At 36.0% G+C, this 53,307-nt stretch carries 46 protein-coding genes, 1 tRNA gene, 1 other RNA gene and 1 riboswitch; of the genes, 22 read left to right on the top strand and 26 right to left on the bottom strand.

Going from position 1 to position 53,307, the window contains the following annotated elements:
- The 12 genes from AWW78_RS09540 to ssrA form a co-directional block, all read left to right on the top strand.
- A partial coding sequence (locus AWW78_RS09540; protein WP_047133542.1) for an NAD-dependent epimerase/dehydratase family protein occupies positions 1–832 on the top strand: 832 nt, incomplete at its 5' end.
- A 47-nt stretch (positions 833–879) separates the two neighbouring features.
- Positions 880–2,013, top strand: a complete 1,134-nt coding sequence (gene wecB, locus AWW78_RS09535; RefSeq protein ID WP_047133541.1) for a non-hydrolyzing UDP-N-acetylglucosamine 2-epimerase — start codon at positions 880–882, stop codon at positions 2,011–2,013.
- Positions 2,014–2,056: 43 nt separating this feature from the next.
- Positions 2,057–3,187, top strand: coding sequence for an MraY family glycosyltransferase (locus tag AWW78_RS09530; protein WP_047133540.1), 1,131 nt, complete (start codon positions 2,057–2,059; stop codon positions 3,185–3,187).
- A gap of 515 nt (positions 3,188–3,702) precedes the next feature.
- Entirely contained in the window at positions 3,703–5,337 is a 1,635-nt protein-coding gene (locus AWW78_RS09525; protein WP_047133539.1) for a capsule assembly Wzi family protein, read from the top strand.
- 31 nt (positions 5,338–5,368) lie between these two features.
- The gene (gene glmS / locus AWW78_RS09520; RefSeq protein ID WP_047133538.1) at positions 5,369–7,231 is read left to right on the top strand and encodes a glutamine--fructose-6-phosphate transaminase (isomerizing); all 1,863 of its coding nucleotides are present in this window, start codon (positions 5,369–5,371) and stop codon (positions 7,229–7,231) included.
- A gap of 20 nt (positions 7,232–7,251) precedes the next feature.
- Entirely contained in the window at positions 7,252–8,595 is a 1,344-nt protein-coding gene (locus tag AWW78_RS09515) for a UDP-glucose dehydrogenase family protein (RefSeq protein ID WP_047133537.1), read from the top strand.
- Positions 8,596–8,619: 24 nt separating this feature from the next.
- On the top strand, positions 8,620–9,186 hold the full coding sequence (gene rfbC / locus AWW78_RS09510) for a dTDP-4-dehydrorhamnose 3,5-epimerase (RefSeq protein WP_047133536.1): 567 nt from the start codon (positions 8,620–8,622) through the stop codon (positions 9,184–9,186).
- Between the two features lie 2 nt (positions 9,187–9,188).
- The gene (locus AWW78_RS09505) at positions 9,189–10,136 is read left to right on the top strand and encodes a UDP-glucuronic acid decarboxylase family protein (RefSeq protein WP_047133535.1); all 948 of its coding nucleotides are present in this window, start codon (positions 9,189–9,191) and stop codon (positions 10,134–10,136) included.
- Entirely contained in the window at positions 10,129–10,497 is a 369-nt protein-coding gene (locus AWW78_RS09500; protein ID WP_047133534.1) for a hypothetical protein, read from the top strand. The genes AWW78_RS09505 and AWW78_RS09500 overlap by 8 nt, the downstream gene beginning before the upstream one ends.
- Before the next feature lie 119 nt (positions 10,498–10,616).
- Entirely contained in the window at positions 10,617–11,576 is a 960-nt protein-coding gene (locus tag AWW78_RS09495; protein WP_141651974.1) for a hypothetical protein, read from the top strand.
- Positions 11,577–11,864: 288 nt separating this feature from the next.
- A complete protein-coding gene (locus AWW78_RS09490) occupies positions 11,865–12,614 on the top strand; it encodes a class I SAM-dependent methyltransferase (protein ID WP_141651975.1) in 750 nt (249 codons plus the stop codon).
- Between the two features lie 292 nt (positions 12,615–12,906).
- Positions 12,907–13,270, top strand: a transfer-messenger RNA (tmRNA) gene (gene ssrA, locus AWW78_RS09485).
- A 23-nt stretch (positions 13,271–13,293) separates the two neighbouring features.
- Here ssrA and accD read toward each other — a convergent pair.
- The 25 genes from accD to AWW78_RS09365 form a co-directional block, all read right to left on the bottom strand.
- Positions 13,294–14,133 carry an acetyl-CoA carboxylase, carboxyltransferase subunit beta gene (gene accD, locus AWW78_RS09480; protein WP_047133533.1) on the bottom strand — a complete coding sequence of 280 codons (840 nt, stop codon included), beginning with the start codon at positions 14,131–14,133 and terminating at the stop codon, positions 13,294–13,296.
- A gap of 8 nt (positions 14,134–14,141) precedes the next feature.
- A complete protein-coding gene (gene tsaB / locus AWW78_RS09475) occupies positions 14,142–14,837 on the bottom strand; it encodes a tRNA (adenosine(37)-N6)-threonylcarbamoyltransferase complex dimerization subunit type 1 TsaB (protein ID WP_075426254.1) in 696 nt (231 codons plus the stop codon).
- Positions 14,834–15,256 (bottom strand): tRNA (adenosine(37)-N6)-threonylcarbamoyltransferase complex ATPase subunit type 1 TsaE, encoded by a 423-nt coding sequence (tsaE, locus tag AWW78_RS09470; protein ID WP_047133532.1) that lies wholly within the window; start codon positions 15,254–15,256, stop codon positions 14,834–14,836. The genes tsaB and tsaE overlap by 4 nt, the downstream gene beginning before the upstream one ends.
- Positions 15,256–16,827: a T9SS response regulator signal transducer PorX gene (gene porX, locus AWW78_RS09465; RefSeq protein ID WP_320410001.1), complete on the bottom strand. Its 1,572-nt coding sequence runs from the start codon at positions 16,825–16,827 to the stop codon at positions 15,256–15,258. The genes tsaE and porX overlap by 1 nt, the downstream gene beginning before the upstream one ends.
- Positions 16,828–16,896: 69 nt before the next feature.
- Entirely contained in the window at positions 16,897–17,697 is an 801-nt protein-coding gene (locus AWW78_RS10955; protein ID WP_333783401.1) for a lipopolysaccharide biosynthesis protein, read from the bottom strand.
- Between the two features lie 192 nt (positions 17,698–17,889).
- On the bottom strand, positions 17,890–18,393 hold the full coding sequence (locus AWW78_RS10950) for a lipopolysaccharide biosynthesis protein (RefSeq protein ID WP_047133530.1): 504 nt from the start codon (positions 18,391–18,393) through the stop codon (positions 17,890–17,892).
- A gap of 54 nt (positions 18,394–18,447) precedes the next feature.
- On the bottom strand, positions 18,448–19,443 hold the full coding sequence (locus AWW78_RS09450) for a CgeB family protein (RefSeq protein WP_047133529.1): 996 nt from the start codon (positions 19,441–19,443) through the stop codon (positions 18,448–18,450).
- Between the two features lie 132 nt (positions 19,444–19,575).
- Positions 19,576–20,751: a glycosyltransferase family 4 protein gene (locus tag AWW78_RS09445; RefSeq protein ID WP_075426253.1), complete on the bottom strand. Its 1,176-nt coding sequence runs from the start codon at positions 20,749–20,751 to the stop codon at positions 19,576–19,578.
- Entirely contained in the window at positions 20,748–21,842 is a 1,095-nt protein-coding gene (locus tag AWW78_RS09440; protein WP_075426252.1) for a glycosyltransferase family 4 protein, read from the bottom strand. The genes AWW78_RS09445 and AWW78_RS09440 overlap by 4 nt, the downstream gene beginning before the upstream one ends.
- On the bottom strand, positions 21,839–22,786 hold the full coding sequence (locus AWW78_RS09435) for an FkbM family methyltransferase (RefSeq protein ID WP_047133528.1): 948 nt from the start codon (positions 22,784–22,786) through the stop codon (positions 21,839–21,841). Before AWW78_RS09435 ends, AWW78_RS09440 begins: the two co-directional genes overlap by 4 nt.
- A 3-nt stretch (positions 22,787–22,789) precedes the next feature.
- Positions 22,790–24,001 (bottom strand): glycosyltransferase family 4 protein, encoded by a 1,212-nt coding sequence (locus AWW78_RS09430; RefSeq protein WP_075426251.1) that lies wholly within the window; start codon positions 23,999–24,001, stop codon positions 22,790–22,792.
- Entirely contained in the window at positions 24,002–26,233 is a 2,232-nt protein-coding gene (locus AWW78_RS09425; RefSeq protein WP_075426250.1) for a hypothetical protein, read from the bottom strand.
- Complete coding sequence (locus tag AWW78_RS09420; RefSeq protein ID WP_047133526.1) at positions 26,208–26,579, bottom strand: hypothetical protein; 372 nt, start codon at positions 26,577–26,579, stop codon at positions 26,208–26,210. The genes AWW78_RS09425 and AWW78_RS09420 overlap by 26 nt, the downstream gene beginning before the upstream one ends.
- A gap of 140 nt (positions 26,580–26,719) precedes the next feature.
- Entirely contained in the window at positions 26,720–28,099 is a 1,380-nt protein-coding gene (locus AWW78_RS09415; RefSeq protein WP_075426249.1) for a T9SS type A sorting domain-containing protein, read from the bottom strand.
- 96 nt (positions 28,100–28,195) lie between these two features.
- On the bottom strand, positions 28,196–29,488 hold the full coding sequence (locus AWW78_RS09410; RefSeq protein ID WP_047133525.1) for a (Fe-S)-binding protein: 1,293 nt from the start codon (positions 29,486–29,488) through the stop codon (positions 28,196–28,198).
- Positions 29,478–30,122: a hypothetical protein gene (locus tag AWW78_RS09405; protein WP_047133524.1), complete on the bottom strand. Its 645-nt coding sequence runs from the start codon at positions 30,120–30,122 to the stop codon at positions 29,478–29,480. Before AWW78_RS09405 ends, AWW78_RS09410 begins: the two co-directional genes overlap by 11 nt.
- 18 nt (positions 30,123–30,140) lie before the next feature.
- On the bottom strand, positions 30,141–30,383 hold the full coding sequence (locus tag AWW78_RS09400; RefSeq protein WP_047133523.1) for a sulfurtransferase TusA family protein: 243 nt from the start codon (positions 30,381–30,383) through the stop codon (positions 30,141–30,143).
- A 22-nt stretch (positions 30,384–30,405) separates the two neighbouring features.
- Positions 30,406–30,876 (bottom strand): DsrE/DsrF/DrsH-like family protein, encoded by a 471-nt coding sequence (locus tag AWW78_RS09395; protein ID WP_047133522.1) that lies wholly within the window; start codon positions 30,874–30,876, stop codon positions 30,406–30,408.
- A gap of 21 nt (positions 30,877–30,897) precedes the next feature.
- Positions 30,898–31,194 carry a MerR family transcriptional regulator gene (locus AWW78_RS09390; protein WP_276325954.1) on the bottom strand — a complete coding sequence of 99 codons (297 nt, stop codon included), beginning with the start codon at positions 31,192–31,194 and terminating at the stop codon, positions 30,898–30,900.
- 10 nt (positions 31,195–31,204) lie between these two features.
- Complete coding sequence (locus AWW78_RS10875) at positions 31,205–31,351, bottom strand: MerR family DNA-binding transcriptional regulator (protein WP_276325953.1); 147 nt, start codon at positions 31,349–31,351, stop codon at positions 31,205–31,207.
- Between the two features lie 214 nt (positions 31,352–31,565).
- Positions 31,566–34,157 (bottom strand): FlgD immunoglobulin-like domain containing protein, encoded by a 2,592-nt coding sequence (locus AWW78_RS09385; protein ID WP_075426248.1) that lies wholly within the window; start codon positions 34,155–34,157, stop codon positions 31,566–31,568.
- 190 nt (positions 34,158–34,347) lie between these two features.
- Positions 34,348–36,000, bottom strand: coding sequence for an arginine--tRNA ligase (gene argS / locus AWW78_RS09380; RefSeq protein ID WP_047133521.1), 1,653 nt, complete (start codon positions 35,998–36,000; stop codon positions 34,348–34,350).
- Positions 35,960–36,391, bottom strand: a complete 432-nt coding sequence (gene rsfS / locus AWW78_RS09375) for a ribosome silencing factor (protein WP_047133520.1) — start codon at positions 36,389–36,391, stop codon at positions 35,960–35,962. The genes argS and rsfS overlap by 41 nt, the downstream gene beginning before the upstream one ends.
- Positions 36,388–36,834, bottom strand: a complete 447-nt coding sequence (locus AWW78_RS09370) for a LytR C-terminal domain-containing protein (protein ID WP_075426247.1) — start codon at positions 36,832–36,834, stop codon at positions 36,388–36,390. Before AWW78_RS09370 ends, rsfS begins: the two co-directional genes overlap by 4 nt.
- Positions 36,831–39,260 (bottom strand): penicillin acylase family protein, encoded by a 2,430-nt coding sequence (locus AWW78_RS09365; protein WP_047133519.1) that lies wholly within the window; start codon positions 39,258–39,260, stop codon positions 36,831–36,833. Before AWW78_RS09365 ends, AWW78_RS09370 begins: the two co-directional genes overlap by 4 nt.
- A 143-nt stretch (positions 39,261–39,403) precedes the next feature.
- Here AWW78_RS09365 and AWW78_RS09360 point away from each other — a divergent pair, with 143 nt between their 5' ends.
- From AWW78_RS09360 to AWW78_RS09315, 10 genes are all read left to right on the top strand, one after another.
- On the top strand, positions 39,404–41,125 hold the full coding sequence (locus tag AWW78_RS09360) for a Rossmann-fold NAD(P)-binding domain-containing protein (protein ID WP_047133518.1): 1,722 nt from the start codon (positions 39,404–39,406) through the stop codon (positions 41,123–41,125).
- 72 nt (positions 41,126–41,197) lie between these two features.
- A complete protein-coding gene (locus AWW78_RS09355) occupies positions 41,198–41,863 on the top strand; it encodes a cysteine hydrolase family protein (protein ID WP_047133517.1) in 666 nt (221 codons plus the stop codon).
- A 128-nt stretch (positions 41,864–41,991) separates the two neighbouring features.
- A complete protein-coding gene (locus AWW78_RS09350; RefSeq protein ID WP_047133516.1) occupies positions 41,992–43,050 on the top strand; it encodes a PHP domain-containing protein in 1,059 nt (352 codons plus the stop codon).
- Position 43,051: 1 nt separating this feature from the next.
- On the top strand, positions 43,052–44,533 hold the full coding sequence (purF, locus tag AWW78_RS09345) for an amidophosphoribosyltransferase (protein ID WP_047133515.1): 1,482 nt from the start codon (positions 43,052–43,054) through the stop codon (positions 44,531–44,533).
- Position 44,534: 1 nt separating this feature from the next.
- On the top strand, positions 44,535–45,122 hold the full coding sequence (locus AWW78_RS09340; RefSeq protein WP_075427281.1) for a CDP-alcohol phosphatidyltransferase family protein: 588 nt from the start codon (positions 44,535–44,537) through the stop codon (positions 45,120–45,122).
- Between the two features lie 25 nt (positions 45,123–45,147).
- On the top strand, positions 45,148–46,095 hold the full coding sequence (ftsY, locus tag AWW78_RS09335; protein WP_047133514.1) for a signal recognition particle-docking protein FtsY: 948 nt from the start codon (positions 45,148–45,150) through the stop codon (positions 46,093–46,095).
- A 20-nt stretch (positions 46,096–46,115) separates the two neighbouring features.
- Positions 46,116–47,795 (top strand): ArnT family glycosyltransferase, encoded by a 1,680-nt coding sequence (locus AWW78_RS09330; protein ID WP_047133513.1) that lies wholly within the window; start codon positions 46,116–46,118, stop codon positions 47,793–47,795.
- A gap of 61 nt (positions 47,796–47,856) precedes the next feature.
- Positions 47,857–47,929, top strand: a tRNA-Arg gene (locus AWW78_RS09325).
- 6 nt (positions 47,930–47,935) lie between these two features.
- Positions 47,936–48,143, top strand: a riboswitch (cobalamin riboswitch).
- A 127-nt stretch (positions 48,144–48,270) separates the two neighbouring features.
- Entirely contained in the window at positions 48,271–50,454 is a 2,184-nt protein-coding gene (locus AWW78_RS09320; protein ID WP_047133512.1) for a TonB-dependent receptor plug domain-containing protein, read from the top strand.
- Positions 50,451–51,497 (top strand): YncE family protein, encoded by a 1,047-nt coding sequence (locus AWW78_RS09315; RefSeq protein ID WP_047133511.1) that lies wholly within the window; start codon positions 50,451–50,453, stop codon positions 51,495–51,497. Before AWW78_RS09320 ends, AWW78_RS09315 begins: the two co-directional genes overlap by 4 nt.
- 32 nt (positions 51,498–51,529) lie before the next feature.
- Here AWW78_RS09315 and AWW78_RS09310 read toward each other — a convergent pair.
- Positions 51,530–53,307, bottom strand: a 1,778-nt coding sequence (locus AWW78_RS09310; RefSeq protein WP_047133510.1) for a beta-mannosidase, incomplete at its 5' end; no start/stop codon positions are given.

Genomic DNA, 53,307 nt, shown 5'->3' with positions numbered 1-53,307 from the left:
AAGAAGCGATATTGATTTAAAGAGAGTATTTAAAGAAGATATTAATATTGTGTTTCATTTAGCAGCATTTTTCGCAAATCAGAATTCTGTAGATTATCCCGAAACCTCAGCAGAGGTAGATATAATGGGTTTGATAAAATTGTTAGAATATTCAAGGTTAGGTAAAGTAGAAAAGTTTATATACGCGTCGAGCGGTTGTGCTATTTATGGGTCTTATCCTAAGCTACCTTTAAAAGAAGATTTTATTTCTATGCATCTTACAACACCATACCAGATTAACAAGATGACGGGTGAAATGTACTGCAACTTTTATTTGCACCATTATGGTTTACCTATAGTTAACTGTAGATTTTTTAATTCTTATGGCCCCGGCGAAGTCCCTGGGCAATATAGAAATGTTATTCCAAACTTTATTTACTGGGCAATGAAAGAACTTCCACTGCCAATTACAGGAACTGGCGAAGAAACGAGAGACTTTACTTATGTATTAGACTTAGTTCAGGGTTTAGTTAAAGCGGGATATTATAAAAAAGCTATAGGTGAAAACTTTAATCTGGCCGCTGGTAGAGAGGTTTCAATAAAAGAGGTGGCCCAGCTTGTAATAGAAACCACGGGTAGTAAATCCAAGATAATTTTTAAGGAGAGAAGAAAATGGGATACTAAACCAAGATTACTTGCATCTATCGAAAAAGCTGAAAATCTAATCGGATATAAACCAATAGTTGATTTTAAAGAGGAACTTTACGCAAATATTGAATGGTTTAGGGATAACTGGGAAAAAATAGAAATGCTTGCGGATTTCCCCCCGGGTATGAGTAGCGCAGTAAGATGATCGATTAATTTATGAGTTAACTAAGTTACGATACGAATAATAAAGTAATGAGAAAAATCTTACTTATTTTTGGGACACGACCTGAAGCCATAAAATTTGCGCCTTTATACCAAGAATTTAATAAAAATTCTAATTTTTTTGATGTAAAAGTATGTATTACAGCTCAGCATAGGCAGATGTTAGATCAAGTACTGAATTTTTTTGGGATAAAACCAGATTATGATTTAAATTTAATGAAAAATAATCAGTCATTATTTGATATAACAACTGGCGTCTTAAGAGGATTAGAAAAAGTTTTGAAAGACTACAAACCAGATCTTGTTTTCGTTCAAGGGGATACAACATCTGCATTTGTAGGAGCTCTTTCAGCTTTTTATATGAAAATAAAAGTTGCGCACCTTGAGGCTGGGTTGAGAAGTTATAATAAATATGCTCCTTTTCCCGAAGAAATAAATAGAGTTTTGATTGGCCATCTGGCAGATTATCACTTTGCACCAACTATAAAAGCAAAAGAAAACCTTCAGAAAGAAGGTGTAAAAGAAAATGTTTGGGTAGTTGGAAATACTGTCATTGATGCTTTATTTTGGGGATTAGAAATAATTGAAAAAAATATTAACTTAAAAAAAGAAATAGAGTCATTTTTTGAAAGATTTCTTGATTCTAATGAAGATAAAGTTATCTTGGTTACAGGGCATAGAAGAGAAAGTTTTGGTGAGGGATTTGAGAACATTTGTAAGGCATTAAAAGAAATCGCAATACAATTTCCAGAGATAAAAATCATTTATCCAGTACATTTAAATCCCAATGTTAGGGAACCTGTAAACAGGATATTAAATGGTATCGCAAACATATATTTGATAGAGCCCTTAGAATATCCTTATCTCATATGGTTGATGTCTAAATCATATTTAGTTTTAACTGATTCGGGTGGAATTCAGGAAGAAGCGCCATCACTTGGAAAACCTGTACTTGTAATGCGTGATGTAACAGAAAGAATAGAAGGAATAGAGGCAGGCACTGCAAAACTTGTTGGTACTAAAAAAGAAACTATTTTCAAAGCGGTTCAAAGTTTAATAGAAAACCAATCTGAATATCAGAAAATGTCAAAAGCGGTAAATCCCTATGGAGATGGGCTGGCAAGTAAAAGAATTGTTGATATAATTCGAGACAATATTAATTAAATATTTGGGGATAAGGAAGGTTTAAAATAAGTTCGTAAATTTTATGCTTTGGTCACTTGTTTCATTTTTAGTCTCATTTTTACTTTGCTTTTTTATTATTCGCTATGGATTTACTAACAATAGCAACAATAGCGCTATCTTTGATTCTGCTAACGGTGAACCACAGAAATTTCACTCAAAACCTACCCCTCGTATCGGTGGAGTAGCTATTTGGGGAGGATTTATCGCAGCGAGCGTTATTCTCTTCTTTCAAAAAAATGAGCTTACAAATTTATTTGTCATGATTTTATTATGCTCAACCCCTCTTTTTGCGATAGGAACCGCTGAAGATTTAACAAAGAAAATCGCGCCAATGGTTAGGTTTTCAGTTGCCCTTGTATCTGCTTTACTTTCCTTCTTTTTAATGGATGTAAGAATTACAAGGCTCGATATAATTGTGCTTGACGATTTGTTGCGATTTCTTCCATTATCACTTTTCATTACAATACTTGCAATAGCAGGCTTTTCAAATGCTGTAAATCTTATTGATGGCTTTAATGGACTCGCAAGTGGAGTGTCTATGATTATTCTTATTGGACTTGCTTATGTGGCTTTTAAGGTTAATGATACATTTCTTCTTTTTCTCTCAATCGTTATTATAGCTGCAGTTTTGGGATTTTTTATATGGAACTATCCTCGTGGTTTAATTTTTTTGGGTGATGCCGGGGCATATATCATTGGCTTTTTTATATCTGTAATTTCTATCCTTCTTGTTGCAAGACATCATCAGGTCTCACCCTGGTTCCCAATGTTACTTCTGATATATCCCGTGTGGGAAACTTTATTTTCTATCTACAGGCGAAAATTTAAAAAAGGCTACCCTTTAACTAAAGCTGATATACTGCATTTCCATTCCTTAGTTTATAAGAGAATTACGAGAGAAAACTCATCGACCTCTATTTATTTCTGGGGAATCACATTTATAAGTTTCATCCCAGCTGTAATTTTTTGGCAAAAAAGTTTGATCCTTCAGGTATGCACTTTTCTATGGATTGTTATGTATTTATCTCTTTATCGAAAAATCGTACACTTTGAAACTCCAAAATATTTAAAATACCTAGCCAAGCAACTAGGATCAAATAATAGTATCTCTCCTAAAAAAACGAGAGACATAAGTAAAACTGAATTGAGATAACAAAGCAAATAATTAAAAAGAGAAAAAACGTTGAAAGCTATCCAGCGGTGGGGATGAAACATAGACCAACTTATATATCTCTACCTATGTTAACAAACTACAAGGAAAAGGGAATATTAGAATAGTCAATATCAATGCTACAAATAAAAATTTCACTTTTTCTATTATTATCCTCATTCTACTCCTCATCTTTCCCTCCTGCTCCCCAACTAAACCATCGGGGAAAACTATAAGTGGAAAGGTAATCCTTGAAGATACATCTGATTTTTCGGGAGTAAGGATTTCCCTATTTAACCTACCTCAAGTTGATTCAACCATCTTATACTCCTTGAAAAATTATCCTTTTCTGTTTTCCTTTGATATAACTCTTTTTTTTTTACTCATTCAAAACAAACTCTGATTGCTCAAACATTAACAGATAAAAACGGTAATTTTTCTTTCTCGAATATCCTTGGAGGGCGAGTATATACCCTTTACCCTAAAAAGCTGGAGATATAAACCAAATCCGATAAAGCATGCGCGCTGACAAAAAATCTTGCCCAAGTAAATTTGCAATTCTTATTGTAATTATAATTATTTTTCTTGAGAATCGTTCCTTTTCTCAATTTTCTGAGACCATCCCAACTGATTACTGGGTTTACAGCATAATTGAAGAACTCAAAGTTCGTGGTTACTTCAGGGAACTACCACAGGGGTATAAACCATATTCAAGAATTGAGGTAGCAAAACAAATAGTTAAAGAGAATACAAAGATAACGAATGATTTTGAAAAGGGACTTTTTAAGATGCTTGAAGAAGAATTTGGAGATGAGATCAATTTTTTACATGCGCAGGAGCAATCAAATTCATCTAATCTTTTAAAAGATAGTGATGATTTTAAATTTAAAACTGGTGTCACGCTCTTTGAATATGCTTGGCGTGATGGGTATTCAAACCGTCTTTTAAGATTCAGGGGCAGAGCAAAGTTTGTACTTTATTACGGTGATAAGTTCACACTGTATAATAATTCTTTAATGGATCAAAATTTGCTTGATGATACAACTTACACCGGTAGAAGATGGCTTGGTTTTTTTGCTGGATATACGGAGCAAGGTTATCTAAAATTAAATGTTGAACCTTTGTCGATTAAATTGGGGCGGGATTATATAAAGTGGGGGTATGGGAGAGGTGGAAATTTATTAATTTCAGATTATGCGATTCCATATGATATCCTTCAAGTTGACTTATTTTCACGGAGAATTAAATATAGTTGGTTTGTCTCTCAGCTTGATGATAGAATACCAGATAGCAGCAGGGTATTAGAAATTAGATCTGATACTCTTGAAACGTTAAAAGCCCGTAGATATTTGTCTGCCAGTAGATTTGAGATAAACTTATGGAATAAACTTTATCTTGGGTTTGGACAATCTATTTTATATGGCGGAAATCGTCGTAGTATTGACTTAACACTTTCAAATCCATTCGCTTTCCTTTATGAGTTTCAAGTGAATGACGGGAAAGAATCAAATATATTCTTCTATGCTGATTTAACTTATTACCCAGCTCGAAATTTGAACTTCCACGCTGAATTTCTCATAGATGATTGGATGTACCAGAGGAAACTAAAAGGAGAACTTGAACCAAATACATATGCATTTTTAATTGGTTTTAGGATCGGAGATATATTAAATATAATCGGCAGCGAATTAAATATGGAGTATACCCAAGTTAGAAATAGAACCTATAATCATGAGTATGAACCCCTTAAATATTTAAGATTTAAACGCCCGATCGCACATCCATTGGGGAATGACTTTCAAAGTTTGGAAGTATGGCTCTCGCAGTGGGTATTTGGGAAAGTAAAATTGACCTTGAATTATAAATTCATTGAACATGGTGAAGGGTCAATTGAAAAACCATTTGATAAACCATGGATGGCTCCAGAGATAACAGTTGAAACTGGATATAAAGAAAAATTTCCATATGGTGTGGTTGAAAGAACTCATTTGGTGGGAATAAAGCTATTTTATTATTTTAATTCAAGATTGAACTTTAACCTTGAACTTTCATACTTAGATATAAAAAACTATAAAAATGTTGAAGGAGCAAAGAAAAACTTATTTACATTTAAAGCATGGGTGTTTTTCAACTTTGAAAAATTGGTGTGGTAAATTTTAATTTTAACAAAAAAAGGGAGAAACTATGTGCGGAATTGTGGGCTACATTGGCAAAAGAAATACGATTGATGTTTTAATCAATGGCTTGAAACGGCTTGAATATAGGGGTTATGATTCGGCGGGAATAGCTATATTAAAAGATGGCAACCTTTGGCTTTACAAAAGGGCAGGGAAAGTTGCCACACTTGAAAGTGAACTGAAAAATTTTTCTTTTAGTAGCACTTCAAACTTTAATGTCGGGATATCTCACACACGCTGGGCAACTCATGGTGAACCAAACGATATCAACGCTCATCCACATGTTGATTGCACTGGAAAATTCGCCGTGGTTCATAACGGCATAATCGAAAATTACTCAACCTTGAAAAAGAAACTTGAATCACTCGGACATATATTTAAAAGCCAAACTGATACTGAAGTAATATCTCACTTGATAGAAGAATTTTACAAAAACACAAAAGATTTTATTACATCCGTTCAAATTGCCCTTAAACATATTGAAGGAACCTATGGGCTTGCGATAATTTGTGCAGATGAACCTGAAAAAATGATCGTTGCAAGGAAGGGAAGCCCTATAATAATTGGTTTAGGAGATGGGGAGTATATCACTGCATCTGACCCTTCAGCTATTGTTGCTTTAACGAGAAATGTTATTTATCTTGAAGATGATGAAATTGGGATAATTTCAAGCTCCGGCATCGAAATAAAAAAGATACACTCCACAAGCGATAATGAAATTGCGAATCTTGATGGAAGAATTCATGAACTAACGTTCAGCTTAGAGGAGATAGAAAAGGGTGGTTTTCCACATTTCATGTTGAAGGAAATTTTTGAGCAACCTGAAAGTTTGTATAATTCAATGCGTGGCAGAGTAAATGAAAATGGCGATGTGAAACTTGGTGGAATTGCCGATGTTATGGATAAAATTTTAAATGCGAGAAGATTCATCATCACCGCGTGTGGTACGAGTTGGCATGCTGGATTAGTTGGGAAATATATGTTGGAGCAATATGCAGAAATTCCAGTTGATGTTGAATATGCTTCGGAATTTAGATATAGAAATCCTGTAATCTTCCCAGACGATGTGGTTTGGTTAATAAGCCAAAGCGGTGAAACCGCAGATACGCTTGCAGCATTGCGACTTGCCAAGGCAAAAGGAGCTACTACTCTTGGAATTGTAAATGTTGTCGGCTCAACAATTGCAAGGGAAAGCCAAGCGGGGATATACATCCACGCCGGCCCTGAAATTGGAGTCGCATCCACGAAAGCATTTACAAGCCAGCTTGTTGTGCTGAGTTTAATTACACTTTTGCTTGGGAAAGAAAGAAAAACAATCTCCCAAGAATTTGCACGAGAAATAGCAAAAGAATTGCTCTCAATCCCAGAAAAAGTTAAAAAAATTCTTGAATTAAACGATTACATAAAACTTCTTGCAGAAAAATATAAAGACCATCACAATTTTCTTTACCTTGGACGTGGGTTTAATTATCCAGTCGCCCTTGAAGGAGCTCTAAAGTTGAAGGAAATTTCATACATTCACGCTGAAGGTTATCCAGCAGCTGAGATGAAACATGGACCAATCGCATTAATCGATGAAAATATGCCCGTCGTTTTTATCGCTGTCAAAGACAATGTCTATGAGAAAGTATTGAGCAATATGGAAGAAGTTAAAGCAAGGAAAGGGAAGATAATTTCAATTGTCACGGAGATTGACGACAAGGTGAAAAAATTATCAGATCATATTATTCAAATTCCAGGAACGCTTGATATGTTGATGCCAATTCTTTCTGTAATCCCATTGCAATTGCTTGCTTATCACATCGCTGTCATGCGTGGTTGCGATGTCGATCAACCAAGAAACCTTGCAAAAAGTGTAACTGTAGAATAAATAAAAATTAAAAATTAAAAATGAACATTGCAATAATTGGCACAGGTTATGTTGGACTTGTAACGGGAGCTTGTTTTGCTGAGGTTGGAAATAATGTCATCTGTATGGATGTTGACAAAGCTAAAATTAATAAACTGAAAAAGGGAATCCTTTCAATCTACGAACCTGGACTTGAAGAGATAGTGAAAAAGAATCTTTTCTCGGGAAGGTTAAAATTTACAACTGATCTTAACTATACAATTGAAAATTCTGAAATAATTTTTCTCTGTCTCCCAACACCATCTAAGAAAAATGGAAATGCTGACCTTAGCATTTTATTTTCAGTTGTTAAAGATATAGCAAAAATATTGCGTAAGATAGCAGAAAAAAGTGAAGAGCAAATTAAAAAGTTTTTGATAAGTAAATCAACTGTTCCAGTTGGCACAGCTGATAAAATAAAGGAAATGATGGATAAAGAACTTGAAAAATTTAAAGAGAAAGTAGAAGTAGAGGTTGCGTCAAATCCTGAGTTTTTAAAGGAGGGGAATGCAGTGCAAGATTTTATGTTTCCGGATAGAGTTGTAATAGGTGTAAACAATGGGGAGGCGGAAAGAATTCTTCGTGAGCTTTATGAACCGTTCGTTAGAACGGGTGCACCAATTCTTGTCATGGATACAAGGAGCGCTGAAATGGTGAAATACACCGCGAACGCTTTTCTTGCGATGAGAATTTCATTTATGAACGAGATAGCAAATTTGTGCGAAAGGCTTGGCGCCGATGTTGAAAAGGTGAGAATTGCCATTGGATATGACAACAGAATTGGTCCAAAGTTTCTATTTCCTGGTGTGGGTTGGGGTGGAAGCTGCTTCCCTAAGGATATAAAAGCATTGATAAAAATGGGTGAAGAAAATGGTTTGAATTTGGAGATTGTAAATTCTGTTTACGAGGTAAACGAAAGGCAGAAAAAAATTATCGTGGAAAAGATAAAAAAACATTTTGGAAAAGATTTAAAAGATAAAAAAATTGCCGTATGGGGACTTTCTTTCAAGCCAAAAACTGACGATATGAGGGAAGCACCATCAATTACAATTATAAATGAGCTTTTGAAACTTGGAACCAAAATTACTGCATTTGATCCCGTCGCAATTCCAAACGCTAAAAAAATCTTTGGCAATAAAATAAAGTATGCGAAAAGCCAATACGACGCTTTGAAAAACGCCGACGCGCTCGTTCTCATAACAGAGTGGCAGGAGTTTAGAGAACCCGATTTTAACTATATGAAGACACTTATGCGAACACCGGTCGTATTTGACGGGAGAAATATCTATAACCCCGAAAAATTAAAAAGACTTGGATTCACATATTACGGAATAGGTCGCCCCTAAGAAAATAAAAATTAACCTGAAATAATGCCGTTTAAATTCACTTACGTTGATAATATCCCTGGTTTGATCATAATAGAGCCCGTCGTCTTTGAAGATGACCGGGGTTTTTTTATGGAAACATATTCGTATAAAGAATTTGAAAGGGTTGGGATAAGCGAAAAATTCGTCCAAGATAACCATTCAAAATCAAAAAAAGGTGTGTTGAGAGGTTTACACTTTCAAATTGAACCATTCGCACAGTCAAAGCTTGTAAGATGTGTAAAAGGTGAGATTTTTGATGTAGCTGTTGATATAAGACCAAATTCACCCACATTTAAAAAATGGTTTGGTTTAATCTTATCTGAAGGAAACAAAAGAATGTTATATATTCCAAAGGGATTTGCACATGGTTTTGTTGTTTTATCCGAAGTTGCAGAGGTTGAATATAAAGTTGACAATTTTTATTCACCTGAGCATGAACGAGGAATTATCTGGAACGACCCTGAAATCGGGATAAACTGGCCCATTGAGTACCCAATTTTGTCAGCCAAGGATAGAAATTTGCCGAGGCTATCTGAAATCGTCCTTGAATTGAAAATAAATGATTTTTGAGAATGGCTCGAGTTGTAATTACAGGTGGTGCAGGATTTATTGGCTCGCATCTTTGCGATAGGTTTATAGCGGAAGGGGATGAGGTTATCTGCCTTGATAATCTTATTACAGGTAATCTTGATAACATAGCTCATCTCTTTGGGCATCCAAAATTTAAATTTATAAAATATGATGTCACCGAATTTCTCTATGTCCCTGGAGATGTTGATTACATTCTGCATTTCGCATCGCCTGCAAGCCCAATGGATTATGTTAAGTATCCAATTCAAACTTTAAAAGTAGGTGCGCTTGGAACTCACAAAGCATTGGGGCTTGCGAAAGCAAAGGGTGCAAGATTTCTTTTAGCTTCAACAAGTGAGGTATATGGCGATCCACTTGTGCACCCACAGAGCGAAGAATACTGGGGCAATGTTAATCCTATTGGGATACGCGGCGTATACGATGAGGCAAAAAGATTTGCAGAAGCGATGACGATGGCTTATCACCGGTATCATGGTCTTGATACGAGGATCGCAAGGATATTTAACACATACGGTCCGAGGATGAGAATTGACGATGGTAGAGCAATACCAGCATTTATGACACAAGCTTTAAAAGGTGAAGATATAACTGTATTTGGGGATGGAAAACAAACGAGAAGTATTTGCTATATTGATGATCTCGTTGAGGGAATTTTTAAACTTTTGATGTCTGATTATGTTTATCCTATAAACTTGGGAAACCCTGATGAGGTTACGATATTGGAACTCGCAATGGAAATTAAGGAACTTGCCTGCAGTAAAAGCAAAATTGTGTTTAAACCACTTCCGCCCGACGATCCAAAGGTTAGAAGACCTGATATAACAAAAGCAAGAGAAATACTTGGCTGGGAACCAAAAGTTCCGAGAAAAGATGGGCTGAAAATGACCTTAGAATACTTCAAGCAAAAACTTGGAATTGTTCGTGAGTAAGCTTTCTGATGATAGAATAATACACTTGATGACTGGGAGTAGGAGACATATAACTATCCTGCCATATGAAGAATTTTTAAAAATGGAATTGCTTTTAAAAGGCTCAGGTGAGAAACCACCCATATTTAGCTTAAGATTTAAGGAAACCGTGCTTTTGGAGTTGCTTGAGTTGTTTAAAGGTGATTTAATTAAAATCAGCAAATTGATTGGTGAGATAAACAAACTAAGAGACGACCCGTTCCCATTGGAAAGCATTAAAGTTAGATATAAAATTTATAAAATTCCAATTAACGATACCAATGTAACCTACATGGTGAACAAACAAAGAAAACTAATCACCGTCTTATCTGTGGAAACTTAATCCTGTAGCGCGCTGTGAAATGTAAGGTTTTATTTTCAGTTTTGTTTATTTTTTGTTCAATTGCACAAGCACAGCAAGGGGTTGATCTCCAAGAATTTTCACAAGTAAAAGACCAAAACGTGAAGTTTTTATTTGACGCATGGAAATATCATTTCGGTTGGAAAACTTTAGGTGGTGGATATGTAAGACATGTATTACTTATCACCGATGAAAGCATTGTTGAAATTGAAATGCCAGAGGTTTCTAATACACCTGGGTATTCATTTTCAGGATTTGGTAATTTAAATGAACCAAGTGAAATTTTCCTGAATATACTTTTCTTTCCACTTGAGAAGATTTTACCTGATCCTTATGAAAAAATGAGACAGGAAATTCAAAATATACTTGACTCGCTTAAGCAAAGTCCGAGCGTGGAAAACTTTGTCAGTGCTATATCTTATTTATATTCCAAAAGAGGTGAAGAGATTGAAGTTAAAAATGTTTATCTCCGCAACAACCTTAAAGATTTGGAATTAAAGGGAAGTGGCGATGAAATTAGCCTAAGTTTCAAGGTCGATAACAAAAAGCAAACTTATATTTCAAGATATAAGGAGACCGAAGAAGCAAACAAAGTTTTATTAGCGCTTCAAGATGTATTTGAAGTAAATAGCGAAGTTAAAAAAGAAATTAAAACTGCTGAAGTTGCTAATGATTTTGCTCAAATGGCATGGTATATCGAAGCATTTGGAAATTCAGTGATTGGCTCAGTTAACATTGATTACAGGTTTCATCCAAATTTAAGTTTCAGGGCAGGGGGAAGCTGGATGATTTTTGGTTTTGGTTTCCCGATTATGCTGAATTTTCTTACAGGAAGAGAAACATCACATCATTTAGAGTTTGGCGCAGGTATAGTTCCAGTGATAGGTGGTTTTGACGGTGAGAAGTTAGCATTCTTTGAGACATTAACTTTGGGCTATAGATATCAACCTAAAAAGGGTGGTCTAGTTTTTAGAGTTTCGTTTACTCCGCTTATCAACTTTCCAGATAAAGGTGAAACTCGTCCATGGGCTGGAATTTCAATGGGTTATGCTTTTAAATAAATTTTTCAAGTTTGAATGAACCTGTGCTTGAAAAAAGTACAATTTTGAAGATTTGTCTGTTATGTGGTAATGAAGGGGTGCTTTTTTATGAAGGTCTCAAAGATCGATTTTTTAATGCACCGGGCACTTGGTTTTTCATGCGTTGTCCTGTATGTGATCTTGTATGGTTGAATCCACAGCCTTCTCACAGTGATATTGATAAATTCTACTGAGTATTACACACATCAAGAGGAAGACCCTTCTAAAAAACAGCTGGCAAACATATGTGAAACTATCGGAGCAAACATTTTGCTAACTAACTTTGGTTATTCGATAAGTAGGCAAGGTAAATGGTGGAGCTGGGTTTTATCCTTGATGGGACCTCTTAAGGAGCTTGTCGGTGGAAATGTAATGTGGCTTAAAGCAAGTGAAAGAGGGCGACTTTTAGATATAGGTTGTGGCAATGGATATTTTTTGGTTCAAATGAGAGATCTTGGATGGGATGTTGTGGGTGTTGAACCTGATCCTAAAGCTGTAAAAGTTGCAAGAGATCACTTTGGATTAAGGGTTTTTCAAGGCACGCTGGAGGAAGCCAAATTTCCTGATGATAGTTTTGATGTAATCACCATGAATCATGTAATTGAGCACGTGCCTGATCCCATAGGTTTACTTTCTGAGTGTCGCAGAATTCTAAAGCCAAATGGTAAACTTGTTGTGGTTACGCCGAATATTAAAAGTTTAGGAAGGTATTTGTTTGGTAAGTCTTGGGTCCATTGGGATCCTCCACGCCATTTATTTCTTTTCTCATCCAAATCGCTACGAACCTGCGCTGAAAAGGCAGGGTTAAAGGTTCAAAGATTATGGACGCCGGCTAAAGGAGCCCTTTGGATGTGGATGACCAGCCGTTTAATTAAGTGTGACGGCTTTATTCCTGGTGGATTGCTTAACAAAGTAAGTTTGAGGTTGAAGATGGAAATGATAATGTTTTGGACGGTTGAATATATAATAAACCGGTTCCGGTATGTAGGTGAAGAGTTAGCTTTGGAAGCTTCAAAATGAATGTGCTTGTGATGTTAAATTTAGCATTAAGTTCCAAATGCACTAAATCACTGCAAGCTTGCGTTGAACAAGCTGGGCTGTAGGGTGAGGGTGTTTTTTTATCTAAGTTTACATAATGTAGCTTAGATATATAAAATCAACCTAAATTTTATTTAGCTACTTTACTCGAAAAGAAGCCGCAATGCTTACTTGAAAATTTCAATTTTTGTATTTATATTTTATCAAGGAACCTAATAAGGTTGAACGAAGTTATTAAAAATTGGATTGATCTACATTGCGTTCTTTGAAATTTGGGGGTGTTGTGGTCTCGACGGAGACCGGAGGTACTTAAAACGGCACACCGTGCTTTTGCCGTTTGCACGTAAAACAAACGGCGAAAAATAAGTGCCAACTATTCATATGCCTTGGCTGCCTAATTAAAATGGCAGCCCGTCCTTTATAGCTTGTGCCTGTCCAGGCTATAAAGGGCGTGGATTAACGACAGGCGGTCGCTATTTCTGTTCTCAGGGGAAATAGCGAGCCAAATTACCTGAGATAGCTTTGCTGTGGGTGCCTATCCCCGAACAGCAAAGCGAATCCCCAAAGATAGGCTAAGTGTGTAGATGTTTTAAGTGCCTGGTCTCCGGACCCGGGTTCGACTCCCGGCACCTCCACTATTCAACAAATTCCCCCTCATAGCTTACTTTTCAAGAAGGAGTTTAAGAATTTGAACAAGTTTATTTTTTAACTCTTTTCTATGAACGATTAAATCAATAAATCCATGCTCAAGCAAAAATTCAGCTCGTTGAAATCCCTCGGGCAAATCCTTCCCAGTAGCTTGCTTTATCACCCTTGGTCCCGCAAAACCTATTAAAGCTCCTGGTTCAGCTATATTTATATCACCAAGCATAGCGTAACTTGCTGTAACACCACCAGTTGTAGGATCTGTTAAAACAGAAATATAAGGAATCCTAGCTTCAGCTAACTTAGTCAGCATCGCAGCAGTTTTTGCCATCTGCATCAAAGAAAGCGCGCTTTCCATCATCCTTGCGCCACCGCTTGAAGATACAATTATTAACGGATTTTTTGTCTTATACGCTTTTTCAATAGCCCTTGCTACCTTCTCACCGACTACAGAGCCCATACTGCCACCGATGAATCTAAAATCCATCACTCCAATCACAACTGATATCCCATTCATCTTCCCTAAGCCTGTAACTATCGCCTCGTTCAATCCAGTTTTTTTCATAGCTTCTTTCAACCGCTCCTTGTAAGGCTTTGTGTCAACGAAATTTAAGACATCAACAGATCGAATTTTTTTGTCAATTTCTTTAAATGTTCCTTTATCAATTAAAATGTTTATATAATCGTAGCTGTTTATTCTAAAGTGATAATTACACTTGTGGCAGGTCCACAAGTTAAGCTCAAGTTGTGACCTATGTATTATTTCTCCGCATCCCTCACACTTTGTCCAAAGTCCTTCAGGGAGCTCCTTTCGCTCACCTGATATGTTCTTAGTTAATCTTTTAAACCAAGACATGAAAAATTTTACTTTGTTTTTATTGTGAACTCTTTTACATAAAGTGGCTCGATGGAAGCTATATCAGCAAAATCTCCCATCTTATATTTATCCTCGGCTACCTTGCCTACATAAAAAGCATCAGGGTGATTAAATTCATCGTCATCAATAAAGATTACATCTTGATTATAAAGATTTTCCTTTAAATTTACAATTCCATCACCAATTAAAACAAATCCTCTTTTAATTTCTCGCATAATTTCATCTGCATTTCCAAATAGATATGGTGTAGTTCTGAGAAGTTTGCCATCTTGAAATTTATACAGGCTGTAATAAAAGTCATTCTGCTTTGCATTTAAAATGGAACAAACATACAGAGCATCGTCTATATATCTTCCAACAACTTCGCAGACTTTTGTCGCCTTTAAAGCAAGCGCATCGAGTGTGGGCACAGCAATCAAAGGTTTTCCAGTAGTATAGCATAAACCCTTCGCAATACTTAATCCAACTCTCAAACCAGTAAAGGAACCCGGACCAATTGATACAGCAATTGCGGTAATTAAGTCCAAGCTTAGATTTATGTTTTTTAGCGTTTGATCTATCAACGAAATTAGTTTCTCTGCGTGTAGTTTTTGAATGTTGTTTTCTATTTTTGATTTTGTTTTTCCATTTGCAATAACGGCTACAGAACATAAATCAGTTGATGTTTCAAGCACCAGAATCATAATTTACTTATCTCTATTATCCTTTCGTTTTCATTTGACCCAAAATTTAAAACCACTTCATACCTTGAATCCGGCAAAATTTCCCCCACCTTCTCCGCCCATTCTATCAATGAAACAGCATCGTTATATATAAACTCGTTAAACCCTATCTCAATTATCTCATCAACTTCATCTATCCTGTAAAAATCAAAGTGATACACCTTTAACCTTCCCTCATATCTGTTCATTATTATAAATGTTGGACTGTTCACAACTTCACTAACCCCAAGACCTTTGCACACGCCCTGAATAAATCTGGTTTTTCCGGAGCCAAGCTCGCCATAAAGCGCAACTACATCACCAGCCTTTAAAACTTTTGAAAATTCCCGTCCAAGATTGATCGTTTCATTCTCACTTCTTGTCAAGAATTTCCCCAGCATCAAATCTTGGGAATAAGTTTGACAATCGGTACTATCATCTCCTCAAGCGAGACACCGCCATGCTGAAATGTATCTTTATACAAATTTAAATAATGATGATAATCGGTCGGGTAAACAAAATAGTAATCTTCCTTTGCAATTATATAATTTATTGCAACACCTCTTTTCGGAAGTTTGTACGTTTCTGGTCTTTCGATAAAAATTGCTTCCTTTTCGTCGCACTTTAAATTCCTTCCGTACTTATATCTCAAATTTGTAGCGGCTTCCCTATCCGCAAGAACCTTTGAGCCACGCAAAGCCCTGATGCTACCATGATCAGTTGTAACGAAAATTACCACATTTCGCATCTTCGAAAGTGTTTTAAGCATCCTATAAAATGACGAATGAACAAGCCAAGTATTTGTCACCGCACGGTATGCGGATTCATCAAATGACAATTCTCTTATTACAGTTGAATCACCCCTACTGTGAGCTAACATATCGACAAAGTTAACTACAATAGCTGTCAGCTGACCCTGCGCATAAGTGGTTATATTTTGTTCAACACCAATTCCAAAGTCCGGGTCGATTATCTTAAAATACTTTACCTTAGATTTTAACTTTACACGGTTTCTTTGAAGCAAATCCTCAAGAAACTCTTTTTCATACTTGTTTCGGCTCCTTTCCTCATCATTGTTTCCCTCCCATAACTCTGGAAATCTTCTTTCAATTTCTATCGGAAACAGACCACTAAAAATTGCATTTCTTGAATACGGCGTAGCCGTTGGAAGAATCGAGTAATAATAATCCCTCTCAACTATAAAGAAATCATGTAATTCCTTCTCCATCACAAACCACTGATCAAGTCGCATACAATCTATAACAAAAAACACAACATTCTTACCATCTTCAATTTCAGGGATTATATACCTTTGAACTATATCAGTTGATAACACGGGCCTGTTCTCAGATTCGATCCACTCGGGGTAGTTCTTCTCGATAAACTTTCCAAATTCAATATTACAACGCCTCTTTTGTTCGAACAACGATTCCCTTAATCCAAGCTCTGGATGTTCATCAAGTTCGATATCCCATTTTATCAAACGCAGATAAATCTCAATCCAATCCTGATAATCAAGTTCCGTCATAAGAGCGTTTTCAATCGCACGAAAACCCTGCAAATATTCAACTGTCAGCTTTTCACTTGTTATCTTTTTCGCCTCGATAAATTTTTTGCAAACCATTAAAATCTGGCTCGGATTTACAGGTTTTGTCAGATAATCACTTATCTTGCGTCCGATCGCCTCTTCCATCAAACTCTCTTCTTCGTTCTTTGTCACCATCACAACAGGGATTCCTGGGAACAACTCTTTAATTTCAGAAAGGGTTTGCAATCCTCCTTTGCCTGGCATAATTTCGTCAAGCAGAATTAAATCGATGTCTTTTCCACTCTCCCTTAAAAACTCAACAGCATCATCGCCATTTGTGGCGACGGAAACTTTATATCCCTTTTGTTCAAGAAACAAAATATGTGGTTTCAAAAGTTCAATTTCATCATCTATCCAAAGTATGTGTCCTCTTTCTTTCATCATTATTTCTTTCACTATTTTTTTCACCTCGATTAAAAATTAAAAATCAAACCTTAAATAAACAAACCAAGTTTAAAATATATCCCGAGCCTTTTCCAAGTACACCCAAGCTTTCTCTTTCACAATCGACATCATACTTGAAACAATTTGAGTTTTCCGAGATAAATAATAGATTGAAACCCCAAACCAGACAAAAGCGATTAAAATTCGCAAATAAAATCTTAAATATGCATCAACTCTTACAAACTTCAACGCAAAAACCATTAAAATTGGTAAAGATGGAAGCGAAAATTTGACAAATGAAATAACCGATGGAAAAATTTTCGAATAATTGACGTAACTTAAAACAAACAATATAAAAGTTCGCAGGAAAAAATTTACAAAAGTCACATATGCGATACCAAGTAAGTCGAACCCATTCTTAAAAACGGCAAAATTCAATAAAAGTATAAATGGGATAAAAATTAAATTTAAAACAAGGATCTTGCCTTGTTGATTTACAGCTATCAAAAATGTACCAAGCATAGCCCCAAGTGAAAGAAAATAGTAAGCGATTGAAAGTTTATCGATGTATCTTAAGCTTTCAACATACTTAGGCAAGAAAATTGTTATAAGCGGCTCAGCCAACGAAATAGTTAACATTGAAATAAGCGGTGTCATAAAAGCAATTACAAGCAACGACTCATCGAGAAAAATTTTTAAATTCTCCTTTAACTTTGACCTTCCAAATTCCTCTATCATTCTTTGACCAATAAACTGTCCAACTGTGACAGATGCAAAATACGGAATAACCCCGAAGCCAACAGCAACTGAGTAAAACCCCATCTTGGATTTCTCAAACAGATTTGCAACGGAAAATTTATCTATGCTCATCAAAAAACCATAAGTAAAACCAATGAGTAAAATTTGAAATCCAACTCCAAGGATTTTCCTTAAAAGCTTCCAATTAATTATAAGGTTAATTTCCCTAAGAACTCCCTTTAATGAGAGAAAACACACGAGCAGAAATGAAAACGTCATGCCCAAGAAAATTCCAACAGTTCTAAATTTAAAAAGTAAAAGAATTTAAAATGTTAAATCGAGCAACGCTTGTATAAGCTGAAAAATGTAGGCTTTCTTGAAGTTATGTTTTACACGATAGTATAGTAAGGCATACGTGAAGTTCTGATTCAACAAAACAGCTATTGCCGTTAAAATAACTGCTGTTTTATTTTCAACTATAGTTTCAAATGGTGAAATGAACGAGTAAACGATCACCGAAATTAAAAATGCAGATGTTATAAGATTTAAACCCCAAAAACCTGAGCCAAGAAATTCCCTCGCTTTTGATTCACGTCCCGCCCCAAGTTCATATGGAACGATGCGCGAAAGCCCGTCAATGACGCCAAGATTACTATAATTTCCGTATGAGAAAAAGAGAAAGATTGCACTATAAAGTCCAAAGTCGGCAGGACCAAGGAGTTTTGCAAAGATAAAATTACGAAAGAACAGTATAAATTGTGTGAGATATTGTGAGATAAATGCTATTGAAAGATCGCTAATTGCTTTCCGCCTTGACCATTTAATCATAATAAAGAATTGTAAATGTTCTCAATTTTTCTAGCGACATCTTCAGCCGAGGCATTAGATTTTCCCGAACCAATGTAATCTTAGTCGCATATATTTTAATTCTTTTATTTTTGAGATTATCACATCGAAAGCATCCCGCAAATACAAAATTAACTCATTGAACTTTAATCTAAACCTTGACAGCTTTACATTCTTTGAAGCACAATAACATACTATAAAATTTTTATTTTGTTCAATTTTTTCTAGGATAAACTTTACCCTGTGCAAATAAGTGTGCGAGCTTATAGCTTTTTGATAAGCGTTTTCCGCTATTCTATTTCTTTCACTATCATGTTTTAAATAATAGTTAATTTTCTCAGTTAGATCTTCGAGAGTCCCATCATATGTCACAATTTCATTCCCGATTTCAAACAATTCTTCCAATCCGTTATCGTATATCTGGTTTGTCATAGGTAAAGAACCAGATATGGCAGCCTCAAAAATCCGCATATTAACATCATTTTTAATTGAATAGTTTACCACTATTTTAGACGAACTGTAAATTTCGCCAATCTGATCACAAGGGGCTCTTCCTATGAAACTGTTTGGGTATCTATTTATCAATTCGGTCATCAAAATTTTTCTCGTGCCTCTGCCCAAATTTCCGACAAAAGCAATATCATACTTAATTGTAGTCATTTTTTTCCCATGATAATCTAGATCTCCAGCTAAAGGTAACCAGTATATATGTGAAAATCTATTTTTAAGTTTTTCAAAGTTATTTTTTTGTGCAACAAAAACAACATCAAAAAACTCAGCCATTATTTTATCGCAATTGAGGGTAAGATGTGTATCAATTAACCATATAGCCTTGGGATGAAAATCAACATCAAAAATATAGTGAGCTCCATAGTCAATGGCTAATATCAAATCAGGCTTAGGAGATAAATTACTTCTAACTTCTTCGGGATACAAAATCTTCACATTGTGATTTAACTTCTTAAGCTCTTTGTATATATAAACACCAGTTGTGCATTTTTGATTTTTATCAAAGACTAAGAAAATGTTCATTTTTACTATCTTTATTCGACGTTAGTTTGAATTATTTATTGTTTCATTGCAGCGTCTGGAACAACTAATGTAATTTCAGGATTTCTTATTCATTGTTTTATTTTCAACTTGCCTTTTGACTTGACAATTTAATCACAACAATGAGTTGTAAACGTTCTCAATTTTTCTGGCGACATCTTCAGCGTTATAATTTTGAACTACAAACTCCCTTGCCCTATCTCCCAAATCTTTTGCAAACTTTTCATCGCATAAAACTTTCTTTAACGCTTTATATAACTCAAGGAAATCAAAAGGTTGAACAAGAACTGCTTTATCCCCTACTACCTCAGGGATGGAACCACTAAGAGTTGTAACAACAGGCTTTCCGCAAGCCATGCTCTCAATTAAAACCATCCCAAATTGCTCCTGCCATCTTTGAGTTGGAACGCTTGGAAGAACAAAGACATCAGCTAGGTTATGATATTTAGGCATTTCATTATAGTCAACGAATCCCACAAAAATAACATTTCTTGATATGCCTAAAAACTTTACAAAATCATTAAGGACATTCGCTAACTCGCCCGTCCCTACGATTAATAACTTAACAATGCTTGGATCAACCTCTTTATCCATAAGTAACAACTTAAAAGCGTTCAAAAGTACAAAGACACCTTTGTGCCAATGTAATCGTCCCGAAAAGAGAATAACTTTATCTTTTTCATTTATTCCAAGCTTCCTCATTAATATCTTATCCTTCTCCATGGGTTTAAATCTACTCAGATCAACCCCAGGTTTTATTACCACAATTTTTTCTTCTGGAAAACCCTCAAGAACAAGAGACAGTTTAGCCCTTTCCGACTTAGCAATAATAACATCAACAGCCTCTTTTAATTTTTTGAATCTTTTGCTTTCGACGAATCTATAACCTCTAGATGCATAAGCAAATGGTATATTTTGCCACTGCGTTATAACTAATCTTTTATCGTATTTTAACCTGGCTTTTGCTGCTTGATATGTGTAGTAATACTCAACATCAGCAGAATGAATTATATCGAAACTCTCCAAGACCCTTTCAAGTCCAAACATCTTTTGCCAAAATAGTTCATAATAAAAAATATGCTGATAAATTTTTCTAATTTTAAAACTTCGCGGAAACAAAATCTCAAAATCGTAAACAGAAGGAAGTTTAATTATTTCTATACCATCAACCGAAAAAGGATTTTTTAAAGAACAGATCCCTGTAAACTTAAATTTATCTTTTAAAGGATAATAATATTGAAGCTCAAATGGAGATAGCCCATTCCCTCTGACCAACGCTACTTTTTTCATTTTAAACTTTTTATGAGTTTAATTAGCTTCGCCAAATTCTTTTCCAAATCCAGCGCCTTAGCTCGTTCAATTCCAAGTAAGCTCATTTTTTTCTTTAAGTTGGCATCTTTTAAAACATGAACAATTGCACTTGCCATTTCTTTTGGATCATATGGATTTATAGTTAATCCCGCTTCACCAACAACTTCAGGGAGCGACGAGTTACCCGAAACAATAACAGGACAACCCAACGCCATCGCTTCAAGGGGTGGTAAACCAAACCCTTCATAAATAGAAGGATAAACACAAACATCAACTTCACGAAATAGTTTTATAAGTTCATCATCACTTACATAGCCTAAATATTTTACACCTTTTCCCTCCTTTGAAAGTCTTTCCAACTTCTCTCCTAAATCTTTAACCTTCCAGCCCATCTTGCCACAAATAATCAATTCTATATCCTGAATTTCCTTCTTGGCAATTTCAAAAGCTTCAAGTAATTTGTCAACCCCTTTTCGTGGCTCGATTGTTCCCACATATAAAACTTTCCTTCCCATGAAATTCTCCCTTGGAATCATCGGTTTAACAAACGAACCAAGTGGAACAACGTTTATCTTGCTCTCGCTTATCCCCCACTCTTTCATCATGTCCTTTTTCGTGAATTCAGAGTGAACAACATATAAAGTTGGAAAATTTTTAAAGAATATGCCGAAAATTTTAAATGTAAAAGATGTTAAAAATGGGAAAAACTTCGGATAGTGCCAGGCGATAATATCAGGAACAATTTGAAGTATTTTTGTCTTTTTATGAAAAAATGGATAGAACTTATAGACTAAAATTGCCCAGGGCCTAATGTTAGCTATGACTAAGACAGGATTTTTATAAACAGTTTTTAAAAATTTATTAACATAAAATAATGATGGTGGAAATGTATGTATTGAAATCTTGTTGCTTTTTGTAATATCCTCACGAAAATCAGCCTTGTTCCTCGGCGCAATTATATTAATGTGTTCAACCTCAGCATCTTGAACTAAAAGATTAATTAACTCTTCATTTACTCGCTCAATCCCGGTTTTCAGCTTAACAAATGAACCAATAAAGGTTAATCTCATGATTTCATGAAAACTAAGTTATCTGTGTATAACTTTTCACCAATTATCTTATATCTATTAAGTAATTTTTCAAAATATTTTGTTAAATCACGCGCAAATTCAATGGCGCCATCTTCATTTATAATGTAGGTTCTATAGCCTAATTTGATTGCAAATTCAAGAACATCTTTATGGAAAGTATCAAAGTTATCAACCCAAGTTTCAAGAATTATAATTGGATCATATTTCTTCAGAATTGTTTCAGCGCCTTTCAAAACTAAAAATTCCGCCCCTTCTACATCAACTTTCATAAAGGTTGGGATCAATTTAAAATTTGAGCAAAATGAATCAAGCGTTATTGATTTAACAGTAAATCTAACAGGTTTAAATTTACGTTCCTCCGCAACCATTGCAGAGTAAGTTTTAACTAACGTTGATAGTGTTGAAAGTGATGAAAAAGAGTATAGCTCTACTGGCCCATTTTCATCTGAAACAGCATAATTTAAAATAGTCATATTATCTCTCTTGTTTTTCTGTAATATCTTAAACACATTTGGATCGGGCTCGAAAGCGACAACCTTTCCACTATCTCCCACCAATTTAGAAGATAATATGCTATAATAACCTTGATTTGCACCTATATCAAAAAATATATCACCTTTAGATAAATTTTTTATTAAAAACTTTGTTGCTCTTACCTCGCAGTCTTCTTCAACGTACGCATTATAAAATTTAATCCCATAATTGGGCGGATAAGTTAAATACATTTCTTCATCAAAAAATAATTTAACTTTAGAATTAATAGCTACCTTGTCCCTTAAAAAATTGTGCAGAATTCGACTTAAGATGGATACTTTAACCGTCCAAAGAGGGTACTTTAAAAATTTTTTAAATTTGCTTAACCTAAATTTTTCAATAATTTTATTCAACTCTATGATATACCTTCCCCTTTCTATCAAATCCATATCTCACTTTGAAATTAAATTTTCATAAAAATCAATATTTTTTATAACAATTTTCTTCACATCAAAATTTTGTCTGACAAAACTTAATGTGGTTTCCCTATCCTGATTTCGATTTTTTACCTCCATCAAAGCAAACACCGTTTTCTCAATGAATTCATCAACTGTATCCGCAATCAGAACGCTATTAACACAACCATAATCAATACCCTCAATGCCAACGCTTGTCGTAACAACAATCTTACCCATCGCCATCGCTTCAATTATCTTGACCCTTATTCCGCTTCCCGAAAAAACGGGAACAATCATCACCCCTTTCGACCCCATAAACTCACGCGCATCTTCAACTTCGCCAATAAGTTCAACATTTGGAAATTTTGAAATCTTCTTCGAGAACTTCCACAAATGTGGATTTCTCCCAGCGATGTAAAATTTTAAATTTGGAAACTTTTCATAAACCCTCGGCCATACATTTTTCAAAAACCATTCAAGACCCTGCTGATTCGGAAACCAATCTAACGCACCAATGAAAAAGAGCGAGTCAGATTCTTTACCTTCACTTGGATTATAATTCTCAATCTCAATTCCGGCAGGTGCAACATGGATTGGAATTCTACAACCACTTTCTTTAAAAATCTTTGCATCTCTATCTGTAATGGCAACAATACCATCAAAACTATTTAATACCCCAAGTTCATACTTTTTCAATCTCCTTGCCTGAATTTTTAGCCATAATTTTTTCAGCAATGATTTTTCCCACTCAGCATATCGTTCAAGTATTTCATATTCAATGTTATGCGCTCGTAAAACAACTTTTGCTTTTGAATTTTCCCTTATCACATTAAGATACGGTGCAAGGTATAACCCTTCAAGCTGGACAATATCAAATCTATTGTTCTTTAAAAGCTCGATCAACTTTTCTTTAAACTTATCCGAAGAGCCATATCGCCAAATATGATATGATTTCTTTTGAAATAAATTAACCAAAAGATATAAAGGTCTAATTTTTGTGTCAACATCAACAGCGTAAAACTTGATCATATTCCTGAGCTCAGTTGGAATTTCTTCGATCTTGAATCTTCTTTTATATGTGTTCATCGCAAGAATAGTCACACTGCACCCCAAACGCGAAAGTTCCTTAGCATAATTTAATGTTACAATGCTTCCACCATCCTTAGGTGGATACGGCATTTTATGTGCGAGGATCAAAATGTTCACTTACTTTTGAAACTTCTTTTTTAACATCCCTATAACATTAGGAGCAAGTGAGACAAAAAACAAAGCAATTATAAAAAGGTTCAAGGCTAAGCTGATCTTCCCTCCGAGTTCAAATTTTTCGTCTTTGTAAATAAATAAAACCTCATGTTCACCGGGTGGAACAACAACCGCTCTAAAAACATAATTCGCCCTATAAATTGGAGCTTCTTTGCCATCGATAAAACATTTCCATCTTGGATACCAAACTTCGCTTAAAAACAAGAGGTTATTTCCAGTTGCTTTTACCTTCAACTTTATTTTCTGGATTTGATATTCCATGATTTCAGCGCTTGCGCTTTCACCGGGTGGATCAACTTTTACATCCAGCGAATCTTTAAGAAATACAACATCACGAGGATTGAAATCAGCATTTTTCATCCTTAAAAGTATAGTCAAAGGTTCAGTAACCTCATAACGGTTTACCAAAAACGCCCTCGGTAGATAATTTGGGTTAAAAATAACTTTTTTCGTTCCGTTAAAAACAAGATTGCCGTAAATCGAGTCATATCTATCACTTATGATATACTTAACATTTAAGAGATTCAAAACAAATGGGTTAAGGATTCCAGCGACATCTATTAAATCTTGATACGCTCTAATTTTTGCACCGTGATAGCCATAAACATTTTGAAGACGATATAATGCGAGATGGTTCGACATTACCGGTTGTCCACCCGAAATTTCTAAAACACGATAAAGGCTCGTGTCCCGTTTAATGTATTCAACATAATCAGGGGGATTATAAATCGAGCGGAGCTCTTCTTTATCTGAATAGTGAAGTGTTATGCTATCAACACGCCATAAATCAAACAACACAAGTGCAGCAATTCCAAGGTTGAATAAGTTTAAACTAATCCTCTTGGATATCAGTAAATAAATTAAGCCAGATGAAAAGGCTAAAAGAATAAAGAAAATTCGAAAATCCTTTAAGAAGTTATCAAAGATAAATTGATAGACATGAGGTGCAATTCTATTGTAAAGTTCCTGATTTACAAAACCAAAATTGTTGCGAATTACAATTGAAATTGCTTTATCATCGGCAAAAAGAGATCGATAAATATCCGAAAAGAAACCCTGAAATATAAAGGTAAGGACAAACAAGATTATAAAAGCGAAAGATAAATTCTTGAAAATATTTTTTACTTTTTCCGAACTCCCTGTTTTATAAAAATCGATAATCGCGTTTAATCCGTATCCAGCAAGTATCGGAGCTGCAAACATAACCAGAGATAAAATCATACTTGGCACTCTAAATCGGTTAAAATATGGAACATAATAAAAGAAAAGATCGTAAATTAACGGAAACTCTTTACCAAACGAAATTAAAAGCGAAATCAGGGAAAGAATGACAAGAAACTTAACAAAAATATTCTTTTTAAAATTGAAAACAGCTCCAACAATCGCCAAGAAAACAACGACGCCACCAAGATAATTCGCTGCATCAGTAAATGGCATCGGTCCAAAGTAAGTATTTATACGAACGGTTTCCCCACCAGTTAAAACGCCTGCGTAATTTCTCCATCCAAATCCATATATGGAAGGAATTACAAAAGTGAAAACTTCCCCAGGGCTAAATGACCATTGAGTTGCGTATTCATAATCAAGCCCTGTTTTTTGAGGGTTGGACTTTTGTGCTTCTTGTGCTTTAATTTTTTCAGTAATTGGTGGCTGCCCCCTTATAGAATATTTGTTGTACTCAAGAACAGTTAAATACTTATCAAGAAAAATTCCAAATGTTAAGATTGTAGCAAGGGCAAAAAGAAGCCCGGAACGAAGCAGGCCAAGCAGATTCTCCTTTTTAGAAATCTTGTAAATCAAATAAACAAGATAATAAAGCGCAATAGTAAGATAAACATAAAACATCATTTGAATATGTGACGCGGAAAATATAACCCATAAGACGATTACGAGCAGAACAAAGTATAATAATTTAAACTTGTTTGTGAGTTTATCAACTAGCAATAACGCATATGGAAGCATTGACATTGTAATAATTTTCGTCTGGTGGCCAACAGTGATCCAAACGATAAAAAAGGTTGAAAAAACTGTCGCTAAAGCTACAACAAAAGAAATAAACCTACCAAACATCAAATGCCTTGATAAAAGGTAAACACCTATAGCCATAACGACGAGATAAAAAACCATATAAAAAACTATATCAAAAACTTCACGACTTGTAAAAAAGACTCGCAATAGTATTTAAAATAAAACCGTGTACAACACCGATTAAATCAAATGGTCTTTCAGGTCCAACACTTAAACTTGCATACCCTGGCATTCCCGAAAAAATATAAGGATTCCATAGAAGCGGAACTTTTTGGTTTCGAGCGTCTTCAATTAAAGCATTCCAACTTTTAAAGGCGATTATATCACCCGAAATAAAAATTTTACCCTTGAACAACGATTCATTAAAGAAAATAAATAGCGAGGCAACGATCAGCAAAATATAAATTAAAAAATGATATTTTGGATCAATTATCTCCCGTGTCTCCTTTCGCTTTCTCTCAGTTTGCTTAGGTGTCCTTTTCTTTTCTGGCATAATATGTTGGGTTAATTTTTAACTTTTAAAAAGTTAAAAAAATCACCCAAAATTTCAAAGAGCAAGTTAAACAAAAAACGGGGGCAAATTGCCCCCGCAGGCAGCTTAAATTTCAAAATTCCAAATGAATGAAAAATTCTTTACTTCAACAAAACCATCTTCTTGTAGTCACTAAATTCTGGCGTCGTAATCTTGTAAATATAAATACCACTTGGTAAGTTGCTTGCATCAAAGTTAACCTTATGTATCCCAGCGCTATACTTTACATTTGAAATTAAAGTTTTAACCTCAACACCAATTGAGTTGTAAATTTTCAAAGTGACATTTGTTTCTTTGGGCAGGTGAAATTCGATCGTCGTCGTTGGATTGAACGGATTCGGATAATTTTGCAGAAGTTTAAATTCCGATGGGATAAGTTTAACAGCATCTTTTACAGAGACAGCCATTGAAAGTTTTGCCATTTGATCAGAGGTCAAAGGCGCAACATATTGACTGAGTTCCTGCCTTAAATCAGTTCCAGATTTCAAAAATACCCATTTCGTTGGATCAGTTGCTGAATCAACCTTACCCGTGTAATCAACAAAGTCAAACTTCAAAGATGTTTGCCAATTTGGTGGAACAGGTATAACTCCCTTGGTGTTGATTAATTTTTTCTGAGCAGTATCCCACTTAACAACATAAATCTCACCAGTTTGGTTATAAGTTTGAACATTGGCATTATTATGGCACTCTGAACATTTCCTTGTTGAATCTTTCGGCATAATAACATGGGACCTATACGGAGCTATGGTGACAAATGACTTACCCTGGTATGTTAAGCTCATCAATGTTCCTGAATATACTTTCCCTTCTGGCATTCTTCTAACCAAAAGTAAAAAGTCCCGAATTATACCATATGGTCGTTTAATCTTAGCCTGAATTTCACTCTCAAAGTGGCAGTTGTAGCACGAAATAACTGTCTTAGCATGACAAGCGGTGCAATGAACTTTCGCTGAATGAATATCATGGGCAGTATTGCTAGCAAGTGGTGAATGGCAGTTTTCGCATTTCACTTCTGTTGCACCGGGATCAAGCCAACTTTGATATGAATTGCCATCTCCGTGCGTTTCTTTCTTTGTGTGGCATGTCATACATTTGAAGCCTTTCGCAAAGTGAACATCAACTCCGGGATAAAGTGCTTTTTCATTCTTTTGCCTGCTATGGCATTTAAGACAGATGTCATCTGAAACAGTTGTACCCTGTGAAAAATTATGGCAATCATAGCAATCAGGGGTATATGTAGCAGGATCAATCGGTGTCTCATCTGCCTTTGTGCCCGGGTGACATTTCAAACAGTTTACATCTTCAACAGGGATATTTGTAATATTCTCAAATCCACCATTTGCACTCTTATACCAGGTGCGTTTGCCTTCTCTTGTCTTATGAAGACTCGTTCCAAAGTTGGCAGGATCCTGGGCAAAGATCAAAGTTGATAAAAATGCTGATAAAATAATCCAAATAACGAAGTAGGATTTTCTCATGGCTTGTCGACCTCCTTAGTTTTAGGTTTTGTTTTTTATCGCAATTTACCTTTGGTTTTTACCACCAGGTTATCACCCGATGGCACAGGTGCTTAATTAATTTGAACTTGCATAAGCTTTCTTTCTATATAAAATTGCATTTGCAACCAGGTCAACAAGCCCTTTCACTTCAACACCAAGATTATAGTAATTATTCAAATCACCAAGCTGAAGCTTACAATTTTCACAAGCTGCAGCTACAATTTTCGCACCCGTTCTCTTTATCTGTTCAGCCTTAGGTTTGCCAGCTCTCATTCTTTTCTCGTAATATTCAGGCAATGCTACAAGACCTCCGCCTCCACCACAACAATAGTTTTCTATCCCATTCGGATTCATCTCACGAAAATCTTTTACAACAGCCTTTAAAATAATTCTTGGTTCTCTAAATATACCTCCCGTTCTCGCAAGGTTACACGAGTCATGGTAAGTAACTGGCTCAGAATTAGCTTTAGGGTCAAGAGTTAATTTACCTTTTTGGATATATTCAGCAACAACTTCAACTACGCTTCTTATTCTAAATGGAAATTTCTCAGCAAACCAATTTGGGGCATCCCACACAAGAGCAGCACAAGCATGACCACATTCAGCGACCACAACTTCCTGAACTTTCAACCTTTTTGCTTCATCAATTATCCTTTTGGCAATTTTCTTCGCCCTCTCAACATCACCAAGAAATACCCCATAATTCGCAGCTTCATAAATACTCAAAGTCCAATCTTCACCAACTTCGTTAAAAATTATCGCTGGCGGAATAATCGTATGCGCACCCGCAAGCCCAACATATAAAACCCTTGCGCCTTTCTTCTCAACTGGAATTTTTGCTTCTGGATTACCTGTTAATTCCTGAAGTTCTTTTTCAAGCTGTGAAATTTGCTGAAGAAACATTTCTTTGAAAATCTCTGGATTCTCTCCTTTAGCTATCGCTGAATCAGCAAGCATAACCAAAATCTCAGGTGCTTTCCCAGTAGCAGTTGCCATTGCTCTTATAGTTCTCATAACTAATGGGGTATCCACGCCAAGCGGACAATTAAAAGTGCATCTTCTACACAAAGTGCATTCAGAAAAAGCCATTTCAACAAGCTTGTTAAACTTTTCATCATCAAGTTCTTCGGCGTCTACAAGCCATGATACATATTTACCAAAGAAATTATGCTTCTTTCTATATATTTTTCTCAATTGTTCTGCTCTATAAGCTGGCACATGTTCAACTTTAGGTTCGGCTACATAATAATGGCATGCTTCAGCACAAATACCACATCTTGCACAAACTTCAAGTGCAGTTTTTAAAGGTTGATTCAACTGCTTTTCCAAAATTTCAAGCGCTTTTTGAACACTCCCATTATTTGCCATAGCTTACCTCCGTATATTTATGGACAATTCCCCTACGCCCAAGATGAACTCCAAAGAAAAACCTTGAAAAGAAGAAATAGAGACAATGCCTTATTTTCCCAAGCGGTGCGTAGAAAAGAGTGATGGCAGAAATTAAATACATTGGGGTTGTAAAGCTTAAATCAATAAGCGAAAGAGACACAAACATAAGAAATAAACTAACTAAAAAAACCGAGATGAAATCATCTACCGTGCTTACTTTGCGAAGATTTTGCTCAACAACCCTCATTATAACACCAGCGAATCCCATAATCGCCCCAAGCCCAGTTATAAATGCAAATAAATTTACAAACAATGAATTAATTTCAATTCCAAAAAATTTTAACAAAAGAACTAAAAGTGCAGTAAATATACCCACATGGAAAACAACCCCTCGCAAATACGAAATCCAATGCCTTCTCGTGCTCTCCTTCATCCAAGGTAACATTCCAACAGTGAACGAATAAAGCACACCAATTCTATGCGAACCCTTAGGCCGTGCATAATCGACAGGAAATCTAAGTTGTTTAGTTTTATAGTAATGATAAATCAATCCAACCACAAAAAATGCAAATGAAACAATTGCTACAGCTTTTGCTAAACCAAGCAAATCCATAAATTTTCTCCACTTAATTTATTTTACCTTTTTAATCAAAAATCTGTATTCCTTATCCCTCTGTTCAATTGAAATGAGCTCTTGTCCACTTGTCTTTGCCCATGCTGGAACATCAGCCATAACACCTGGATCTGTTGCTATACCTTCAATAACTGCTCCAACAGGCAAATCCTTTATTGCTTGGGATAATTTTACAATTGGCATAGGGCAGAGCAATCCTTTGAGATCAAGAACCAAATCTACTTTTACTTGTTCTGTCATTTTAGCCTTTTCTTTTTTGTTTTTAAATAAATAATGTGATTTTTGAATTTCTTGCTTCTTCAAGAAAAGTTGCTACCCCAGCTGGCTGCGAAACCTGGGGTATTAATTTGTCTTGTGTTAATTCCATCACTTCCATACTCATTTGACATGGGACAAGTTTAACACCAAGTTCAATAGCCATATTTCTAAGTTGATCCAACATCGCTACATTTTTCGCCTTCATCATTTTTTTAAACATCCACCTACCAATTCCACCAAAGTTCATTTTGCTTGGACCGACACCATTTATATCTTTCAGCATAAAACCAAGCAATTTCCCAAAAAAGCTTTTTCCGGTTTTTTCTGATTTTTTAATTGCTTGCAATCCCCAGAATGTGAAAAACATAGTTACTTCCATTCCTGATGCTGCTGCTCCAGTTGCAATAATGAATGCAGCCATCAACCTATCCATATCACCACTGAAAACTACCATTGAAAGCTTGTTTTGCTCCATTTTTTCTAAATTAGTTTGTTTTTAAATAGCTGACTTTTCTATGTATCGTTTTAAAAGCTCTTTCAACTCATCACAACTTTTAATAGAATTATAAACTGGACACTCACGACATTCATTTGTAGCACAATCTCCCTTCAAACTTGCCTTATGTAACCAACACGGCCTCTCATAATCAACATATGCTGGGCAACTATATTTAATATCATCCTCACAACCTTTAATTTCCCAACACGGGATCAAGGCTAATAACCTTCTTATACCAGCAATACTTATCTTCTTCTCGCTAATCGTCCTCTTTATGCACTCTATCCTTTCCATATCTACCTGGCTAAACAACCTGTGACCACTTTCCTTTTTTGTAAGGAATAATTAAACCTTCTCTTTCATACATTCTTATCGTATGCTCGGAAATTCCAAGTCGCTCAGCGACAACACTTATTGGGAAGACTGGATCTCTTTCGTTAATTGGTTTCATATAGTTTTTACTCTAAAAAATTTAGATTCACAAATATAGTTTTTCAAAAGCTATGCCATTTGGAAATTATTGGAAGATAATTATTTTACTTTTTACAAGGCGGGGAAAATGTAGAGAATAGAGACATAAAATAAAGGCGGGTGCAAAATAGAGACAAAAAAGCCCGGGTTTGAAACCCCGGGCCTTTGAAAGAAACGAAGTTCAAAGCCTTTAATTACTTGATGAGAAGCATCTTATTCTTCAATACCCTATTTCCTGCCCTTAAAACATAGAAATATGTTCCAGAAGCATAATTGCTGCCGTCAAACTGCACAACATAATGCCCTGCTCTCATATATTCGCTCACAAGCGTTGCAACCTTTTGCCCAATGACATTGTAAACCACAAGCTCAACCTGTGCATCCTCGGGCAAACCAAATTTAATCGTAGTAACTGGGTTAAACGGATTAGGATAATTTTGACTTAAATAATAGTCCGTTGGTATTCCATTATCGACAACCTCAACAGAAGTTGGTTTCGAAAGATTCAATCTATAGATATTGGACTTAACAGATGGTGATTTCTTATCCGTAACTTCAACTCTCCAATAAAGCACAAGCGTCGTGTCACCGGTTGGGAATAACGGGAAGAGCTGAGCTCCTTTCACATATTTTACTGTGTCGGTTAAAGTATCAACCATAACGGTGCTTGTGGAAGTGAAGTTTTTATCATTTGCGAGTTTAAAGATATAAATCAATGTATCCTCAGGGACATTCCCATCTTTTGCCTTATTCCACACAAAAGTTACGGTATCAGTTGAAAGGATATGAACAAATGCACTATCTGCAGGTGAGACAAGTGTTGCAGCAGACGGTGGTAAATTCACAGTTATAAAGTCAGTTGCATAATATCTTGGTGAAATCTGATATCCGCCTGTATAAACGGTTGTACCTGAAGTGAATTGGGTTGCAATCCCAATAATGCTAACGGGATATTGCGGTTCAGGTTGTCCATCAATATCGGTATCAGCATCGATTCTGACAGTTAAAGTTTCAGTTTTTGCAAATGACACGAAACGCATATTTGCATCTGAGCCTGAAGCTGGCCAAGCCGGCGAAGTTGAAGATTTCCAAAGTGAATCTAAACGAATAAGTTGTCCTTCGTAAGATTCAAAGTTTGAAAGGAATTCAGAAACAGCAAGCTTCTTTGGGGCTGGTAAAGGATGATTTTTCCAAAGAACCTTTATAGATGTTGAATCCCCAGTCAATGGCTCAATTTCAGTTAATCCTCTAAAAACTGTAATCTTGCCTATGACCATAAGATAATCGCCAAGATCAAAGGTTAATACAGTGCCAGACTTAAAAACATTTAACCCGGCTGTTTCATCCTGAATATAGTAAGAGGTATTCCCTGAACTAGCAGTATAATTTGGCGAGGTCACAACCCCATAAACTAAGAGCGTATCACCAGTGTCCATATAATCAGGCTTATAATCGCCATTTTCATCTTTTCTTGCTTCTTTAAGCGTGACGAGTTTGGCTGCTTTGCCAGATTGTGATATAACAATAGGGTCAACCGCCTTTGTTGTATAAGAATTCGGTCCAGATGGTGGGGCATACATCCTCAAACGTTCAGCGGAAGGATTAGCATAATAGATATTACCAACAACATCAACCGCTATCGCATGGCTTCCCGAGGTACTTGTACTTGGGACAAACAATTTCTCAAAAGAAGGTGGATTTGTGAAAACCACCTTGAAAACCCCACCATTCGTTCCCCTAACTCTTGCATAAAGTATATCATCTACGTTTGTATTTTGATCAGCTCCAGAATAAATCACAATATGCGTCACATTATCCGGGAGTTCAACCGAGTCAATAACACCAAGGGACGTTCCAGTCCATTTAAACTTATAAATTTTCTTATATGATGTTGAGCTTGCACCACCTGCAACAAATACATATCCTGAGTCATCAATTGCAATATCTCTGAAATAGGCTACTCCAGCTAATGAATCAGTTGATAAAATTTCATGACCTGTCTTGCCAATTCGGTAAATATATTTATCACCGGTGACATAAATAATCGTATCCCTAACATTTATCCCCCTTGGTAAAAACGGCAGTGAAAACGAATCAACAAGCGTTGTATCATAATAAACCCTAATCTGCTTTAGCGTGTTGTAAGTAACATATGCTTTGCCATCTGAACCAATTGCGATGTGCCAGGGATCGAAATCGGAATTAACAAATGTCGCTGATCTATCGAATTCAGTCACAAGCGTTCCAATAGGATTCACCTTTATCATACGATTATATTGATAAAATGTCGTTGATTCAGTGATATACATAAAGCCAAAATTTTTGCTATTCGGATCCCTGTTAATGTCAATATCCCTATTGCTTAAACCAATCCCAGCGCCAGTATAAACAGGATTTTCCCAAACCTGTGTCCACGCACTATATCCACCCAACTGTTGTGCTTTAACTTCTACAACCCAATTTCCAGTTGGAGCGGTAGTGCCATCATCAAGCGTTCCATCCCAATAAACGCTATGTTCACCTTGCGTTAAATTATAAACTGTTATTGTCTTTGCATGTGCTGGATTAACATCATGATAAATTTTCACCTCAACCACAGAAGCGGAATCATTCAAAGTAAACCATATTAACACCCCCGTCCTATCTGCAAAGCTTCCATCAAACGGTGTTTTACCATCCGGATTTGTAAATCTGATATTGCTTGCATATACATCGGCAAAAGCTTGATAAGCAGGGAAAGAAATTAACAAGATTAGGAAGGTAAAAATAACTAACTTACGCCACATAATATTTCCTCCGTTTTTGTTTATGTTTCATCCTAAAATAGGAAATTATTTTCTTAAAGTCAAGAAAAATCGCCCGAAAATTATCACATCTAAAAATTTCCGAAATCACCCCGCTCACGATGCTTCTCTCAAGATCGCACCCAAAACTATCACCTAAAATTAATAAAGAGCATCAAAGGTCATCTCAATTTTACATTTTCTCAGGTCTTGAAATTCCAAGTATTTTCAGTCCATTTGCAATAACGATTTTTGTCGCTAAACATAGCGAAAGGCGAGCAAATGTCAAGTCCATGTCGCTACTGTTAACAACTCTGTGTCTATGATAAAATCTATGAAAAGCCTCCGCCACCTCGTTAAGGTAATTTATAATTTTTAATGGTTCCAAACTTAAATATGCTACCTCAACCACATCTGGAAATTCACCCAATAACTTAGCAAGATCAACCTCTTCTTTTTCACGAAGCAACTCAATATTTGCACTATCTATTTTTTCAACCTTAATGCCCGAATCCTTTGCAAATCTTAATATACTTGCTATCCTAGCATGCGCATATTGGAGATAATAAACTGGATTTTCCTCAGATTGCTTCTTCGCAAGATTTAGATCAAAATTCAAATGGGCGTCTCTACTTCTGTTTAAGAAAAAGAACCTAACGACATCTGGGGTTACTTCATCGATTAATTCATCGAGTGTAATATAATTTGCCTTACGAGTTGACATCTTAACAACTTCGCCATCTTTAACTATCGTGACGAATTGATAAATTAGCACCTTGACTTTCGATATATCGTATCCTAAAGCATCAAGCGCCCTTAATACATCTGGATATTCAGCGATATGGTCTGCGCCGAAAACATCGATTATTAAATCAAACCCTCTTTTAAATTTCTCAATATGATACGCTATATCCGGTAATCTATAAGTCGGTTCACCTGTGCTTTTGACAAGAACTTTATCCTGTTCCCCGCCAAGTTTAGTAGCCATAAACCACTTTGCACCATCCTTTTCATAAACATAACCAAGCTTTTCAAGTTCCGAAACAACATCCCATATCTTTTTTTCATAAAGCCAATCCTCATTATAGAACACGTCAAATTTAATTCCCAATCTTTCCAAGGTTTTCTTTATGTCATCAAAAATAACGGATTCCCCTTTCTCCTTAAAAATCCTCAAATCGCTTTCGTTCTTAAGTGAATCCCCATACTCCTCCAACAACATTTTAGCAATATCCTTTATATACTCACCCTGATAATATTCCTCTGGATAATCAATTTTCTCACCAAGCAGTTCAAGATATCTGAGGCGAATTGAGTCAGCAAGAATTTTCATCTGCCTGCCTGCGTTGTTGAAGTAATATTCCCTCGTTACATCATATCCAACCCATTCAAGTATATTTGCAATCGTATCCCCAAGAACAGCGTTTCTGCCGTGTCCAACGGTAAGCGGTCCTGTTGGATTCGCGCTCACAAATTCAACATTTGCTTTCTTCCCCTTTCCAATCGTAAGTCTTCCAAAATTTTCACCTTGATTTAAAATTTCGTAAATCCTCCGAATGTAAAACTTGGGGGTAAGTTTAAAGTTTATAAAGCCCGGACCCGCAACCTCAACCTTCTCGATCAACTCCGGCTCTATATCAAGGTTTGCTACAATTTCACCAGCTATTTCTCTTGGGGCTTTTCCAACTTTTTTGGCTATCAACATCGCAATGTTAGTTGCAAAATCCCCGAATTGCTCATTTTTAGGTTTATCAAATGTGAGATCAATTCCGTCCAGCTGAATTCCGAGCTTATCGAGTGCTGTTTTAAGTTTTTCCCTTAGATATTCCCTCGCCGATGGAAACATCTTCCTTATCGCTTCTCTTTTTTGTTTTAGCCTTTTTTCTTACGCTATCTTCAGTTATATACTCAAACTTTGCATCCCCCCAAAATCTCTCAAGTCCATAAAACTCTCTGGCTGGTTTCAAGAATACATGCACAACTACATCAACATAATCAATTAAAACCCATGTCAAATTCGTATATCCCTCAACATGCCATGCTTTTATTCCCTTCTTCTCAAGCTCCTCAACGATGTGATCAACTATCGCCTTTAATTGAACTGACGATTCCGCAGAGCATATCACGAAAAAATCTGTAATCGTAGTTAACTTTCTTACATCCGCTATCACTATATCCTCTGCCTTTTTCTCAAGCGCAAGCAGTGCTGCACGCTTAGCCAGTGTCTTTGGCCTCAAAAACTTTCTCCATCTTTGTTTTTAAATGGCTTTAACATGATATAATCTTTGCCTATTACAACAGTAAATTCATTGTAATAATTTGATTTGGACCGAACAATTTTACCTTCATCTATGCCAAGTGCTTTTGCTATCACCTTCGCCGTATCTGGCCAGCCAACATGATCAATGATAAAACTTTCGTTTACAATCAAATCGTAATTCCCATAGTCAATAACATCGAAACCCTTACTTCTTAAGTACTGCGTTATCTGAAAAGCAACATCTTCAACTCCGCATCCATTTAACACATCAATTTGATAAGATGGATTTTCAACACTGATCTCTTCATCTGAAAATTTATGTTTCCCGTTTAAAATTTTCAAAAATAAAAAAACTAAAATCGCTACGAAAACTACCCCCAAACCGACAAATATTATAACATTTGAACCCTTCCCTTTCATTCCTGCGGAACAATCTTTAATATCTTAGTAGTTTTTTTATTTTTTAAGCTCTCCAGGCGCATCTCTATTTTAACATATTCTCCGTTCAAATAAAGCCGTGTTTGATTATCATAAAACTGACTCATAATCTGCCCTGATGCTCCCGCTGGTATAACTGAATATAATAAATTTTCTGAAAAATTAACAATTTGACGCATGGATGGACCAAGGACGCAATTGAAAGGTTTCAACAGGCTAAAACCAGCGTTATTAACAGTTGTCCCCGCTCCCCCAATTTCAAATGGACCAAGGTTAAAGATTTTATCAAGTGGTTTTCTCAGTCCAAGTGGATGAACAAGCTCAAGTTTATGAACTTTTCCCCAGTGCCATGTTAATATATCATCTCCAAGCTGTTTCTTTAAATCAAACATACTTTTCAAAAAGCTTTCTCTGATAATTTCATCCCTTGTCTCAATTTTATTTTTCGTTCTAACATCATCAAACCAAAGTGTATCATTTTCAGTTATCAATTGTTTCAAAACTCTTAATGGAATGCCAGAATAAAACACAAATTTTTTATAAAGTCCCTGCCCAAGTTCATCTTCAAATGTATTCTTCATCATCTCAACAAGAAATGCATTAAAAATCGTAGTCGCTATGTCATCACGAGAAAAATTATAATTCCACCTTTTTAAATAGTCAAGTCCCTCTTTTACTAAACTTTCTTTAACGTCAATGTTTTCAAAAGCACGGATTATATATGGCGTTAACTCGCGCGCATAATGCGAAAAATAGTCAAGTTGCAGTGATTTAAAATCATCAATACTTAATTTCCCTTTTGACGAGAGAAATTCATTAATCCTCATCGCCCTGGATTCTGGCTCCCACAGATAGCTTATGTAGTAAGGATAATTATCGGGGACAGTTTTATTATTTGCAGTTGCTATGAAATTCTCGGGTGGATTTAAAAGATTCGGTTGCAAATTAAATGGGACAAAATCAACCCAATCGAAGTCACTTGTCTCACCTGGATTTAACAATAAAGGGTTTAAATTTTTTCTTACTGGAATTTTCCCGGCGCAATAGTATCCTATATTTCCATATATATCGGCATAGATAAAATTTTGCGCCGGAACTGTAAAGAACTTAAGTCCTTCTTTAAACTCCTCCCAATTTTTGGCACGATTAATTTTATAAAAAGCGAGAACTTCATCTGAGATCAAATTTCCAGTCCATTGCATTGAAACCGCCTGTGAAGGGATATACTTCGAATCAAGATCACGTGCATACCCTGTAAAGCTAAAATTATACACATCGCTTATAATCGGACCACGATGGGTTGAAAGAACTTTAAATTTATATTTCCCCTTGCCCCTTACATTTATTTCCTCTTCTCTTTCGGTAAGCTGAACCCATTTGCCGTTGTAGAGATACTTTGTCCCAGATGAATCAATTTTCTCAATATAAAAATCGGTATCATCAAGCATAACATTTGTCAAACCCCAAGCTATATAATTATTTCGCCCTATAACTATTCCAGGGGTTCCTGGAATACAAACGCCAACCACATCAAGCCCACCATTGTTCAAGTGCACCTGATACCATATTGATGGAAGCGAATGTGGAAGGTGTGGATCATTCGCAAGCATTGGTTTACCACTTGCTGATTTCTCACCAGAGACGACCCACGAATTGCTCCCAAGCCCATCCGAAAGCATCCCAAACATTTCTCTAAATCGCATATTCGCTTCAACAAACTTACTCGATGGCGGAACATACTTTTTAATTATAAGCGGTGCGTTTTCAGGATATTGAGGGACTATCTTTCTAAACTTTTCCTCACCCACTTTCGATAAAATCTCTGAAAAAACTGGCTCAGTCAGCCAAGCAAAATTCAACTGCCACGCAATTAGCCTTGTAATTAAAAGGCAGTCGGTTATGCTCCATTCTTCAGGTTCATATTTCAGCAATTTAAATTCAATGGGATAATTCCCTTTGTGTGTCTGTATAAAATAGTTAACACCATCTGAATAGGATTTCAATATCTCGATCGACTTTTCACTGAGATACTTTTGCATCTTTTTAGCAGTTTCATTGAGGGAAAGCGTTCTGAAAAGTTTATCAACCTCAAGTGCGTCAACCCCGAATATTTCCGATAATCTTCCCGCAGCAATTCTTCTCGACAGGTCCATTTGCCACAACCTATCTTGTGCGGTCACATAGCCAAGCGCAAAATAAAGGTCGTGCTCATTTTTTGCGAATATGTGAGGTATTCCATACTCATCCCTGTAAATATAGACGGAGTCGATCAAAAGATGTGATTTTAGTTCCCCATCAATTTGTGGGTGCGATCTTGTAACAAGTTTGTAAGATAAAATAATCACAGCAATTAAAAGAACGATTAAAGTAAATGAAATCCCAGCGATAAATTTCGCCAGCTTTGACATAAAGTTGTTTGTTATGTTTTTAGTTTTAAAAAATTTACAAAATTCATCATTCATTTCAAATGTGCCAAGTTCACGAAACTTTGGAAATTTTATCTTGGCTAACTAAATTAATATGCAACAAAAACTAAAAAACATTCCCACCTATGGACATCAAAGGAAAAACAGTCCTTATCCTAGGAGCCTGGGGCCTTGTTGGTTCCGCCATAGCCAGGAGAATAGTTCAAGAAAAACCTAAGAACATAATCATAGCTTCCCTCAAACAGTGGGAAGCTGAAGAAGCAGTTGCAAAGTTAAAAGAAGAATTCCCCGAATTAGGTGATAACTTCTTCATACCATGGTGGGGAAATATTTTTGTAAGGGATGAATTTAAAGATATGAGCAGAGAAGAAATTTTATCAGACCCCGAGCGCAGAAGAATCTTAATTAATGACATAATCGGCGAGCTCACTGATGAAACCTTAAAACACTCAGCACTTTACAAACTGTTAAATCAATTTGCACCTGAAATTGTCATCGATTGTATCAATACCGCCACTGCAATTGCATACCAAAACATCTTCACAATAGCGACCGAAGTTCTAAATTCAATTGACAAATTCAAAAACAGTGATGGAAAGAAGGAAAAAGAAAATCTAATTGAACTAACAGAAAGGTTGCTTGCGACCCTTTACATTCCTCAAATAATAAAGCATGTTCAAATACTTTATCGATCGATGCAGGAGGTTGGAACAAAAATTTATGTCAAAATTGGGACGAGCGGTACAGGTGGAATGGGGCTAAATATCCCATATACACACAGTGAGGAAAGACCCTCGAGGGTTTTGTTAAGTAAATCAGCTGTTGCGGGCGCTCATACACTTTTACTTTTCCTCATGGGGAGAACACCAGATGCACCGATAACAAAAGAAATAAAGCCAACCGCAGCAATTGCGTGGAAAAAAATTGGATTTGGAGAGATAAAATTTCAAGGCAAACCTGTTGAACTTATCGACTGCCCACCCGATAAAGCATTTAAGTTAAAGGGAACGCTTGAATTAAGAATTACTGAGAATAATTTTGAAAAACTTAACGAAACTCTAAAATCTGTTTTCATTGATACTGGGGAAAACGGACTTTTCTCAAGAGCTGAATTTGAAACACTTTCAACACCTGGGCAGATGGAATATGTAACACCTGAAGAGATTGCCGAAACCGTCATCTTTGAAATAAAGGGAGGAAATACAGGGCATGATATCATAAATGCGCTTGATCACGCAACCCTTGAACCAACTTACAGAGCTGGATTTTTGACCGAATTTGCTTTAAAAAAGATGCGAGAACTTGAAAAACAATATAATGTTGAAAGTATAGCTTTTGAATTACTTGGTCCTCCAAGATTATCGAAACTTTTATATGAAGCGCATCTCTTGAAACTTGCCTACGGGAGCATGGAAAATGCTGTTAAACAAGATCCAAAAGATATGAGCCAAAAATGCGCAGAAATTATAAAGTCGAATAAAAAGTTAAGAGCGCAGATCATCTCGATAGGAATTCCAATTTTAATGCCAGATGGTGAGACTCTTATTCGTGGTAATGAAATTAAAATCCCGCCATACCGAGGAGAAAACACAGTTGAAATAACTCCTGAAAAAATCAATCACTGGGCTTACGATGGCTGGGTTGATCTAAGAGTTGAAAATATGGAGGTCTGGAAAAGAAGATTTGAGCAGATAATAAAGGAAACTCAATTAATTCCTCCAGGTGATACAAGTTCAAGAGCTGTTAGAACAAAAGATTATTGGGAAGACTTTAAGACAATCAATGAAGGGAAACTCGCAGGTTGGATACTTGACCGTGAGGAACGTGGAATGAGAATGAAAGCATAAATGAAACGCAAAGAAACTTCATTATGTTTTTAATTTTGAAAGATTTAGCAAAAATAAACACGGAGGTGCGCCATGATTAGAGAGCTCATCTTCTGGGATGTTGATACACAATATGACTTCATGATGAAAGATGGGAAACTTTATGTGCCGAATGCTGAAGAGATAATTCCAAATCTCGAAAAGCTTTACAACTATGCCAGAAAAAATGAAATTCAAATCATGGGTTCGGCTGACTATCATACTCTACAAGATGAGGAAATTTCCGATAATCCTGATTATTTAAATACCTTCCCACCTCATTGTTTGCAGAATACATCAGGCTGGGAAAGAATTGACGCAACGAAACCATTGAACCCGCTGTATATAGATAGTTCTCCCCTTTCAAAAGAAGAACTCGAAAAGATGATACGAGATCATAAGGGCGAAATAATTTTTAGAAAACAGAAATTTGATGTGTTTTCAAATCCAAATGTTGATCCTGTTCTTGAAATTATAAACCCTAAAGAAATTGTCGTCTTCGGTGTGGCACTTGATGTGTGTGATGCTTATGCGATAGAAGGATTTTTGAAGAGAGGAAAATATAAAATTTATCTCGTTGAAGATGCAGCAAAACCAATTTATGAAGATCGAGGGAAGCAACTTATCGAGAAATGGAAAACTGAAGGCGTTGAAATTATAAAAACTGACGATATTGTTGAAAAAAATATCTTAAGCGATAAATTTGCTTTCCAAAAGTAAGAACATCCAAGGAAAATCCTTTTCCTTTTTGTTGTTCAATTTAAAAATCTTATCTTTATCCTGTTCCTCCCCACAGTGGGAGGTTTTTAAATTTGTAAACTTTGTTTACAATAAAATTTCTTAAATAAATGTTTGAATATGTTGGCGTAGTTCATGTTCACTCCATCTATTCAGATGGAACTGGAACAATCCCTGAGATAGCGAAAGCTGCAAGTGAACTTGGACTTGACTTTGTGATGATGACAGATCACAACACTTTAAAACCCAAGCATGATGGCTTTGAAGGGTGGTATAACGATACAATGATTATAATTGGTTATGAACTCAATGATCCAAATGATAAAAATCACTATCTTGTTTTCAGGGTAGATGAGGTTTTCTATCCAAACAGTTCAGCAAAAGAATATGTGCAAAAGGTTAAAGCTCTAAATGGAATTGGGATAATAGCACATCCCGATGAAAGAAGAAACAATTTTGAAGAATATCCCCCATATCCTTGGAAAGAGTGGGATTTGGATGAATTTACAGGGATTGAAATTTGGAACCATATGTCCGAATGGGTTGAGGGATTAACGCAACAAAATAAATTTCAAAGATTTATCCATCCCCTTAAATCCTTGCAAGGTCCTTATCCCGAAACTCTCAAACGTTGGGATGAAATAGCGAGGAGAAAAAGAGTTGTTGGAATTGGAGGCGTTGACGCACACGGGCATAAATATAAAATTTGGCAACTGTTTGAAGTTGAGGTATTTCCATATAAAGTTATGTTCAGAGGGATTAGAACCCATGTTTTACTTGATGAACCCATAGATAAAAGCAAAAAGGAAAATTTTGAACTTTACAAACAAAAAATTTTTTCAGCAATTGAAAACGGGCGATGTTTTGTCGCCTATGCATATTTTGCTGACCCCAAGGGCTTCAGATTTTTCGCTGAGAGAAATGGTGAAATTTTTCAAATGGGAGATTATATTGAAATTGATGATAAACCAATTAAATTAAATGTACTTTTGCCCCGACCAGGAGAAATAATTTTACTAAGAAACGGTGAAGTTATGACTAAAATTTATGGAGACAGGTTAACATATGAAGTCGGAGAGACAGGGGTTTATAGAGTTGAAGCTCGGCATAATGAGAAACCATGGATTTTTTCGAACCATATAAGGATTGGAAATAAAGGAGTGATTTAATGTGTGCGGTATATTTGGAATTTATGGACATCCTCAAGCTGCGTTGATGACCTATTATGGGCTTTATGCGCTTCAGCATAGAGGACAGGAATCAACAGGGATTGTTACATGCGAAAGAGATGAATTAAGTGGAAAAGTTAAATTTAATTTCCACAAGGGCCTTGGACTTGTTGCCGATGTTTTTAAAGACGAAAAAATAATTAACGAATATCTTAGAGGAACATCAGCAATTGGACATAATCGTTATTCAACCACTGGCGCCTCAAACAAAGCAAACATTCAGCCCTTTGTTGTTCATTATAAAGGTGGAAATCTTGCAATTGCACATAATGGGAATTTGACCAACACACGAACTTTGCGAAATAAACTTCAATTGGAGGGAACAATTTTCCAGTCTTCAACTGATACGGAAATTATTTTACACTTAATTGCAAAAAGCCAAAGGGAAGATCAAATTGAGCAGATAAAAGAATCATTAAATCAAATTGAAGGGGCATATTCCCTTGTTATTCTCACAGATGACAAGCTTATAGCGATTCGTGACCCGTATGGATTTAGACCTCTCTCAGTCGGTATTATGCCCGATGGAGCTTATGTCGTTGCATCAGAAACATGTGCTTTTGATCTGATTGAAGCAAAATACGTGCGCGATGTTTTGCCTGGTGAAATGCTTGTCATTGACGATGAAGTGATAAGGACTGGAAATTTGAAATCGTATTGGATAGAGAAGAAAGTTGAAAGACAGGCGTTCTGCATTTTTGAATTTATTTATTTCTCACGACCCGACAGTAAAATTTTTGGTGAAAATGTTGATAAAGTGAGGCGAAAACTTGGAAAATTGCTTGCACATGAACATCCCGCTCCCAAATCAACTGAAGATGACAAGGTAATTGTAATCAATGTGCCCGACTCAAGTAATACAGCGACCCTTGGATTTGTTACTGAAAGCAACAAACTTGGGAACAATGTTAAAATTGAAATTGGCTTGATAAGAAGTCATTATGTTGGCAGAACATTTATTCAACCACAACAGAATATGAGAGAGTTAAATGTAAAGGTAAAGTTTAATACTGTCAAGGGAGTTCTTGAAAACAAGCGTGTTGTAATAGTTGACGACTCAATAGTGCGTGGGACGACATCGAAGGCGCTTGTAAAACTTATCAAAGAAGCTGGGGCAAGAGAAGTTCATTTCAGAGTTGCTTCACCTCCGATCAAATTTCCATGTTACTATGGGATGGATTTCCCAAGCCAAGAAGAATTAATAGCGTCAAGATTAAACGGAGATATTGAAGCGATAAGGAAAGAGCTTGGCGTTGAAACACTTGGATATTTATCTGTTGAAAAACTTTTGGAATCGGCACCGAAACACCTAAGTTTTTGCACAGCCTGCTTCACGGGTAATTATCCAACTTCAACTGAAGAAAAACCCGAAAAATATGAACATGAATTAAACATCAAAGAAGCAACCGAAAGGTTTGATTGAGATGAATAAAAAAATTTTAAACATCTCGAATTTTTTAAGTTTCAGTAGATTTATAATTTTAATCCCAGCGATTTACTTTTTAACTAAGGAATCTGGAATTATTCTTTTTGATGCATACGGCTTACATCTTTCTTTCAATCGTGCAATATCGATGCTTTTTATGTTGATGCTTTATTTGACTGATTTAGCAGATGGATATTTTGCAAGGAAGTATAATCAAATTACGGAGTTTGGAAAGATAATCGATCCACTTGCTGATAAAGTTTGCGTTGGAGCAATTGTTTTAAGTTTGGTGCAACAGGGTGATCTACCAGCATGGTATGTCGGCGTAGTCATCGGGCGTGATTTGTTAATACTATCTGCGGGTGCCTATTTAAGCACACGAATAAAATTTGTTCTGCCATCAAATAAAATTGGTAAATACACCGTAACATCAATTGCAATTGTCATCGCCTTTGCCATGTTCAAGGCAAAGGGTTTTATCATGGACATTTTAATCACGGCAAGTTTGGCAATGATTTTTCTTTCGCTTTATGTTTATGGCAAAAGATTTTTCGAACATTTAAAAAATGTCAATCTAAGAACCTGAAAAATAAACTCGCTCTGTGGGGAATATGGGAATTCTGGACAAACTTAGTTTAAAAAAGATCAAAGATGGTTTAACAAGGACAAGAAATGATCTTCTTGGGAAAATTTTAAATTTATTTGGAACAACGAGAGCAATTGATGCGAACTTTTTCACTAATCTGGAAGAAATTTTAATTTCAGCCGATGTTGGGGTTGATATGACAGATAAAATAATTTCAAACTTAAAAGAAAGGCTAAAAATTGAAAGGATAAACGAGGTAAACGATGTTCTCACAATTTTAAAAGATGAACTTTACAAAATTTTAAAATCCACTTGCGACTCTAAAGATCTCGATCCGTTCTTAATCCCAGAAGGGGTAAAACCATTTGTTATAATGATCGTTGGCGTCAATGGCGTTGGAAAAACGACAACCATCGGCAAGCTCGCTTATAATTATAAATCCCGCGGCAAAAAAGTTTTAATTGGCGCAGCCGATACGTTCAGGGCGGCTGCAAACGAACAACTTGAGATATGGGCAGAAAGAGCTGGGGTTGATATAATCCAACAACAAAAGGGAGCTGATCCAGGGGCTGTCGTATTTGACACCCTTAAATCGGCAGTTGCACGGAATATTGATGTTGTTTTAGTTGATACCGCTGGGCGACTTCATACCAAGACAAATTTAATGGAGGAACTTAAAAAAGTTAAAAAAGTAATGCAGAAGGTAATCCCCGAAGCACCCCATGAAGTATGGCTTGTGCTTGATGCGACCACTGGTCAAAACTCAATTCAACAAGCGAGACAATTTAAACAAGCTGTTGGAGTAACTGGTTTAATCATCACAAAACTTGATGGAACGGCAAAAGGCGGTGTCGTATTTGCAATCGCAAATGAACTGAAAATACCTGTTAAATTTATAGGGGTTGGAGAAGATATCGATGATCTTCAACCGTTTGATCCAGAAGTTTTTGTCGATGCGTTGCTCAAAACATAATTTAAAATCATGAAATAAAATTGGAAGAAACCAGAAAATTTGCAAGACTGTTAATTATTCTCTTACTTCTTTTCTTTTTGCTCCACAGATTTTATAATCTTGGCTTCAAAGAGCTTCAAATGTGGGATGAATCCCTTTACGGGGTTCGTGCGAAAGCCATCTATTACTTCAACGAATGGATTGACCAAACAAATTATGCCGTGGGAGGATTATATTCATCAGCACATCCGCCTTTGTTCATCTGGCTGACCACGATTTTATACAAGATCTTCGGCATCTCAGAATTTACAACGAGATTTTTCTCAGCTTTATTTGGTTCACTAATCGTTCTGCTTACATATTTGATGGCAAGGAAATTTTTCGATCATCAATCAAGCTTTTTAACAATACCTTTTATAGGCTCAATTTATCTGGTTAACTTTTACTCAAGGCAGGCACAGCTTGACATCCCATACATATTTTTTATAACGCTCTCCCTTTACTTTTATCTTGAGTTTTTAAACGGTAAAAAATTTCACCTGTATTTATCTTCTTTTGCTTTGGGGCTTGCCCTGATGACAAAAATAATTGTCGGCTTTTTCGTTCCCATAACACTTGCGTTTTTTCTATTCACAATGTATCTAACCGGCAGGGTCAAATTTAAAGAAGCCTGTCTTCAATTGATCACTTTAACTTCAATAGGGCTTCTTATAGCCTTGCCATGGCATGTTTATATGCTTACAGCCCACGGCGAGGATTTTATAAATACATTCTTTAAATTTCACATAATTGAAAGATTAACTGAAGGCGTTGAGGAGAACATCCCTGAGCTTGGCTACTTTTACATTCTGAATCAGTTAATTGTTCAATTTCCCCCATCGATACTTGTTTTCATCGATTTAATTAAAAATGTCAAACACTTAAAGAAAATTGACAGCCAAAAGATTTTAATTCACTCGTGGTTTTGGAGCGAATTTTTTATCATCTCGCTTTCAAAAACAAAAATACCCAACTATGTTCTTCCACTATTTGTTCCAGCGGTTATAATTTCTGCAAACTATATAAAAGAAGTGATAGATAAAAAAGAAGGGATTTTCCCGCTCTCGCTTTTGTTAATTTCGCTTGTGTGGTCGTCAAGTCAAGAATTAAGAAATGCGGTTAAGGAAGTTTTAAAGCTCAATGCGGATTTAAACTCGCTGATCATCACTGCACTATTTGCTTTATCAATGCCATTTATTTTGTCAGTTGTGAGTTTAGTTTTAAAGAAAATTGAATCGGGTAAAATTGTAAAGTTTGTTTATGTAATGGCTATTGGCGTTGGTTTATTTTCAATTTTAAAGACGGAATTCTTCATAGATTATGAAAGATACAATGATGGCGCTGAAAAGGTTTGCAGTTTTATAGATAGTTCAAAGGTTGACACAGTTCTTTACCTTCACACAAAACACTCGACGGCTGGGATGAACCCCCAATTGACATTTTACTCATACCGCAAGCTTTCGGGCTTAATAAAGTGGATAGAAATTCCAAGGGGCAAGCATCAAATTATAAAAAATTATCTCCACAATTTACGAAATCCGATCGTCATAGTAGAGCGAACAGCCCGAGATTTACAAAATAAACAACATGAATTTGAATCTACGAAACATCTTCTCCTTGAAGCTGGATTTAAAGAGTTGATAAATGTCAGAAGGTATATTCTTTTTAAAAGGGAGCCATGAAATCTTTCAAAAATTTGATTTATTCCATCAAAAATTTTATATTTACACAAAGTTTCACCCCGCGCCCGTAGCTCAACGGATAGAGCAACGGCCTTCTAAGCCGTGGGTTGCAGGTTCGAGTCCTGCCGGGCGCGCTCGTTCTTTAACATTGGGATTCTGGCCCCCTTAAAGGGGTTAAAAGGGAAGTCCGGTGAAAATCCGGCGCTGCCCCGCAACTGTGATCCCGTAAAATAAAACTTCAGCAATGCGCTTAATACAGCGCTAAAGCCACTGTTCCCTAAATGGGAATGGGAAGGCAAGCTGAAGTTTCGGGAAAGCCAGGAGACCTGCCAGAATCCACGGGAATCCAAAACCTCCGAGGGGAGGTTGAGGATTCAAAAAGAAACAAGTTTTGAATTTCTCAACCCAACCTTCTCTCGGGGTTTTTCCTGGGAGTTGGTTGGGTTTTTTATTTTAAACTTAATAAAGCGAACCAATGCTTAGAGCTATTCTGATATTAACGCTGCTTTTTTCAAGAATTTTTGCGCAAGAAATTATCCTAAAAGGCTACATAATCGACGAAGAACATAACCCTGTTAAAAATTCACTCATTGAATTAATCCAAAACAACTCCTTCAAAACAACAATATCTGATTCTCTTGGTTTCTTCAGCTTCAAAATCAATCCTGGGGAAGTTAAAATTATTACGAAACATTTGGGCTATAATCAATTTGAGAAAACATTCAAAATTTTATCAGATACACTGTTATTTATTCAACTTTCGAGTCGCGTAATCAAGTTTAATGAAGTTACAGTCACAGCCACAAGATACCAGGCAAACACAGCAGAAATTTCAAGTTTTGTTGAGATAGTAAACATAGAAACGATTAAGAAAACTTCTTCAATTTCCTTAACCGATATTTTAAAAAACACAACCTCAATATATGTCAGAGACTACGGTGGAACCCCAGCAGTGCTTAAAACCATCTCACTTCGCGGAACCGGGTCTGAGCATACCGTTTTTCTTCTGAACGGAATGCGAATATCAAGTTATCAAAACGGGATCTTTGACCTAAGTTTAATGCCGAGCCATGTGATCGAAAGAATTGAAATCATCCATTCAAATTTATCTTCCCTTTATGGAGCTGATGCGGTTGGCGGGGTTGTTAATATAATTACTCGAAGAGAAAACGAGAACAAAATCGCTGAAATCAATTTTGCTTTTGATTCGTTTGGATTAAAGAAATTGAACACAAATGTCTCTGGAACCCTTAAAACTCTCTCCTACTTTTCTTCCTTTTCAAGAACTTATGGTCCTGGGAGTTTCAAATACAAATATAAACTTGCCGATAAATACCTGATTTTAAAAAGGAAAAATGCTCACTTTAACATTTCTGATTTATATCTCAACATTTCGAACGACAATTTTATGTTTTCAACTTTTTACATCAGGTCAAATCGTGGAATCCCCGCCCAGGTCACAAAGTATGATCCATCGAGTACCGCTACTCAGCTTGATGAAGATTTCAACCTTTTAATATCAACATCCAAAACGCTATCATCTTTTATTTTAAAGGGAACCTTAATGTTTAAAAACTCATATTTGCGTTATATCAATAACGATCTACTTATCGCTGGATCAGGTATTGACAGTTACTCTCATAATTTATTTTACACCGCAAATTTAAATACGATCTTCGCCCCAAATTCAAACCTTATTTTATCTTCTGGGGTTGAAACATCACTCGGAATGGCAGAGGGAAATTCATTCGGAAGGGCAAAAAGATTTAACCTCGCATTCTTTTTGAGCGGTGAGGGGAAAATTAACCCGGGATTCCTCCCCGAGGTAAAAATTTACCCGATGTTAAGAAATGATTATTTTTCTGATTTCGGAAATAAAATTGTTTATAAACTTGGGATCAACTCTCAAATTTTAAAGAAACCATCTTTAAATCTAAAGTTTAGCTACGGCACCGGTTTTAGAGCCCCAACCTTCAATGACCTCTATTGGCCTGGAAGCGGAAATAAAAACCTTAAACCAGAAGAATCAAAAGGGTATGATGCTGGACTTATAATGATTGTAGAGCCAGAGAGAAAAAGTTCATCTGGGTTAAAAATCGAAATTTCATTTTTCAATATCGACATCAAAGATAGAATAGTTTGGCTACCGTCTCAGGAAAACCAAAACATTTGGAAACCGATAAACATAGACCATGTTAATTCAAGTGGCATTGAAGTTTCTGGAGATGTGAATTTATTTAACAAATTAACCATTTCTGGAAATTTTTCAATTGCTAAAAGCATTAGAAAAAATAAAAGAGCCCAAGATGACGCCACTCAAAATAAATATCTAATTTACATACCCAACTCAACAGGCAACATCAGAACCGAACTGTCGCTTGGTAAATTATTCCTTCTTGTTCAAGCAAATTATGTTGGATTAAGATACACAACAGAGACAAATGACAGAGGGCTTCAACCTTATTTCGTCGTTGATCTAACTTGTGGAATAACTTACGGGAATCAATTTTTTGATGGGGGGATAAAATTCAGTGTTAAGAATCTTTTCAACGAAAACTATGAAACGATGGTTGGATATCCGATGCCATTAAGAAGTTTTTTAATTGAGCTTTCCCTTGCCATAAAAAATAAACAAAAACAAAAAGGAGAGATAAAATGAGAAAATTTAAATTTATCTTGGCTCTATTCTTTACAATTTCTCTGTTTCTCGTCGGCTGCAAGAAGAGCGAAACTATCACAGGTGAGATACCAACTCTTAAGGGAGTATATGTCTTAAATGAGGGAAATTTTGGGAGAAACAACTCAACTTTAAGTTACTATATCCCCGATTCAAATCGTGTTTACGAGGATGTATTTTCACAGGTCAACGGGAGAGAACTTGGTGATACGGGAAATGATATAGTGATAAGCAGCGATGGAAGAAAAGTTTATATAGTTGTTAATAACTCTGATAAAATAGAGGTGATAGAGTCAAAAACGCATAGATCACTTGCAACCGTTCTTCTTCCGCAGGCAAGCCCATATAAAATTACATTGCTTGGGAATAAAGGTTATGTGACAAACCTATATAGAAATGCTGTAACGGTGATCGATTTAACAACATACTCAATCCTCGTTGACACGATAAAGGTTGGAAATAACCCAACGGGGATTTACTCAATCAACGGTAAAATTTATGTAGCAAATTCTGGTTTTGGTTATGGTAAAACTGTTTCTATAATTGATCCAGCTACGAATAAGGTCAGGAAAACGATAAATGTCGGGGATGGTCCAGATGCATTTGCGGTTGATCAACTTGGAAGGTTATGGGTTTTGTGCTATGGTTCTTACGGCGACTGGCAGAATCCAAATGATGATACAGATGGAAAGCTATTTGCGATAGATGTTAACTCTGATTCGGTCGTTGATTCAATTTTAATAGGTGGACATCCGTCACGACTTTTAATTGTTGATGATTTTGCTTACACAATTAAAAATGGAAACATTGCAAGGATAAATTTAAAAACGAAAGAAAAAAATGAAAATTTCATTCAGGGGAATTTTTACTCGCTTGGTTTTGATCCCTTGAATAAACTATTATATTGCTCTGATGCAAAAGATTATGTTCAAAAGGGCGAGGTTTATATCTACGATTTAAGTGGGAAATTTATTAAGAAATTTCAGGCTGGCATAATACCAAGTTCATTTGTGTTTGCTTATTAATTTTGAGGGGGACAGGTTTGTCCCCCCAATTTTTATGTTAGCGTTTTTATTTTAATTGAGTTTATAAGCTTGTGTAAAGATTCATTCGAATTTATTTTTATCTCAATTGTACTATCTGGATGAAGGTCAAAGAAGTTATCGCTTAATTTTGCCTCGATCCCTTCGAAATAAATAAAGACAGACTTAAGCAAAATTTTTGATTTCATCCTCAAGATATACTCTGCCTCACCAATCTTTGAAATTTTATATGTAAAGCCCAATCCTTTGAGCTCCAAAAATTTGGGTTCAACTAAGAAAAGCGAATTTTCAGCGATCACTTTGCCATTTGATTCAAGCTTCACATAGATATAATCCGTCCCCAGCTTGGCGATGTTTAAATTTGAAATCTCCTCATCCAATACAATTGCGGTGGAATTTTTCTCAACAATTACAGGAACTTTCCGCTCAAATTTTTTAACTCCATAAGTTGTGAATGTATTTACTATTAAATTTCCTTCAACTGGGGACAAAAGATCGTTCACAACAAAAATTTTTATCTTGTCATCAAATCTTTTAACAACAACGATAACTGGATTAAAAAATTTTCGAGCGTAGTAATACAACGCTTTTGGTTTTTTTCTGTAATCAATCGCTGACCAGCTTATCACATTCCAACAGTCATTCCATTGCCAGAACAAAGCCCCAGCGGTTTTAAATTTTCTGATTCGCCAGTTCTCAACAGCAAACTTAATTGCTTCAGCCTGATTCAATTGCATCCTGTAGATTAAATCTTCAAAATCAGATGTAACCTTGTGATGTGAGGACAAAAATTTGAAAAGTCGAGGTATCCCATCTTCCTGCCTATTATGGTGTTGGATTGACAAGGAGTTAAAATTCCTATTTTCTGGTTTCAAAACTTCCTTAAGCGTTTCCGGGTGCGGTGGGGCTTGAAAACCAAATTCAGTTATAAACCTTGCTTTGACTTTTTCGTAATCTCTATAATCAACCCAATGACTCCACACTTTCCATTGATGATGATTTCCATCCGTTTCAGAATTTGGATAATCCTTACCCCACGGGGAACTTCGCCAATAAGGTCTTGTCCCATCATATTCTTGACAAATTTGCTTTAACACACCGCTAAATATCATTGCCCCGGGCATTTCATCGGGATGCTTTTTAGTTTTGTCCACCCAAATCCACTCATTTTCATTATTCCCACACCAGATAACAATTGAAGGATGATTTCTCAACCTTTTTACAATTTGAATTGCTTCATTTTTAACATTTTGAATAAAGTCATCATGCTCCGGATAACTTGCGCATGCGAACATAAAATCCTGCCAAATCATTATACCAAGCTCATCACATTTATCATAAAAATAATCACTCTCGTAAACTCCCCCACCCCAGACCCTTAACATATTCAAATTAGACTCTTTAGCCATTCCAAGAAGAGCATCGTAATCTTCATTTTTAACTCTCGGCAAAAAACAATCGGCAGGGATCCAATTTGCTCCTTTACAAAAAATTTTTTCGCCGTTTATTTCAAAGATAAAACTTTCACCTTCGTCATCGCTTTCCTGTAGCAACCTAACTGTCCTTATTCCAAATTTTTTTATAACTTCATCAAGGATTACTCCATCTTTTGACAATTTAATCCGGGCTGTGTAAAGTGAGGGTTCACCATAACCATTTGGAAACCACAATTTCGGCGAGATCACCTCAAAGCGATGAACTCTGACCCTGTCTCTTCCCTTTTGAACAAAATCTCGCTCGTAGATTTTTTCGTTCTCAAAAAAGACCTCAATTTGAAGGTCGATATCATCAT

This window comes from Candidatus Kryptonium thompsonii, assembly GCF_001535985.1.
Taxonomy (GTDB): domain Bacteria; phylum Bacteroidota; class Ignavibacteria; order Kryptoniales; family Kryptoniaceae; genus Kryptonium; species Kryptonium thompsonii.
Note: the sequence above shows the minus strand (reverse complement) of the source record. Positions and strands in the feature narration are given on the sequence as shown.

Bases quoted from the DNA above. Each gene is read 5' to 3' on its own strand.
- wecB (WP_047133541.1), top strand. From the start codon at position 880: ATGAGAAAAATCTTACTTATTTTTGGGACACGACCTGAAGCCATAAAA.
- AWW78_RS09530 (WP_047133540.1), top strand. From the start codon at position 2,057: ATGCTTTGGTCACTTGTTTCATTTTTAGTCTCATTTTTACTTTGCTTT.
- AWW78_RS09525 (WP_047133539.1), top strand. From the start codon at position 3,703: ATGCGCGCTGACAAAAAATCTTGCCCAAGTAAATTTGCAATTCTTATT.
- glmS (WP_047133538.1), top strand. From the start codon at position 5,369: ATGTGCGGAATTGTGGGCTACATTGGCAAAAGAAATACGATTGATGTT.
- AWW78_RS09515 (WP_047133537.1), top strand. From the start codon at position 7,252: ATGAACATTGCAATAATTGGCACAGGTTATGTTGGACTTGTAACGGGA.
- rfbC (WP_047133536.1), top strand. From the start codon at position 8,620: ATGCCGTTTAAATTCACTTACGTTGATAATATCCCTGGTTTGATCATA.
- AWW78_RS09505 (WP_047133535.1), top strand. From the start codon at position 9,189: ATGGCTCGAGTTGTAATTACAGGTGGTGCAGGATTTATTGGCTCGCAT.
- accD (WP_047133533.1), bottom strand. From the start codon at position 14,133: ATGTCTTGGTTTAAAAGATTAACTAAGAACATATCAGGTGAGCGAAAG.
- tsaB (WP_075426254.1), bottom strand. From the start codon at position 14,837: ATGATTCTGGTGCTTGAAACATCAACTGATTTATGTTCTGTAGCCGTT.
- tsaE (WP_047133532.1), bottom strand. From the start codon at position 15,256: ATGCTGGGGAAATTCTTGACAAGAAGTGAGAATGAAACGATCAATCTT.
- porX (WP_320410001.1), bottom strand. From the start codon at position 16,827: ATGATGAAAGAAAGAGGACACATACTTTGGATAGATGATGAAATTGAA.
- AWW78_RS10955 (WP_333783401.1), bottom strand. From the start codon at position 17,697: ATGAGCATAGATAAATTTTCCGTTGCAAATCTGTTTGAGAAATCCAAG.
- AWW78_RS10950 (WP_047133530.1), bottom strand. From the start codon at position 18,393: ATGATTAAATGGTCAAGGCGGAAAGCAATTAGCGATCTTTCAATAGCA.
- AWW78_RS09450 (WP_047133529.1), bottom strand. From the start codon at position 19,443: ATGAACATTTTCTTAGTCTTTGATAAAAATCAAAAATGCACAACTGGT.
- AWW78_RS09445 (WP_075426253.1), bottom strand. From the start codon at position 20,751: ATGAAAAAAGTAGCGTTGGTCAGAGGGAATGGGCTATCTCCATTTGAG.
- AWW78_RS09440 (WP_075426252.1), bottom strand. From the start codon at position 21,842: ATGAGATTAACCTTTATTGGTTCATTTGTTAAGCTGAAAACCGGGATT.
- AWW78_RS09435 (WP_047133528.1), bottom strand. From the start codon at position 22,786: ATGGATTTGATAGAAAGGGGAAGGTATATCATAGAGTTGAATAAAATT.
- AWW78_RS09420 (WP_047133526.1), bottom strand. From the start codon at position 26,579: ATGCCAGAAAAGAAAAGGACACCTAAGCAAACTGAGAGAAAGCGAAAG.
- AWW78_RS09415 (WP_075426249.1), bottom strand. From the start codon at position 28,099: ATGAGAAAATCCTACTTCGTTATTTGGATTATTTTATCAGCATTTTTA.
- AWW78_RS09410 (WP_047133525.1), bottom strand. From the start codon at position 29,488: ATGGCAAATAATGGGAGTGTTCAAAAAGCGCTTGAAATTTTGGAAAAG.
- AWW78_RS09405 (WP_047133524.1), bottom strand. From the start codon at position 30,122: ATGGATTTGCTTGGTTTAGCAAAAGCTGTAGCAATTGTTTCATTTGCA.
- AWW78_RS09400 (WP_047133523.1), bottom strand. From the start codon at position 30,383: ATGACAGAACAAGTAAAAGTAGATTTGGTTCTTGATCTCAAAGGATTG.
- AWW78_RS09395 (WP_047133522.1), bottom strand. From the start codon at position 30,876: ATGGAGCAAAACAAGCTTTCAATGGTAGTTTTCAGTGGTGATATGGAT.
- AWW78_RS09390 (WP_276325954.1), bottom strand. From the start codon at position 31,194: ATGGAAAGGATAGAGTGCATAAAGAGGACGATTAGCGAGAAGAAGATA.
- AWW78_RS10875 (WP_276325953.1), bottom strand. From the start codon at position 31,351: ATGAAACCAATTAACGAAAGAGATCCAGTCTTCCCAATAAGTGTTGTC.
- AWW78_RS09385 (WP_075426248.1), bottom strand. From the start codon at position 34,157: ATGTGGCGTAAGTTAGTTATTTTTACCTTCCTAATCTTGTTAATTTCT.
- argS (WP_047133521.1), bottom strand. From the start codon at position 36,000: ATGTTTCCATCGGCGAGGGAATATCTAAGGGAAAAACTTAAAACAGCA.
- AWW78_RS09370 (WP_075426247.1), bottom strand. From the start codon at position 36,834: ATGAAAGGGAAGGGTTCAAATGTTATAATATTTGTCGGTTTGGGGGTA.
- AWW78_RS09365 (WP_047133519.1), bottom strand. From the start codon at position 39,260: ATGTCAAAGCTGGCGAAATTTATCGCTGGGATTTCATTTACTTTAATC.
- AWW78_RS09360 (WP_047133518.1), top strand. From the start codon at position 39,404: ATGGACATCAAAGGAAAAACAGTCCTTATCCTAGGAGCCTGGGGCCTT.
- AWW78_RS09355 (WP_047133517.1), top strand. From the start codon at position 41,198: ATGATTAGAGAGCTCATCTTCTGGGATGTTGATACACAATATGACTTC.
- AWW78_RS09350 (WP_047133516.1), top strand. From the start codon at position 41,992: ATGTTTGAATATGTTGGCGTAGTTCATGTTCACTCCATCTATTCAGAT.
- AWW78_RS09340 (WP_075427281.1), top strand. From the start codon at position 44,535: ATGAATAAAAAAATTTTAAACATCTCGAATTTTTTAAGTTTCAGTAGA.
- ftsY (WP_047133514.1), top strand. From the start codon at position 45,148: ATGGGAATTCTGGACAAACTTAGTTTAAAAAAGATCAAAGATGGTTTA.
- AWW78_RS09320 (WP_047133512.1), top strand. From the start codon at position 48,271: ATGCTTAGAGCTATTCTGATATTAACGCTGCTTTTTTCAAGAATTTTT.
- AWW78_RS09315 (WP_047133511.1), top strand. From the start codon at position 50,451: ATGAGAAAATTTAAATTTATCTTGGCTCTATTCTTTACAATTTCTCTG.